The following is a 57,671-nucleotide window of genomic DNA, read 5'->3' as shown; positions in this document are numbered from 1 at the left end:
GGGTGCGCTGATGCTTGCCACCCTGTTGCAGATACTGGTGACTTACCTGCAAACAAAAGAAGTGCCTAAAAAGCAATGGGTGTTCCTGATTATGATCCTGGTATTTGGGGGCCTGACTATTGGCCTGCGCGATGAACACTTTATTATGTGGAAGCCAAGTATTGTTTATGTCCTTTTCGCTGTGATTCTGCTGGGAAGTCAGCTGATGAAGCGGCCGGCCCTTAAGAGTTTACTGGGCAGTGCTATGGTATTACCGGATAAGATTTGGAAACGCCTGAATATTAGCTGGGCGGCCTTTTTCCTCGCCAGCGCAGCAGCAAATTTGTATGTAGCATATGGTTTCAGTGAGAGTATCTGGGTCAACTTTAAAGTCTTTGGTATGACCGGCGTCACACTGATATTTACCATCGCGACGATTATGTATGCCTATAAGTATATGCCGGAAGAGCAAACTGACAGCGCCAATGATGAGAAATAGCTGATGTGGTACATGATTTATTCCGAAGACATTGACCAGAGTCTGGCGTTACGTAAAAAGGCCCGGCCTGAACATCTGGCGCGTCTGGAGCAGTTAAAACAACAGGGCCGGTTGTTGATTGCAGGCCCCTGCCCCGCCATCGACACACAAGACCCGGGTGAAGCGGGTTTTACAGGGTCCCTGGTCGTGGCTGAGTTTGACTCGCTCGAACAGGCACAAGCCTGGGCCGATGCGGATCCTTATAAAGCGGCCGGCGTCTATGCCCGCAGCATCGTCAAGCCCTATAATAAAGTCCTGCCATAATGATTTTGTAGGGCCCAATTTATTGGGCTGGCAGTGTTTAATTCAGGCGAATGAATTCGCCCCTACAACTGATAACGTTATAGTCCTATGTTAATTATCAACAGCAATGTCAGTATCAGCGAAGATGAAGTAGAACTCAGTGCCATTCGTGCTCAGGGCAGTGGTGGCCAGAATGTAAATAAAGTGGCCAGCGCTATTCATCTGCGTTTCGATATCAACGCCTCTACCCTGCCCGACTTTTATAAGCAGCGCTTACTGAAACTCTCCGACAGCCGCATTACCAGCGATGGCGTGGTGGTGATCAAGGCTCAGAACGCCCGTACCCAGGAACAGAATAAAGAAGACGCCCTCGCCCGTCTGGTGGCCCTGATTAAAGAAGCAGGAAAAACCCGGAAAGCCCGTCGCCCGACAAAACCCAGTAAAGCTGCAAAGCGCCGCAGGATAGAAAATAAGAAGAAAACCGGTAGTAAAAAAAACCTGCGCGGAAAAGTGGATCTTGAATAACAGTCCCTGGGGCATTTTCAGACTCACTTGAATTTCAGCCAGATAGAGGCTTAACTGAATAGTTCCTTTCTATTCAAGAAGTAAGCCTATGAAAGCTGGCCTGATTCTGCTACTGGTTCTGTTTCATTCCCACCTCGCTCTGGCGAGTTTTCAGGAGGCGCGTCTCAGTTATCTGTACGGCGAAAATTATCGGATTGGCGAATCCGACAGGCAGGTTATTACCCTTGAGCATGTGGCCAGCACCGACTGGGGTGACAGCTTCTTTTTTCTCGACCATATGCGTTTTGCCGACGGCACCCGGACCAATTATGCGGAACTTCAACCCCGCTTCAGTCTTAGCAAAAAGACCTCCACAAGCTTTGTTGCGGGTCCGATAAAAGACGTGCTGATTGCGGGCCATGTTGAAATGGGCAGTAACGCCACAAATTTTTTATATGGTATGGGCGTGGATCTCGATATACCCGGCTTTCAGTTTTTTCAGGTAAATGGTTATCGCCGCAACAATGATGACAAGGCGAACAATTGGCAGCTCACTCTGGTTTGGGCTGTACCCTGGCGGTTCGGTGAACAACAGTTTGTATTCGACGGATTCGCTGACTGGGCCAGCACCAGTTCAGACCAGCGGGCCAATCTGAACATCACGCCACAGTTAAAGTGGCTGGCCAGTGATGTTCTGGGTATTAAAAGTAAACTGTATCTGGGTTTTGAATATGTTTACTGGCGTAACAAGTTTGGCATTGCAAACAGCGCTGCCTTAGCCAGTAACGAGAATAACCTGAACCTGTTAATCAAATGGCATTTCTGATGCACACCACTTCCGGGTAAAGCCTAATGCATAAACTCTCGATCAAACTCAAAATCATGCTGCTTGCCACAATCCCCCTTGTTCTGTTGGCACTGACGTTAACCTGGCAATCAATCAGTCAACAAAAAAGCATCGCCCAGATGAGTGCAGAACAAATGCGGCAATCTTTGTTTGCTGAGCGTCAGGCTCAACTCGATGCATTTCTTGAACTGGCTATCAGTGCCGTTGCCACAGCAGAGACCGAGGAGCAACGCAAAAGTATTTTGCGTCAGCTGCGTTACGAAAATGGCAATAACTATTTCTTTGTCTACGACACCAAGGGGGTTCAGGTTGTCAGTGCTGATGCGCCAGACAGAGAGGGGCAGAGTTTTTATGATAGCCAGACAAAGGATGGGCGCTACCTTACAAGAGAATATATCCAGGCCGCCAGATCGGGAGGGGATTATATTCGCTACAGCTGGCCCAGAGTAGGCAGTTCGGTAGCGTCCCCGAAACTGGCCAAAGCGGTGATGATTCCGGACACAGACTGGATCATTGCTACCGGCTTCTATATCGATGATCTTGAAAATCAGCTGCAGAACCTGCAAGCGCAAACCGACCAACAGGTCAGTAAGAGCATGCTGTTACTGATTATTGTCGCTTTGCTACTTCTGCTGGCCATGATTGCCCTTGGCGTGATGATCGCGCGCAGCATCCTGGTGCCCTTGCAACAGGCGGTAGGTGCCATGCAGGATATCGCTGAAGGAGAAGGCGACCTCTCTCAACGACTGGAAGAGCAGGAGCATGAACTGGGAGACCTGGCACGTGCCTTTAATGTCTTTGCAAGCCAGGTAGCCGAATTGGTCTCAAATGTACGTTCATCTGTGACCCATCTTAGCCAGTCAGGAGAACAGCTCTCCAGTTTAATGAGTAATGCCCAGCAAGGTACACAGAAGCAACATGCTGAGAGTGACCAGGTAGCCACTGCCATGCATGAGATGGCTACAACAGCGCAGGATGTGGCAAATAACGCCAGCGGCGCCGCCAATGCAGCCAATGACGCCGATCAGCAGGTACAACGCGCCAGTCAGACTCTGGCCAGAGCCATTGAGGTGATTCGGGGGCTGGAGGAACAGGTTCAGGCCGGGGTAGATGTGATCTCTAAAGTTGGCACAGAGTCACAAAACATTGGCGGCGTTCTGGAGGTGATCAGCGGGATCGCCGAACAAACCAACCTGCTGGCACTGAATGCCGCCATTGAAGCGGCCAGAGCTGGTGAACAAGGGCGTGGATTCGCCGTCGTCGCCGATGAAGTCAGAACGCTGGCTGCTCGTACCGCATCCAGCACAGAGGAGATCAATGATATGATAGGCCGTTTGCAAAATGGCGCCAACGATGCCGTCACCGCAATAGGTCAGATTAGTAAACATAGTGAAAACACCGTCACGGAAGCAAACAGAGTCAGTAAAGCACTGCAGGAAATACAGACTGCCGTCACCACCATAAACGACATGAATAATCAGATTGCCAGTGCCGCCGAAGAACAAACCACTGTCTCTGAATCCATCAATCAGAACGTACACCGTATTGTGACGATCGCCGAGGAAACCACTGAAGGAACCAGCAAAGCAGCCACGATAAGCGACGAGCTTGCAGCGCTGGCAACAGAATTAGATCAGATAATAGGCCGCTATAAAACCAGTTAATATTCAGGCATAGAAAGGGAAACTGATGCAGAGGTTCAAACAACAGTCTCACAATTTAATATTACTTTTTTGTCTCACCATCGGGTTATTTGGTAGCAACACATTATCCGCCTCGCGGACTGAATCTCTGAAAATGTACCTCTACCATCAGCAACCCCCTTTTATAACAGGTGATATCAATTCTGCGCAGGGTGGACTGGCGTTTAATCTGGCACAATTGCTGATGCAGCAAAAAGATGTTCCTCAGGTCAGGGTAGAGATAAGACCCAGAAAGAGACTCGATTGGGAACTGAAGCACTGGTTAAATGGGAGCTGCCCTTCAAACACCATTCAATGTGATAACAACTGGATGCTGTTTGGTGTTATCCCGCAGTGGGGCTGGAGCGCAGAGAATAGCGACACCTTTAACTGGGTCCCACTTTTTGACGATGCCGATCTTCTGGTTTCATCACGGCAAAATCCTATTGAATATGATGGCCCTTCATCTTTATCCGGGCTGACATTTGCCGCATTGCACGGGCATCAGTACCCAGGGGTGCTGGGCGAAATGATGCAGGATAAGCAGCTTATACGGGATAACGGGTCCAGTAACCTTGCCGTGCTGCAACGTGTGGCAAAGGGGCGCGCCGATATTACCCTGGTGCGCCGGAGTACGTTGAATTATCTGGTAAACAACGACACCAACGGATTGGCCGATAAGCTCCATGTGTTTAAACTGCCTTATAATAGCTTTACGCTGCAGGTAATGTTACCAGCCAACCGCCCGGACTTGCATCAGTGGCTTACCTCGGCATTGAACACAGAGGCCTGGCAGGAGTTACTGAGAAAATATGCAATCAAGCCCTGATTTCAGTTCCTGCTCAGACCATGCCATTAAAGCCCATCATGGTTTTTGACGCTGATAATTGCGAATTCTGAACTGCGGCCGGAATCCCAGCTTACGATACATGGGCTCACCTGCCGCAGAAGCTTGCAACACCATCCATTTTGAGCGGCGAACCATGTCGCTGCCTAATAGGGCTGCCATCATTTTGCTTGCCAGCCCTTTTCCTCTGAACTCTGGTGTCACCCCAAGCTGATGCACACCCACAATATCGTCGGTTTGATATAGCAGTGCGGTTACAGCCGGACGCTGTTGCGCATACCCCAGCATCAGTTGCAGATTTGGGGCCTGGTTACCCCGCAGGATCACATCAGGGTCAATGATATAACCAAAGGCAGCACTGGCGATGCTCGTCCAGACTATAATATCTGCCTCGCTGTTAATAATGGTGATGTCATTATCAGTCTGACACTCAGCCGGGGGGTTTAGCTCTAGCACCATAGCCTGCTGCTCAAACGCGACAGTAAAACCCTGCTCTTCCAGGGCCTGCTCCTGTTCGCGACTTTGCTCCCCCACCTGCCAGACCGGCACAATGCTCTGTGGTGCTAAAAATGCGCCGGGAAACAGCCGCACAGGAAAGTCTGACCAACAACGATGTGGCCAGCTGGCTGAGCAATGTACCCTGTTGCCCCGACTATCTTTGCTGCTATGACTGCCCAGGGTTTGCCACAGGGCGCTAAGGTTATCAATATTGGCTTGCTTGAGTTGGTTAGTATTCATGCTCATTTTCTCAATAAAATCAACGCCACAACCAGGGCAATAATGCCGCCGATCCTTGGCAGGTCCAACGGTTTAACGGGGAAGTTAAACCATCCATAATGGCTGGCCACTGTCGCCATCAGCAATTGTCCGGTCAGCGCATAAGCCATCAATGGTCCGCCCCCAAGTTTGGGAATAAGAAAATACAACATCCCCACCCCAAATGCGCTTAACATACCGCCACCAAACCACAGGTATAGCGGCACGGCGCGGATTACTGAAACACTCGGCAGTGCCTTGGTCCACAATGCAATCGCCAGCACGCAAAACAGACAGCTGCTGGCGAACGCAATAGCGGTGCCCAATAAAGAGTCTTTTAACAATACCCCAAGGTAAGCATTCATACTGGCCTGGGTCGCAATGGCAACACCGGCCAGCACTGCCAGTACTATAAACAGCATCATCACCTTAACTCCGCAGAATGAATTCGTCTGTATCCAGACGCACTTTCGCCAGTTGTGCATAATTATCTTGTGAGTGACGGCGTCCCAGTGCACAGATGGCGGTGGTGGTAAGCTGCTGGCGATTGAGGTCCAGAACCTGGTCATAGCCCTGCGGGTCAAATCCGGTCATCGGGCAACTATCGATTTTCATCATTGCTGCACTGGTAAGTAAGTTACCCAGTGCGATGTATGCTTGTTGATGTGCCCACTCGGCTTTTTGCTGTGGCAACAAGGATGAAAGAAAACCGTTAATCTGTTGCTGAAAGGCCTCAACAGACTCAGGTGCGACCTGCCTGAGCCTGATTAGCTGCTCCATATAGGCTTGTACAGTGTGTTCGCTGACATCGGTCTGTGCAGCAAAAACAACAAGATCAGAACAGTCCACTACTTTGCTCTGACCCATTGAGTGTGCCAGTAGTTGCTTACGCAGCGATTTGTTGCTGATTACGATCAGGCGATAGGGTTGCAGACCAAATGCACTGGGACTCATCCTCACAGCTTGTAATAAGATTTCCAGATCTTCACGGGGAATTTGCTCGTCAGAGAAGTTGCGTACCGCATAGCGCCAGTTTAGTGCGTCTAATACCTTCATATCTTGTCTCTCTTTATTGTGTAAAGAGCACAAGCATAATGACGCCAAACAACAAACTCATTTACATAGGTTGATAAAACGCCGTAGATGAAAAACATTCATTTGCTTGGTTAATAGCGCTTTGGAAAAAAGCTAAAGGATATTACGTCGAATCCGGCTTAGCTGGGTGGGGGTAATGCCCAGATGAGATGCAATATGATACTGCGCAAGACGCCGGTGCAGATCCGGGTACTGACGTAAAAAGCTGCGATATCGTTGACTGGCCCCCTGCTGCACAATTTCCACCTCGCGGGTGTCTTTGGCTTGCAACCAGTGTTGTTCAAGATAACGTATCTGAAAGCGCATCAGTTCTATATTGCTATCCAGCAATGCCCGATACCCGTTAAAGTCAATTTCGATGATCTGCACCGGCTCCAGAGCCTGGACACTGAACTGAGAAGGCTCTCCGGTCAGCAGGGCCGTCATACATCCGGGAAAACTGCCTTCGGCAAAGAAGTTTTTATTGTATTCATTACCCTGCGCATCACTAATAAACACCCTAAACAGACCAGTAAACACGTAGCTAAAACTGTCCGGGTGCTGACCGACACTGTACAAAAGAGCCCTGGCGGACAGTTCGCGGTACCGGCATAACGGCCTGAACGCCTTCCAGGTATCATCGCTAATAGTGGCGTACTGATTCAGACTTTGTCTTAGTGCCGCGTATGCGGCCTGTGATGCCTCAGTTGTTTGTTGTGGCGTCAATACCGGCCTCCTGATTGTGCAACGAGATATGATGAGGGTATTTAATCCGGAGTCCGGGTGGTCGCCAACTGGTACTGGCGAGCCAGTGCAGAAAGCGCATTATCAGGGCCGCAGATTTCGCCGCCCTGTTCATCGGGCAATCTAAAATCCAATTGGCTGTTACCTTTTCGAAGACTCAGAACGTCGAAACATTTCTCTGTATCTACTTCACTGTGCATACGATCCCGTTCCCAGCCCTGTGCCTGATAATCTCTGATGATTTGTCTCAGTAATTGAGCAGTAACGGTCTGTGCCACCAATTGCTTGTTGAGCTTAAGCTTAAAATGGCGCCAGCGCTGTGTTAATGAATAATTAGCCATCAGGGTATCCGGGAGTGATTATTAGCACAAGGATGCCCTGATTAGTGCTGCTTAATCAAATTTAATGCTGATTAGCACGGGGTCATGGTCCGACGCTCTGTAGCCGTCTTTTGCATAGAGCGACTGAGACTGCCCAGCGGTTTTATTCTCAGTGTTGTAATCCAGTGCCCGGGGTTCATCGGCATTGCTATGCCAAGCGGCCGCATCGATTACTTTTGTGAATAGTTGTCGACTGGCCAGCGCATGGTCAATGTAGCCGGACTGACCTCTATAAACATAGCTATAGGCTTTGTCACCGGCAAAATGCCCCACCAAATCCTTATATCCATGAGCCGCAAACGCGCGGATGGGGTCTTCCATGGCATAGGCATTCAAATCACCCATCACCAGTTGCTTTCCGTTGCTGTTGAGATCTGGCTCAGTATCCAGCCATGTTATCAATCGGTTAGTCTGTAGCTGGCGTTTTGCATTGAAGCAGCCCTGTCCATCATTCTGGTCCTGATTCAGTCCCTCAGCCCTATGGCAACTGCCCTTGGATTTAAAATGGTTGACCACTACAGTGAGTGACTCTCCCGAAGCCTTATGCTGAAATACCTGAGCCAGTGGTGGCCGGTCAAAAACCTTATCCGGGCTAATTTTTGCTGTGGACATCAGCGAAACCACTTGTGGGCGATACAACAAACCCACCGCAATCACGTCATCACCCAATGGTGCTCCGGCATCAACAAAAGCATAACGGTTTTCACCAACAGCATGATTTAATGCCTCAGTGAACTGGGCGATAGTACTGAACTGGCCAAAACCATCGTTCTCCAGTTCCATAAGTCCGATAATATCAGCATCCATCGCCGCAACAGAGGCTACTAACTTGGCTAACTGACGCTGATATTCCTCAGGATTATCGGCCCCTCTGGGGGTAGGGAAATCACCGCCCTGACCGTCACCGTTAAACAGGTTGAGCAGATTAAGGCTGGCGATACGAAGATTTCCGCTGCGCAACTCCGGCCTCTGCAGGCGTGGATTGGCTGCTATAAATTCAGGCTGTTCAACAGGGCGCAGAGTAATTTTCTGGTCTGATAGCTGCAAAACACCAGTAACAGAAACCACCTGATCACCAACACGCACTGTATTATTCGCACTTAACGCTTCGCCTGGATAAGGTATTTTTTCAGGATATTCCTGATCACTGTGATCCAGCAACCGGATACGGTTCAATTGGTTATGCTGTTCCAGTGCTGCCGCCTGAGAAGAGCCAGGCAAGTATAGGTTGGTCGGAACGAACTGCCGTTGATGAGAAAGTGTCAGCTCTCCAAAACGATGCAGGTTGTAACTGTCTATCACTGTCAATGGCTGATTAAACGTCACGTGTTTTCCGTCTAATGCTGCAACCTGCTCGTAACTGCTAAAAGGTAGCGACAGCACAACAGGCTCTGAAAGCGTTACATCTGATTGTTCTGCACAACCTGCCTGCAGCGCTGACACAGCCAGAAAAAAAATGATGAAGAGGTATCGAAGTTGTTGGTTCATTTAAAATCCACTAGTAATAACAGATGCACAAAAGCCCCGCCGAAGCAGGGCTCTTGCGCGTGCGCGTGAAGTTTAACTGCGCTTTCTGCGTGCCACAACGAAGCCGGTCAGAGCCAGCCCGAACAATGCCAGACTCGCAGGTTCTGAAACCTCTGCGGCCGTAACATTAACCGACGAGTTACCTGAAAAGCTAACCGGAACATCATCAAACAGAGAATCGCTGAATACCCCGTTTGCCAGTGCAAAGTCAAAGTTACCCAGCGCCTGTGCCGTTAAGGTAAAGCTGGCTATCAACGCCTCTCCATTCAGGGAGAAAATGTCGAAGAAACCAAAACCCAGTCCCGTTTCCGCACCGTCCGCAAAGGCAAAGTTTTCAAATAAGATAGCCGATGACAGATCTGAGCTATCCGCAACCACAGAATCGCCCGCACTCAGTCCAAAACTGCCGGTATCGAACAGCAAATCAAACTCAAATGCCGCCACATCCACCAGGTCGGTAGCGCTCAGATTGACGGTGATTTCGTCTCCGATGGTGTAATCGGTCTGATCCACACTGAGGTTAATTTGAGCTGCCTGAGCACCAAAGCCCAGCGTTAACGTTAAGATTGCAATAAGTTTTTTCATTGTCTTTTCCTTAGTAGTATTTGTTATTCAGTGGCACAGCTGGCTCGGCTACAGAGCGTGTACATGATTTGTAGGTCGCGGGTGTTAATAACACCGTCATCATTCAAATCGAAAGCCATATCAATGGTTTGTCGGGTCAGTATGGCCCGCATCAGTCCTTTCATATCGCTGCTATCCACATCACCATCACCGTCAAAATCACCCTGTAATTCTGCAGCCTGCAGGTCCAAAGTGACGATAACAGGGTCATGATCCGAGGCGCGGTAGCTGTCCGGTGCATAGAAGTCCAGTACCTGTTGCTGTGATTTGTACTCGGTGTTGTAGTCAAGAATACGTGGCTCGTCGGCATTAATATGCCAGGTAGCCACATCGGTCACCTGTGCGGCGAGGTCGTCACTGGCAATAGCATGGTCCAGATACCCGGCTTCACCTCTGAACACGTAGGAGTATGCCTCGGATCCGGCATAGGCTTCGATCAGGTTGGTAAAGCCATTGTCAGTAAATGCACGGATAGGATCTTCCTTGGCATAGGCATTTAAATCGCCAATAACCAGATGGTTTTTCTCACTTGAGAGCTGCTCATCAGTCGCTATCCAGTCCAGTAATGCCCGGGCCTGGGCTACACGAGTGGCATTGAAACAAGCCTGACCGTCGCCCTGGTCCTGATCCAGACCATCGGCACTGCCGCAACCGCCTTTGGATTTAAAGTGGTTAACGATAACGCTCAGTTCGCCGCCTCCGGCGTTACTGAAACGCTGGGCCAGCGGCGGGCGGTTATAGACCGAATCCAGATGAATACGCGCATCACCCACCGGCGTAACGGCACCGGTTTTATACAGCAGACCCACTGCGATAGCATCAGTACCTAGCTGCCCACCTGCATCCACATATGCATAGACAGACTCGCCAGCCAGAGCATTGAGTGCGTCAGTTAACTGAGCGATGGCGCTGTTCTGGTCATAGCCATCGTTTTCAATTTCCATCAGCCCGACAACATCGGCATCCATGGTCAGAATGGCAGACACCAGCTTATCCAGCTGACGCTGATATTCTTGTGAATTGTCGGCACCTCTTGGTGTCGGGAAGCCGCCACCCTGACCGTCACCATTAAAGAAGTTCAGCACATTCAGGCTGGCTACTTTAAGGTTGCCCTCGGCAATCTCCGGCGCTGGTGTTCTCGGGTTACTGGCCACAAAAGTCGGTGCTTCAACCGGAATAATGCGATATTCACCAAAGCCATAATCGAGCACGCCGCTAAGACTACTAACCAGATCACCGGTACGCAGGGTATTAAATGCAGACAGCCCACCAGTGGGATAAATCACCGTTTCGGGATTCTGACCGTTGATACCATCGTCCAGCAAAATACGGTTGAGAGCATTTTCCTCCGCCAGAGACTGGGCTACTGCAGAACCCGGCAGGTGCAGGTTAGTCGGAATATAAGTACGGCCATTAGATAGTGTCACTTCACCATAGCGCCCCAGATTGTAATTGTCGGTTACCGTCAGGCTGTGTTCAAAACTAACCAGCATCCCCTCTAAAGACTCTGGCTGCTGCGCATCGGCGAAAGGCAGTGACAAGCTCATTGTGGGCGTATCTGCCTGTCCACAATCCAGACCTGGAGCGCTGACAGTGAGCTGGGTTTTATCAAAGAACTCACTCACCTCGCCCTGCACTCTTACCAGTGTTCCCGGCTGAGGCAGATTCTGATCAGAATTGGTATAGACAAACACCCCTTCTGAAGTATTCGCGTCATTATCCCAGTCTGCGACTTCTTCCTGAACAAAATAGCCCTGCAGGTTTGTAAAGGTACCGGTTACCACCGCTTCAACAATGTGGCTTTCAGACGCCACTGGCGAAACATCACCACTGCCCTGAATCTGACTGATCAGGGTTGCCGGGTCACCACACTGCCATAACTCAACCACAGGGGTGTCACCACCATCGTCGCCGTTGTGGCTGCCCAGATAGGTAAAGGTATCAGACGCAAATTCCTGCCACTGCTCTGCGGCAACAAAGGTATCCGATGAATCCGTATCCCCGGCGGTATCAGCCTTGCGAACCAGAGTCACATTGCTGCCAAAGTTCTGTCCGCTGCCAACCTGACCGATACTGTCGACCAGTGTATTGTTATAGCGAAGTTCCAGCGCATCATTGCCGTTAAAGTTAGTGACTCCGGAAATCACATCCGCCACGGCCTGAATCGCATCAGCTGCCTGGGAATTGGCAATAACCAGTACCTCACCAGCGGCCAGTGAGCCGGTAAGATCCAACGTAGTGCCGGCATTGGTATTGCTGTTAGAATACAGCAGAACCTGATAGCCACTTAAGTCCAGCGTAGCGTCCGTTGTATTTGCCAGCTCAATGGCCTTGTTAAAACTGCTGCCCTCAACATATTCTGAGAAAAGCAGTCCTTCGCCGCCTTCACCTGGCTCAACCGGATCCGGGTCGACCGGGTCAGGATCGCCCGGCGAACCACCACCATCCCCCGTAAAACTGGCCAGCGGAAACGGTAGCACAGCCGAGTCATTGCTACTCTCGCCATCCAGTGCATTCGGCCCGCTAAACTGCCAGTTCGCTAAAACAAAATTCCCATCATCCGGGCCTGTGTCGGCTATCCGGTACGCCCAGCCATCAAGATGCTCCCAGGCCTGTCCCGTTCCATCTACTTCGGTTTCACCAAAGGTATCTACCACAGCGCCATCACAAAACAGCTCAATGGCATCATCGCCATTAATGTTGGCTGCACTGCTGGTGTAGTTGGGCGAAAAGCCAAAGAAATCACTAAAACCGGCAGACTCGGAAGCCACGTACAGATATTGACCGGCACTGACAGCACCTGAAGGGAAGGTAAACTCCTCACCATCGGTACCACCACCGTTGTTGGCCGAACCAAGGCCACATTGACTGATATCATCAATGTCTTTGGCAACATAAATTTCAACGGCCTTTGGTAAGCCTCCGGGCAAGGGGCCATCTACTACGCCACTGATGATCAAACTGTCTGCCGGAGCAGCCGTTGCCTGCATGGACGCCAGTATAGCGGCCGACAACAAAGATATTCTGGTTTTCATATTCTCTACCCTGTATTTGCTGGTTACTAGAATGCGCGTTTCAGTACTGCCAAATCTTCATCTGCACGCTGACTATTCGTAACTGATTGTGCAATCAGGTATAGAAAGTAAGAAGGGGTTATAAAGATTCATAACTTCCTGTACATAAAGCTTTATAATCAATAAGTTAAAATACATAGGTAAATTTACCTGAAGCAACAAGTAAGAATGGCGAGGATGGATAGCTGTTTAAAACGTAATCTGTTGGTTGTTTTTTAATCCAGAAAGCAGATATGACAAATAAGTGACAAGTTTCATCTGAAAAATCAGTTTTATGACAAACGTAAAAAGCCGCAGCAGTCTAAATTGTAAAACTGCTGCGGTAAGGGACAGAGCATGGCCCACGGGAGACGCTTTAACAATGAGCGCTAAGGTTACTCAAAAGTCCCTTTAACACAGGCCTTGCCATCACGGAGCATCAATCTTCCCCGGGCATACACAGATTCGATTTGCAATGAATCTGCTGCGGCAATAATCAAATCTGCATCGCAGCCTGGCTCAATACGCCCTTTGTGAGATAAGCCGAGTATATCTGCCGGGCTTTTGGTAACGCTGGCAAGGGCTTTTTCCAAAGGTGCCTGGTACTTATGTACCGCATCACAGAAAGACTGATACAAAGACCCAACCTGGCCCACTTCCAGACCAATAAGTTGCCCTTTTTGATCAAATACCGGCAGGCTGGCATTGCCGTCTGAGCTGATGGTAAGCTGCGTGGCATCTACCCCCTCTTGCAGGCAATAGGCCAGGGCTTCTGCAGCAGGTATCTCACCTTCACAGATAAACTGCGCATTGGTGCTGCTGGTGAAATCGATGCGTCCGCCAGCCCTGGTCCAGGCAATTCCTGCGTCAAGTAAAGACTGATTGCGGTTTATATGGGTAGGATAAAATTGCGACGCAGGGATATCAGATTGTTCCACCACCTCATGTAATAATTTCAGCTGACCAGCGCCATCCCCCACATGAATACTGACAATCCCGGATTTACCCGACAGCATACCGCCAACTCTTGCGTCTGAAGCAATCTGCATCAGCTCTCTGGGAGTGGGTTGTGATGAGCGATGATCAGCAATGGCCACTTCACCGATACCGATAAATTTTTCGATCAGCACAATATCATCGGTCACATTGCCGGTTATTGTGCGTGGTGGCAGCTGATAAGAACCGGTATAGCAATATACGCTCAGCCCTTCTGTTTCCAGCCCTCTGGCCTTAGCCAGCAGATCCGGTAAGGTGCGGGTGGTGGCATCGGTACCCAAAGCACCAATCACCGTAGTAACACCACCAGTGGTGGCATCGGTCAGAGACATTTGCGGTGTGCGGGTATGAAAACCGCCTTCACCGCCACCACCTGTGATATGCACCAGGCTGTCAACCAGACCGGGCATCAACACTTTGCCACTGCCGTCCACTTCGATGAGCATATTCGAGCTGATAGCGATGGATTTATCCATGGCAACCACTTTGTCACCCGCGATCAGCACATCCAGCGTGCCTTTGTCTTCAGGGCAAAGAACCCTGATATTCCTTATTAACGTTAGACTGTTCATTGATAACCTATTGCTACAGCCACTACCATTGCAGCGGCTGACATTAACATAAGACCCAGCACCGGCTTCCAGGCAAATTTGGCCCACACAGACCAGTCAATTCGTGCCACACCAAGACAACCAATTAATGATGCAGAAGTTGGAATGATGGTGTTGGTCAGCCCGTCACCCAGTTGAAAGGCCAGAACCGCAATTTGCCGGGAAACCCCCACCAGATCAGACAGTGGCGCCATCAACGGCATGGTCAGGGCTGCCTGGCCGGAACCCGATGCAATAAAAAAATTAAATACCGACTGAAAGCCAAACATAAACAGCGCCGAACCGGTTTCCGATACTGACGCCATACTGCTGCCGGCATGGTGCAATAAGGTATTCAGCACCGAGGGACTGGTAGCATCATCACCACCTAAAATCAGTACAATTCCTTTTGCCATGCCCACAATCAGCGCTGCGGGGAGTAATTCTTTTGCGCCTTTCTGGAACGCTTCCGACGCACCGTTCATGGTCATGCGTCCCCCTGCTATGGCGATAATGGCCACGACGATTCCCATGGCAAAAAACTGACTGGCAATCTCCGGGATATAATACTGATACAGGGTTACGCCCCAGATCACCCAGATTATACCGGCCAGTAAGGTCAGCAGAATGGCGATATCCACTGCGCCAAAGTTATTACTCAGCGCCTGTTGTTGTTGCTGACGAAAATGCCTGTCGGCATGCAGACTGGCACTGCTCTCGGGGTCCGCTTTTATGTGTGCGGCATAACGCATGGTAAAGACCATGCCCACCAGCGTAAAAATCGCCCAAAGGGTGACACGATAGCCTTTGCCAGACATCAGTGGCACATCCGCAATACCTTGTGCAATGGCAACGCTGAAGGGGTTCATCCAGGAAGTGGCAAAACCTATCTGCGTGGCGATATAGGTGATCAGCACGGCAGTAATGGCGTTGTAACCTAATGCCACCATCAGGGGGGTAAGCACTATACAAAAGGCAATCGCCTCCTCGCCCATGCCAAACACCGCACCACCAAAAGAGAACAACAAAAACATCATGGGTACGATGAGTTTGTCGGCCTTTTGGGTACGGCGTATCAGGGCCATAATGCCATTATTCACGGCACCTGATTGCATGATGATGCCAAAGGCGCCACCGACAATCAGAATAAAAGCCACAACACCGATAGCCGCACCCCATTTAGAGCCCGACACCATGCCCTCAAAGGCATAATTAAAAAAGCCCTGACCACCGCCGCTGGCAAAGACTCTGGCTCCGTTGTCCTGCTCACCTGCGTAAGTGAAGCTGTCTGGCTCAATCAGCGTACGTGTTTGTTCCTGACCATCCACTATCCGTGTCACCTCGCTGGTTTCAAAGTAACCAGCCGGAATAATATGGGTCAGGACTGTGGCGATCAGCACCACGAAAAACAGGATCACAAAAGCATCAGGCATCTTACTGGCCAACGATTGCTGTTGTGGCTGTGAAGTTGAATTTTCAGCTTGCATAACACCACCTGACTGAGGGTTCAGCCAATAACTGGATAAACCAAAAGCAAGCGGGGCTGATGCCCCGCCGCCGTGAGCTATATCAATCGGATTAAAAGAAATAACTCAAGGATACACGGTAAGTGGTGCCAAAAGCATCGTGATTAATGGAATCAAACCCTCGGGCAGATCCATATGCACGGGGTGGCTCGCGATCAAACAGGTTGTCGATTGACAGGCTGACACTGGCATTGTCAAACTCATACCCTGTGCTTAAACGCACCGTGGTCCAGGCACTGACATCGCGCTCCCCGTCCGCGTTCAGTTCACCAAGACTATCGAGCTCGTCGATTTCACGGCCACGCAGGCGCTGGATATCATCGGCGTAAGAATCCGTGTAATAGGCGGTTACACCGGCAAACCAGTCGTCTGTATCCCAGAACAGACCCAGGCTGGCAATATTCTCAGGATAGCGCCAGGTACCGATCAGTTCTTCTATTTCATCGGAGCCGGGCTTGTTGCGTTCGAAACTGATGTAATGGGTGGCATCGAATTGCAGGGACAGATCGCCGCCGCTGAATTCAAACTTATGATCGAAAGCCAGATCCAGACCACTGACGGTCTGATTGCCGGTATTTTCAAGCAGCAGTACATGATCACGATTCAGCGGCAGTTCTTCAAAACGTGGCTGATCGAAGTCCACCCAGGCATCCAGAATTTCGCTTAAGTTGGCTCCATCCTGCTCAATGGTCAGACCCGCCATATCCGTAACCAGGCACAGATCCGGATCGTAGGAAATCCCCATCTCACCCTCTGGTACCAGACCACAGTGGCGCAGTGACGCATCACTGATAGCCCGATCCAGTACCCCGGTCATATCCGTATCCACCAGTTTTTCATGGTCGAAGCGCCAGTAATCCAGGGTGATTGTGGTATTGCGGGCAGGACTCCAGGCAAAACCGACACTGACAGAATCAGATTCTTCTGCCTGCAGGTCCGGATTACCCAGCTCCAGCACGTTGTTGCCACGCAAGTCACCGAAGCCTTCACAGTAGAGATCCGCTACCGCCTGGTTAGCGGAACAATCAAAAGAGGCGCGAGTGGTACGCAGCTTGACACCTGCCTGGGTCAGTGATGGCGCTCTGAAAGAGGTGGCCCAGGAGGCACGCATCACCAGGTCATCAGTTGGACGGTAAATCATCGACACCTTGGGATTAAAGCTGTCACCAAAGTCATTGTAATCGTCGTAACGACCGGCCAGTTGCATTTCCAGTTGCTCTGTCAGCGGAATATGGAATTCAGCAAAAGCGCCCCATTGCGTACGATCCGCTTCAGACAAGCTGGAGCCAAAGCCGAACACATCCACCAGGTAGTCGTTTTCAAAGCGGGCACGGGCATTTAATGACGGTACATCGGTGATTTCTTCCCTGCGGAATTCAAGACCGAAGGCGGAGCGAATCACATCGTTATTAAATTCCATCAGATCGCCGGAAAAACGCAGATCCCAGCCGTATACGGTACTTTCACCATCGCGGGTCGGCATTTCCTGGGCCTGCGCTAAAATCGCATCGTTCTGAGCATCATTCCGGGCAAAGGGGTTGTACATGCCCAGCAACTCGCCACCGGAACAGCTTAACGTGTCAGTATCAGCATTATAATTGGCGATATTGCCATTTGAGCAAAGCTCACCAGCAATCGCTGCATGATATTTATATCTGTTGTAGATGCCGGCAGTGGCTACCTGTTCTGACTCAGATTTAGACAGGGTTACGGCGGATTCCCACTCCCATTCGCCGACCATGCCCTGCAAACCGGACACCAGACGGAAGGAATCGGTTTCTATCTCTATGGTACGGGGATCTTCAAAGCGGCCATCAAATCTGAAGCCCCAGATACTTTGACCCGCCGGGGTATCGAAACGCTGGAAGTAAATATCGTCAAGCAGGCGATCGCGAATTTCATCGGGGTAAATATCAATAGCTGTCTCAGAGGTAAACGGCCCCTCAGAATCATCTATCTGATTAATCGGTGCCGGCGTCGAGTAAGAGGTGGACTTGGTATTAGTGTAGAAAAAGTCGGTTTTCCAGTTCAGATCACCAAAATCCTTGTTGTAACTAAAACCTGTGGAGAGGCTTTCCAGCGGTGTTTCCAGCCAGTCATCCCCATTACCATAATAGGCACAGATATCTTCGCCAAATTCCGTTCTGACCAGCTCGGTCTGACAATTTGGGTTAGCAATCTCCAGATAGTTGCCGTCTTCATCCTGAACATTCGAGGAGTTATAGTAAATATTGGGGGTTTTTGACAGATAGGAGTAACTGCTTTGCAGCACAGGGTCCCGGGTATAGCTGCGATCTGTGGCTTTAAAGTCCTTGCGATCATAGTAATCGGCAAACACCATTAAATCACCGCCCCCGACTTCATCACCCCAGATAAAGTTGATGTTGGCCTTGCCCTCATCGGAGCTGGCAGTGCTGTTACCGTATGAAACGTTAAGCTCAGCACCCTGATAATCTTTTTTCAGAATATAGTTAATTACCCCGGCCACGGCATCGGCACCGTAGGTAGCGGAAGCACCGGTGGCCAGTACTTCGATGCGCTCAATGGCGGCAAGCGGAATACTGTTGATATCCACAAAGTTCTGGGTGCCGGAGGCAAAAGAGCTGGCAGCAATACGACGGCCATTGATCAGCGTCAGGGTTGCTGAAGGACCAAGGCCACGCAGGGATGCAGCTGCCTGCCCGGCCGGAGTGGATGTGGATGTAGCACCACTTTCAGAGGTCGAAAATGAGCCTTCACCGCCGCGGGTCTGAGAAATAGTGCGCATCAGTTCAAATACGCTGCTTGCGCCAGATTTCTTAATGTCTTCGGCACTGATAATCGTCAGCGGTTGTGCGCCTTCCATATCCACACCGCGAATATGTGAACCGGTGATCTGAATTTTTTCTACACTCTGTTCGCTGTCCGTTTCCTGTGCGTTGGCAACGCCTGTCATGCCCAAACCCAGGCCAATACAAATGGCCGTATGCAATCTGTTGATTTTCATGATAATTACCCTGTTGTTGCTATGCCGGACGGATCAACGCCACAAAAAACAGACGTGCCCTGTCAGCATTTTTCTAATAATTGATTGAGTTTCCTGGATGGTGGTTTCAGGCAGCAGGATGCCGCTCCGATTCACCTAAAGAGAAAGGAGGTTGGCTATTCGTCGAACCACTCGGACAAATAGAAGCTGTTGTAATGATAACTGGTCAGGTTGACCGCTTTTTTCAACATAATCACTTCGTTTTGGTTAACAGTACCAGGCCAATATTTATGCGATTACCGCGCTTTTATGCGCTGCCACAATCTGATTGACACCCTATTAGAATTACCTTTAGCGTAAAAGCATGTCAACAAAAATTTAACCTTCTGAACCAGGAATTTCTGCTATGCAAATGTCTGCACTGCCCGCGGTTATCGCGCTTATGTTCTCTTGCACCGGTTGGGCAAACGTCGGTGAAAATACGGACAAATCCGACGAAAACAGAGTGATTTTCGAAGATAATTACAATCTTGTGTTGGTGGGGGGCGGCCTTTCCACCTGTTCGAGTTTTAGCCAGAAAAACTGTCTGGACAGCAGCTTTTCACAACAGCATAAACAACAGTCTTTGTATCAGATCACTGAGAACGCTGTTCAATCATTGCTCAGTTCTGCTCCTTTTTTACATCAGCCAGAGGACTACCGGGCAGACTTTTCCCGGGTGATTAAGAATATTTATGCAAAGCTGCAGAATAAAAGCCTGACCAGTGGCGATCTGCGTGATGCCTTTTCCAGGGTGAATTACAGTAATCTGAATGGCTCTCTGTTTTATCAGGAAATTCCGGACAGGCTGTACTATGCCATGCTGGATTTCTTCGAAATTCGCCAGCTTGATGATAGGGGTAACAGAAAAACCGAGGTGACAGACCTGGCTCAGAACAAGAACCCGCACTCCAGAGCTGTCTACCATCGCTTCGTAGAAATGGCCAAAGCACGACTGGAGAAACAGGATACAACTCCCCGCATAGCTGTGATAACAGCCTCCAGTCGCGATCCTTTTGAAGTGGCCGATTTTTATCAGTCAGTGTTTAAGGAGGCCGGTGCCGAGGTGATCTGGCTGCCGCTGGATAAAAGCTATCAACAGGCCAGAAACCTGGAAGAAAAAGGCTTTGCCGGTTGTGAAAAGCTGACTGATATCCGTGCCGCCAATGGCAGTTTTAACCGCGAGGCGATCTACCCCAATCGTACCGCACTACAAAAGTCAGTTTGCCAGGATCCGCAACAGCTTTATCAACAGATACGTCAGGTACAGGGGGTCTTCTTTAACGGTGGCGACCAGAGTCTGACCCTGGCCGCTCTATTAAATGAAGAGGGTACTGACAGCAAAGAACTGCAACTGATCAAACAGCAAATGGCTGGGGGCAAACTGGTTGTTGGGGGTACCAGCGCCGGCACTGCAGTGCAATCAGGCGGGGTATTCGCCAACCGTCCGGTGCCAATGATCTCAAATGGCGATTCGGCTACCGCTTTTGCCAGAGGCCCCTTTGCGACTCCACCGCCAGGCACCAGGTGCGCTGACGACAGTAAATGCTGTAACGGTTTGCAAGGCTCAGATCTTACCTATCGGGCCGGGGGTGGCAGTGGCCTGTTTAACTTAGGCATACTGGATACCCATTTTTCCGAGCGTGACAGAGAAGCCCGTCTTGCCCTACTGAGCACCTATACCGGTACCCGATTCGGTTTTGGTGTCGATGAAGCCACTGCGTTGCTGGTGAATACCACAGGCACAAACATAAAGATGGAAGTGATCGGTCAGGGCGGTGTGTTTGTTACAGACAGCCAAAGCGGTATCTATAAACTGCAGGGCAACAAGCGACAACTGGTAGCAAGCAGCCATTACCTTAATCATGGCGACAGGTTCGCCTTTGATACACAAGAAAAACAATTACGTTTTGAGCTCGCCGGCAACGTTGTTACTGACAGGATAAACGTGACTCCGGTGCTGGAGGAAGGCGTCTGGCGCCGGTTGCTCAGTCATAACTGCGGGACTCAGGAGCCGCTTAACTGGAGTCTTGATAATATCGCCTATGTTGCGATGCCCACTGAGGATACCCTTTTTAGTCTATCTGATAATAAAGGACAGCAGCGCTGCAGTTATATCAACCTGCCCTTCGGCATAGAGAATTAAACTTTCAGAGTCTCTCAGGTGGTCTTTTCACTGGTCATGTTTTTTTGCCCCTGGCCACCTGATTTTTGCCGCGGCACTTAGCCTGATACATAGCCGTATCGGAATGGTGAATAGCCGCTTGAAGATCCTCCGGATTTCCTACCTGGCGCTGAATCCTGACTCAGCATAACTCTTTCTATTTCAGGGGTTGCTGCGGTGGGCGCTTTAACTCCTGTGCCCATTAAAATAGAATGCAGCACTATAGCGCCATAGCGATTAACAGCATGATTGTATTGATTTTGCAAAATCAACGCAGATCACAATAACTGGCGAATTATCAGAAATATAAGACAAAATAGCTGTTATCCCACTCATTTTTCAGGAGAAGTATCAGGCCCATGCTGTTTTATCTGACACTTATTGTTGTGAGTCTGCCTGTGATCATTGCTATGAGCTATGCGGTAGCCATTGTGTCGTTATATATCCGGGTCAAACGCTTCTATGCCCGCAGTAACCTGCCCTTTTATAAGCTGAGTCCCGGGCAACTTTGGCTTTTCTATGCTGAAGTCATGCGGGCTGTGGTGCTGATGAGCTTCTGGCTGATTTTTAAAAGTAATAAGAATGGTCTGCATAAACCATCAGCGGCTGATAAACCAGCGGTACTCTGCGTACATGGGTTTCATATGAACGGCAGTTGCTTCTGGGGACTGAGACGGTATCTGGAACAAGCGGGTTTTGCTACTTACAGTGTCAGTCTGGGGCGACCCTACGTAGACCTGAGAAAATACGTGGACAGCCTGCATCAGGCATTGGCACAAACCTTTACCAATAATCAGCAGCAACCGGTACATCTTCTCGCTCACTCAATGGGCGGGCTGGTTTGCCGAATGTTATTGCAACACTACCCACAGGATAAGCACCGCATCAAATCCGTCATTACCCTTGGCACTCCCCACCATGGAACCCAGGCAGTAGGCGATTTCACCCTGCCCTGGCTGAAGGAACTGTTTCATCCGCAAAGCCCGCTGCTGCATCAGTTGCCGGCATTCAGTCAGTTGGCCCCGGAACTGCCGGTCATGACCATTGCTTCGGTTAATGATTTAGTCGTCTATCCCGTGAACCGTGCCTTATTAGATCACAGCACCAGAGTGAGATTTGTTACTATCAGCCATATGGGCCTGTTGCTTGATAACAGAGTGAGAAATCGGCTTAGTCGCTGGCTACAAGAGTTTAACTAAACTCCTGACTTGTACACCTGCACCAGCAATAACTGAACGAATACGCATACACTTGTCTGTTGGGACTAATACCAATCCGCATAGATAATTGATGTTGGTTAGACCAAAAGATATTCGCTATCATTTTGCCTTTGGCAGCCCTACAAACACAAGGTGCACAGCGGCTCTGTATGAAAGCACGGAAAAGAATGGCTACAACATCCCGACTACTGATCGTTTCACCGCGATCGTCATGCTGGTCACACCTGCTACCAGAGTGGTTATCTGGTCAATGGAGCCTCCGGTGATTCGGTTTACCGGAGTGAAACGATGACAGATTCTGTGCCAGAGTCACCTCTGCGCCGGCATACAGTACGCTGGATTTATTCAGCGGTATTATTTGTTGGGTTAAGCATTGGTGTTCCGTTGCTGATCTTTTATAAGGTCGATGCTCAGTCGATCTCAATTAATCCTATGCTGTACTCCTGGCCGGTGATGTTAAGTGTCTTTGTGTTGATACTGATCTACTTCACCAGCGATGCCCTGAGACTGAGTTACATCCTTAAGGCATCCGGTCACCAGCTTAAATGGCGACACAGAATAAAAATCACCTTTATTAATATGCTGTTTTCAAATATCACCCCGCTGGCTACCGGAGGTGGTTTCGCTCAGATCTGGTATCTTCGGCGATTAAATATCCCTGTTGGCACCGCAACAGCGGCGACAACAGTCCGCACTTTTATTGCCATGGCCCTGATTTTTCTTCCCATCCCCCTACTGGTAATGAATCTTCCGTTCTTTGACAACAATGCGGTGATGACAGGAGCAGGATGGCTCTTATCCATAGTTGCGCTGACCTATATTGCCTGCTTTCTGATTATGTTATTCCGCCTGAGATGGCTGTTAAATGTCATCGACAGGATTGCAGGAGTACTGATTAAGATCCGCCTTGTCAGCGCTCAGAGTGCCAACCGGCGAAAGCGTCAGGTACTCAGGGAAACGGTGAGATTTTCACACAGCCTGGAACATTGCTACCTCAGGAACCGCAGAGATATTATCTTATCTGTGTTTTTTACCGCGGTTTTTCTGCTCTCACTGTTTTCTTTTCCCTGTCTTCTTTTGTGGGGATCCGGATACGATGCAGGCTATCTGGCAACAACGGGTCTGGTAGCAATACAAACCAGCCTGATGTATTTCGCCCCATCCCCGGGCGGTGCAGGGTTTGCTGAAGGGCTGTTCGGTCTGTTTTTTACCGACCTGCTGAGCACCTCAGAACTTGTCGGAATTATTCTGATCTGGCGTTTTCTGACAATCTACCTGGGCATGTTAATCGGTATCCCGGTTATATTGCATGAGCTATTCTGCAAAAAGGCTAAAGAATGAGTACGTCATTATACAAAGCACTCTTCTATCTGAATATGCTGGTGTTGTTTCTGGTTATTTTTTACAAGATTTATCTCTATGTGACCGATGTGGATTATGGTGCCGTACATGCAGATCAGATTGAAAATATCGAATCAGTGTTGAACGGCAGGGAAAACTTCAGTTTCGCTGTAGTCGGCAATATCAACAATTCTATCGGTGTCTTTGAACGCAAAATCATCCCTGAGTTAAATCAGAGTAATGTGGATTTTGTTGTTTCTGCAGGCAACGCGGTCAGCAGTGGTGGTGAAGACAAATACCGTGCACTGCATGGCACCCTGAGTCATCTGCAAAAACCCTATTTATTGACCTTTGGTGAAAATGAACACAATACCTTTGGAAGCTACCGCTATTATGACCATTATGGACCCTATGTTTTTGCTTTTTCAGGTGCAAACAGCCGCTTTATTTTTCTCGACAGCTCCGGGAAAACCTCTTACCGGTGGCAGGCACGCTGGCTGGAGGAAGAGCTTGAAGTCGCCCCAAACGACAATGTTTTCATTTTTGTTGGCCATCCTCTGCTCCCGGTAACCAACACCGGTATTTTTGACTTTGATGATGATTACCTTGCCGAGCAGAGCTTCCGCGAGCTTATCTCTCCGCAGCTTAACAGCCCGAAAGTCAAAGCGGTTTTCTCGGCAAACCTGCCACTGTATTCTGAACAGAAAACCAACAACACCCCCTTTATTGTCACAGGGGGTGCCGGAGGGTTGGTGTTCAGTGATGAACAGAGCTTTTATCACTTCGTACAGGTCCGTGTTGAACAAAATCAGGTACAAATTGAGCCGGTAAAATTAGATGTCGGGCAGCATCGGTTTTTTCGGATCCTTGAAAGTATCTGGTTTTTTATCCACTCACTGTTCTATGTAGGCTATCTGAATTACCTGCTCCTTGTCAGCGTGCTGGTACTCAGTGCCTTCTGGCTACATTCATTGCTGTTTGAAGAGCGCGACTATTACCCTGACTTCAACCGCCCTTCTGAGCCGAAACTGAAGCGACGGATCAATGTCGCGATGTTTACCAACAATTATTTGCCGTTTATCGGAGGGGTACCGATATCCATCCAGCGATTGTCGGGAGCGTTGCGTAAACTCGGGCACAAAACGATGATTTTCGCCCCAAAATACAAACAGGAGGAAAAAGTCGGGGATGATGAAAACATTTTCCGACTCCCCTGCATCTGGAAAAGCGCTCCCGGAAGAGGCATTGTGGTGCCGAATCTGTTTTCTTTGACCGCAATCAGAAAAATACGCGGATTTTCGCCCGACGTAATCCATATTCACCATCCGTTCTGGATGGGTACACTGGGACTTCTGGCAGCAAAGTGGCTAAAAGTACCGGTTATTTATACTTACCACACCAGACTTGAGCATTATTCTCATAATGTGCCCTTACCAGACGCGCTTTTCCGCAACTTTCTTTCTCACTTGTTAGTACGGCGCCTGGGCAATAAGTGTGATGCGGTTGTGGTGCCCTCAGACGCATCCGAACATTACCTGCGTATGATCGGTGTGAAAACACCGGTATTCGTTGTACCCACCGGTATTGAAACCGATAAATTCAGCAGGCAGGCTGAACAGGACAAAGCCGCGCTGCAAGCTGATTTGGGAATCGACAAGGATGATCTGGTTCTGCTGAGTGTTTCCAGATTAAGTGAAGAGAAGAACATCGGGTTTATGCTCAACGCACTGGCAGGACTTAATCAAACCTGTACCAGAAAATTCAGGCTGATACTGATTGGTGATGGCCCTCAGCAAGAGCAATTGCGCCAGCTCACTGCTGAACTGGGCTTACAGGACCGCATTATTTTTGCAGGTTCAGTACCACCGGAAAAAATGCCCGTTTACTTCAGTCTCGGTAATCTGTTTGTATTTGCGTCAACCTCAGAAACTCAGGGCATGGTTATACTTGAAGCCATGGCAAGTGGTATGCCTGTGGTGGCAATACGCGCAAGTGGTATTGACGACTTTGTTATTAACGGTAAAACCGGCTTTAAAACCATGCATAACAGTGCTGCATGGGCTGATTGTGTTAAACGACTGCTTGAAGATGATGAGCTGAGACAAACCCTTTCCGGCCATGCAGAATCGATGGCCGCCGGTTATGGAATCAACCAGTTTGGCCGCGAAATGGAGCGGGTTTACGCCCATGTTCTGATCAGATAACAGCTGTTTTTCTAAGCCAGTTTCTCAATACCATAAGGCGTTCTGAGCACGTTTTTAACTCGGGTATGCTCACGGATGGCTTTATTTTTTATCAGCATCTGTGGTTTAACATAGCTTCTGGCATGATCAAGGTGTAAGCATATAGCGGAATAACGAATTTGCTTTGATTTAATACCGCGGTTAAACAGCCTTTCGCCAAGTTCACGATCTTCACCACCATATTGCATACGTTCATCGAAACCATTGGCCGCAAAAATATCCTTCCGCCAGCCGGACGCATTATGTCCGTTCCAGGTGGCTTTGGTTGGCGTCATAATATTAAGTATTCTGGCAACCGCTCCCCAGGTACCGAGTTTCATCATCTTATGTGTTTTTTTAAGGCCATGTGCAATCAGCCATTCCAGCTCAAATGCCCGGCCGCTGGCGATGGCTGATTGCCTGACTGATATGCATAGGTAACTTAAAATATCCACCGGATAAGAAATAACCCGGCTGACGGTAATGAAGATGAGCCTCGAGAAAGTCCTTGCGTAAGATGCAATCGCCGTCGGTAAAAACAATATAATCACCTTCGGATTGTAACAGGGCTTTGTTCAGTATCCGGGTTTTCTGAAATCCCGCATCAGGCTGCCAGACATGTTTTATTTTGCAACTGCTTTGCTGTTTAAAAGACGTTATACGCCTGGCTGTTTCTTCCCCGGAGCCATCGTCGGCGATGATCACTTCGAAATCCTGACAGGTCTGATAGTGCAGACCCCACAGGGTTTTTTCCATCCATTCAGGGGAGTTATAAGTGGAGAAAATTACTGAGATCATGTCTCTGTCTTGTCGCTGATGATAAAATCAGACGACGTCGCTGCTGACTTATTTCTCCATTATCAGCCGCATTTATTACTATCTTATTAAAGCGAGAAAATAGAAGATGTCGTGCCTGAACAGCGCACGACAAGCATCACCTGTAAAATATTTTTTAACTGTTAAGCTGAGCTCGGACAGTCTCTGACTGAGCCTCACTGGGCTCACTTTGGGGCAATTCCTTCACAAAATCATTAAAGGCTTTCTGCTGATTTTCATCCAGCTTGCTCTTGCTAAGAATATCCAGAGTACGGGCTGCAAGCTCAAGCTGGTCGGCATCCAGCCCTTCGTCCCGGTGAATAGCCACCAGTACTTTGAGAATACTCAGAGACACACGCACGTTCCTGGGCGTCAGCTGCAATGCCTGTTCAAGAGACTTCAGGGCCGGCACTTTTTTATTCTTTTTAAATAATTCCACCGCCATGCTGTTGAGCTGTTTGGGGGTAAAGTGAACTTCTTCCCGCTCAGAGGTTTCCTGCTCGATATACTTGCCCACCACCTGACTGGTGAGACCATCACCGCCAATTTGTTTCTTCACCTTGTCTAAAAGAGTGATAGCTTCTTCACGACGGCCCAGTTCATGGAATACTTTGACCTTGTCCAGATTATCCTCCACCGACGGCGTTGCCTTGAGCGTTACATGGGTATCTACAATCCGTTCGGCCCGATCTCGCTCTTCCCTTGCATTGTGAACCCTGGCTTTAACCACCACCAATTGCTCTTTGAAATCATCGTTCCCGCCATAGTTATTTTCCAGGTCGGTAATATAACGTTCTGACTGTTTAAGAATTTTGAGTGAGGCCTCACCCGTGAGAGTACAGGCCAGGTCGATACCTGAACGAATTACATTGAACAGCAATGCGGGAGAGTCATGAATGGAATTTTTGGCGTATTTGGCCATCGCCTGGGTGGCCTTGTATTGCCCCTGATGATCGTGGGTCAGGCGGGCCAGATCCCAGAGCTTTTTATTACGTTCTATATTGCGGGGCGCCAGCTCTGCGGCCTTTTTAATTTCTTCGTAAGCCTGTTCATAGTCTTCCCGTTCGATATAGTACTGCGCCAGCAAGTCATAGGTAGCAAAACGGGTCTCAACTTTGTCGGTCAGTTGCGCCAGCAGTTCTTTAATCTCTTCCATTTTGTCCTGTTTGAGCAGTATTCTGATAAAGCCCAGATACACCCAGGATGCCGTGTACTTCTCCATTAGTGCCCGGTAATACGCTTCTGCATCTTCCATCTCGCACAAAGCCAAAAGGCTCTCCCCTTTCATGCGTAACAGTTGCATCTGATACTTGGAAAGCGCTGGGTTAAGCAGGTGACGATCAGCGTAGTAGATAGCCTTACCAAAATCTTTATTGTCGATAGCCTGATAAATGTTATACAGCGTCTTTTTCACTTCCAGTATATGGGGAAGGCGCTTTTTAACCTGAGCTGGTGACAGCGGCTTGACCCAGAAGTCATCAGGTTGTAACTCAGCGATACTGTTGACCAGACTCTCATCTGTGTCAGCGCTTAAAAAAATCAATATCGTGCGTTTGGTCACATGGCCCTTAAACTTAAGCTCCTCAAGAAGATGGAAACCATCTTTGTCACTTTTTACATTAAAGGCACAAATCACCACGTGAAAGCGCTGCTGTTCACATAAGCGCAGACCAAAAAAGGCGTTTTCGGCACTTTTTACTGTACGGATCCCCAAATCATAAAAAGTTGACTTGAGAATATCGTGCACCAGAGTCTGATCATCAATAATCAGTACGTTCAGAGCCTCTAAATTACTTAAATCGTCTTTTTCCATCATTTACCACAGTGATTATTCGCTGATATTTATCACTACATGCATAGGTCTGTGCTGCAGGGGTCTCAACAGAATAATATTGTCTGCCCGCATTAAATGCCAGTTCTGTCTTAAGTTCGTTGGAAAGGATTGTATCGGGTTGCTGAAACTTGACATAAATCAGATCTATAACCTAGTTCTTAGCGTACAGTGTGGGTTGTAGTGTAATAGGGAGATAGTAATTTGCGTTACCCGTGGATAGACGAAGCCAATAAAGTATTCAGTGGTGTATTAGTGGCCCAGGTTGTTGTCGCCTTTGCTATTGCTGCTTACACTGACACCTGGTTGTGGGCAATGATGATAGGCATTCCTACTGCGGCTTTGCCACTTATGTTGATTTACACTCAGCCACAGGCACAGATTACGCGCTATGCCGTCGCGATAGCTGTGCAACTGCTTACTGCTCTGCATATTCAACAAAGCTATGGTCTTATTGAGGTGCATTTCGAAATCTTTACATTGCTGGCATTTTTAGTCTATTACCGGGACTGGAAGGCCATTCTTGTAAGTACGGCCACTGTTGCGATCCATCATATTAGTTTTTTCCTTTTACAGAGTAACAACGCGGGTGTGTACATCTTCGAGGAAGGTCATCTGACATTCGGAATACTCCTCCTTCATGCCTTCTTTGCTATTGCTGAAGGAGGTGTATTGGCGGTGATCACCAAACGCAGTTTTAACGAGGCTCATACCTCACTCCTTCTGAGCAACAGTATCTCCGACATACTGAACCGTGAGGGAATCATAGATCTTCAACAGCCCATAGATCCCAGTCTGACAGAATTCTCAACGCTTATTGGTGGTATCCGCAAGGTACTCGACGAATCCTTTTCCGTATCAAAGCAACTGATTGGTGCAACCGGTGCTATCTATCAGCAACAACAGCGTCTCAATGAACTGAGTAGGTCAACCAGTCAGCAAGTCGATACCATTGCCAGTTCGATACAGCAAATGTCAGTTTCTAATCAGCAGATTGCGGCATCATCCGGAGAATCTGCGCAAGAAACCACCGCAGCTGCAGCAGCAGCTACCCAGGCTGGGGAAAACATCAATAATGCCAGCAACCAGGTTCATTCTGTACATCAGGCTCTCAGCAAAATGTCACTGAACCTGTCCGAATTCACAGAACTCAGGCAGTGGATTACTGCAGTTCCCAGTATTATCTTATTTGATGCCGAGAGTAACCTGACGTTTATTGGTCCTTACTCGACGGGTTTCAGATGCAGTGCGGGAAAAGGGTTAATTGAAAGCTGGCTGACATCTACCATCGATACAAAGGGTTTGGGTCCAACAGTGTTCTCTGAAGCAAAAGGATGTTATTGCCCGGCCTGAGACTTATTTATATCGCAGATAACGCTACTGAAAACAGCACATGGACTATCGACATTTTATACATTGTACGGGTATTACACACTAACGGTTTCGCTGGGTGTTTTTTAAGCGATACGGATGCCATTGCTTTTCCCTTCATGTATAATCCGCCGACTTTTCCCGGCCCGTTTAGCGGGCTGTAACCATAGCCTTTAAGCCAGCGAGACAATATGACCGTAGAGACCTATCCCCCGAACCAGACAACGACACTGGATACCCCGAAAAAAGTCTTGTCTGAACAAGCCAAACAGGGACAGGAAGTCGAGATCAGCGGCGGTAATCGCATCGGTTTTATCTCGCTGGGCTGCCCGAAAAATCTGGTGGATTCGGAGCGCATTCTCACTCAGCTGCGCACCGAGGGTTATGATGTGGTGAATACCTACAACGATGCTGACCTGGTGATCGTGAATACCTGTGGCTTTATTGATTCTGCGGTGCAGGAGTCACTGGATACCATAGGCGAAGCCCTTAACGAAAACGGCAAGGTCATTGTGACCGGCTGCCTGGGCGTAAAAGAAGACGAAATTCGTGAAGTGCACCCTAATGTACTGGCCATTACCGGGCCGCACGCTTATGAAACCGTGGTAGAACAGGTACATGACTACCTGCCCAAGCCTGAACATAATCCCTTTGAGCACCTGGTGCCTGACCATGGTGTTAAACTCACGCCGCGGCACTTTGCTTATCTGAAAATTTCCGAGGGCTGCAACCATCGCTGTACCTTCTGCATTATTCCCTCAATGCGTGGCGATTTGGTCAGCCGCCCTGTTGGCGACGTGCTCGATGAAGCACAGCGCCTTAAAGCCGCCGGGGTCAGAGAATTACTGGTAATTTCTCAGGACACCAGTGCCTATGGGGTAGATGTAAAAAACCGCACCGGTTTCTGGAACGGTATGCCGGTTAAAACCGGCATGACAGAGCTGTGTGAGAAACTCGGCGAAATGGGAATCTGGGTCAGACTGCATTATGTATACCCCTACCCTTCGGTAGATAAAGTGATTCCGCTGATGGCTGCGGGCAAGATACTGCCCTACCTGGATATTCCGCTGCAGCATGCCAGCCCCAGAATCCTTAAGCTGATGAAACGCCCGGCCGCCGCCGAGCGTACCCTTGACCGTATCCTCAAATGGCGTGAGATCTGCCCTGAGCTGGTGATCCGCTCCACCTTTATTGTTGGCTTCCCCGGTGAGACCGAAGAAGACTTTCAGATGTTGCTGGATTTTCTCGATGCCGCGCAGCTTGACCGGGTGGGCTGCTTTAAGTACTCAGATGTGGATGGGGCTAAAGCCAATGAACTGCCCGACGCCGTGCCGGAATCGGTTAAAGAAGAGCGCTATGAACGCTTTATGCTTAAGCAGCAGGCTATCAGCACCGCCAAACTGCAAAAGCGCATCGGCCAGCAGATGGATGTATTGATTGATGAAGTGGACGAAGAAGGTGCCATCGGTCGCAGCTATGCCGATGCCCCGGAAATTGACGGCATGGTGTACTTAAACGGTGACACTGAACTCAAACCCGGTGATCTGGTCAGGGTCACCATAGAGCATGCCGATGAATATGATCTATGGGGCAGCCGGGTAACAAGCGCTTAACTATTTGTTGTCTAAGATCACCGGCCCGGGCCCCTGCCGGGCCAGTTTATCATCAGGATTATAGACCGGGCACTTGCCCATCGACAGGCAGCCACAACCTATGCAGCCGGTCAGTAAATCCCGCAAGCGCTGCAAATAATCTATTCTGTTACTCAATTGCCTATGCCAGCCAGAGGATAACGCCTGCCAGTCCTTTTTATCCGGGGCTCGGTGTTTTGGCAACGCTGAAAAGGCCTGCTCAATTTCTGCCAGGCTAATCCCCATTTTCTGCGCTGCCTTGATCACCGCCACTCTTCTCAGTACATCTGCACTATAGCGGCGTTGATTACCACTGTTGCGACTGGAGTAGATCAATCCTTTGCTTTCATAAAAGTGCAACGCCGATACCCTGACACCACAGCGCTTTGCCACCTGCCCGACACTGAGATCCTGAGCTTGCATATTTTCTCCTTAAAAAGCCTTTACCTTAACTTAACTTGAGGTTCTAGCATAACCCCGGACTTAACAAAAGGAGAAAACGATGCAAACCCAAATAACCCGCCCTGAACGTGCCAGCCGACTCGGCCACTTCTGGAAAAACTACTGCCGTCTTGTCAATCAGACCATGTATTTCAAATAAATGGAATTTGTTGAGTATCTGAGCGATATTCCCGGTGAACGCAATTTATACCGTTAGATGAGTGTTTCTGAACGCAATGTCTGACATTTCACCCTGTAAATGATTGAATTATCGAACCGGCTTACTTTAGAATAAAACGAAGTTCAATCTACGGATAAGATTTTGCCTTCAGGCTTTAAGAATCAGCCTATTGCGTTACTGGCGCTGTTGTTACTGCTGTTTAACCTGACAGTAGCGCCGCTATCGGCATCCCGCACCCTTTCAGCCGCTCAGACGTATGCCGGCGACGACAAGGTACTGATTTGTACCGGGCGGGATATGAAATGGGTGGATATGGCCGCATCTCTGAGCCGGGGCCAGTTTGTTTTTGTCGACCCGCCGGAACAACTCCCTGAGCCCCTGCAACAGGTAAAATGTAGCGCCGGATTGTTGCTCGACAACAGCACCATTATGGCCGGCAACGCTGCGCTCATCCCTTCGCAGAAAATAACGCTTGCGGCATTCAGTCTCTTTTCCAGTGCCCCCCTAAATGACAGATACAACAAAGCGCTGTCCCGCGCACCGCCTTTTATATTCAGGCTTTTCCAATAATGGCCTGATCACACTGCTGCATCAGGCCCGAGTTTAACCAGCCGGGTTAGTCTTTAATCCGGCCAGCCTGAAGTTATTACAATGAATAAAAACACGGTTTTACCTTGCCGCTCACCTGCTCTGTGTGTGGTGTTATCTGCTATGGCCCTGAGCCCGGGCGCATCGGCACAACAACAGCAGCCAGGCTCCCCTTTGCAACAAATTGAAAAAGTACTGGTTATGGGGGAAGTGATGGCGTCACCTAATCAGATTGTGACGGATCCTAAGAAACCCCGCCAACCGCTGCCCGCCCATGATGGCGCCGACTATCTGAAAACCATCGCCGGATTCAGTATCGTTCGCAAGGGCGGGGCCAGTGGCGACCCTGTATTCAGGGGCATGGCCGCCTCGCGTCTGAACATCATTACCGACGGCAATATGCTGCTTGGTGGATGTAGCAGTCGGATGGACCCGCCTACGGCCTATATCTCGCCACAGAGCTTTGATCGTATCCGGGTGATCAAAGGCCCGCAATCCGTGCTCAATCTGCCGGCCAATGCCACGGTTTTATTTGAAAAAGACCAATATCAGCTTTCAGAAGCCGGAGTTCAGGGTGATATCAGCATGACTCTGGCGGAATTTAACCGCAAAGAACTCAATGCCGACCTCACCTCCGGCAATCAGAACGGTTACCTGCGTATGAGCCTCAGTAACGCCAGCGCCAGTAATTATCAGGATGGCAACGGCAACCCTGTCAACAGCGCATATGACCGCTGGAGCGCTGCCGCTGAACTGGCCTGGACACCGGGGCCCGACACGCTGTTAATGCTGAGCCTGGGCCGGAGTGACGGCGAAAGTGCCTATGCAGATCGGGCCATGGACGGCAGCATGTTTGATCGCCGCCATATCAGTATCAAAGCCAGACAGGATGACTTAAATGACTGGCTATCCCGCATTGAGGGGCAGTTATACTTCAATCATATTGACCATTTGATGGACAATTTCAGCCTCAGAAACTTTACCCCAAATGCCATGATGCCGTTTCCGGCGGCCATGAATCCGGATCGCTATACACGAGGTGGTAAAATCCAGCTCGATCTGGAACCGGCGATAAACTGGCAGGTACGCCTGGGGCTGGATAACAGCCAGAACGTGCATCGAAACCGTATGAGCATGAACCAGTTAATGATGCCCTGGCAGGATATGCTCAGAGTCGAAGATGGCCGCTTCGATCAGTGGGGTATATACGCCGAGATAGACTACGCGATTTTAGCCAATCTGAGTCTGTTTGGCGGCTTGCGGGCAGATCGCTGGGAAGCTCAGGATCAACGCACAATGCTGCGTAAAAATCAGCAGCTAAGCATCGACAACCCCAGCTTTGGTGAACGTCGCCAGGATACCCTGACAAGCGGCTTTGTGCGTATTGAACAGACTCACAATCAACATACCTGGTATCTGGGTGCAGGCCGCGCCGCCCGTTTTCCGGATTACTGGGAATTACTGGGTAACGCCAGAAGTGGCGAAGACAGTCCGTCAGCCTTTTTTACGTCACCGGAAGTAACCCATCAGCTGGATATAGGCTGGCTCTATCAAACTGATTTTACCCGGGTATCGGTGTCTGCCTACCTGTCGGATGTAACAGATTTTATTCTGCTGGAAAAACAACAGGCCATGCTACCGGAGCAGGTCAGAAACATTGATGCCCACACCTGGGGCGGCGAGGTATCGGCAGAGCTGAGCCTGACAGAGAAGCTCACCCTGGAAACCTCACTGGCTGTGAGCCGCGGCACCAATGACAGTGATAATCTGCCACTGGCCCAACAACCGCCGCTGGAGTTTCGGATCAGCGCCGCTTATCAGCTACAAAACTGGCATCTGTCAGGCTTGTGGCGATTAGTTGATCAGCAGTCCCGTTTTGCCGCCGGTCAGGGTACCATAGCAGGACTGGACAGTTCCGCTTCCGCTGGCTTTGGGGTGTTGTCTGTTAATGCGCTGTATCGCCCTTCAGACAAATGGTTACTGAGTCTCGGCATCGACAATTTGCTGGATAAAACCTATCAGGAGTACCTGAGCAAAACGGCGGCATCTGTTCCCGGCTTTGTCGCCGATGATCGCATCAGTGAGCCGGGGCGCACTGCCTGGGCGAAACTGGATTACCGTTTCTGAATACTCAGGGTTGTGGCTTTGCCAGATGAAGGCTCTGTCCAATTTGAAGAGTAATAAAGTCGTCGCTGAGCCCTGCCTCAGCGGCGGCTTGTTGCAGTCGCCGGGCCGGTTCAAATAAGGGCTCGGCACTAAGCTGAAAAGTAGACCAGTGCATACCGATACTCTTGCGGCTGCCTAATTCCTGATGCACCTTCACCGCTTCTTCCGGATTCACATGGTACTCACGCATAAAATCCCTCGGCGAATAGGCACCGATGGGGATCAGCGCCAGATCAAAGGGGCCATACTGTTCACCGATTTGCTTAAAATCCACCGCGTTATAGCCGGTATCGCCGCCAAACCAGAATTTAAAGCCGTCAATTTCCACCACCCAGCTTGCCCATAATGTATGGCGGCGATCAAACAGGCTACGGGCGGACCAGTGCTGCGAAGGGGTTGCGGTAATACGCAGCTCGCCTGTCTCACGCTGTTGCCACCAGTCATAACTGTGAGTCTGATAATTGCGCTTATCCAGTTGCTTAAACCAGTTATCGACGCCCAGCGGAACATGATACTGCACCGTATCCGGTAAGGCCGTTACCGTATATTCATCCAGATGATCATAATGATTATGGGAAATCAGCACATGATGAATATCAGGTAGATCTTCCAGCCTGTAAGGCATAGGCGCAAGACGTTTCGGCCCGGCGAAGCTCAGTGGTGAAGCCCGCTCAGAAAAGATCGGATCGGTCAGCAGGTTGATGCCTTTGTAACTGATTAAAAAGGTGGAATGACCCAGCCAGGTGACTCTGGGTTTCTCAGGAGCCTGAGTCAGGTCCTCAAGGGTATCGGCTATTACTATGCGGTGTGCCTCACTTTGCTGATCGGCAAAGGGCACATCACCAAAGTACTTGGTCCAGGCAAAGGCAAAAACGGTTTTTTCCGGATCTTCTATATGCGGGTTCTGATAAACCTCCCCAGCCCTGGCCACCACTTCACTGACACGGCCTTCAGGCTGAACGGTACAGCCGACCAGCAATAAGCTGAACAGGAGCACAGGGAAGATTAATCTCAGCATAAAGCGCCTTTACCGGGGATTAGCGTTATTATGATTTTACGCCACAACCTGGCTTTAGATCATGGCCCATAACAAACTTATTCGCCTTGCATAATATCCATAGCCGTTGCAGTTAAGGCTTCAGCGGCGGTGGCAATCACTTTTTCTGCCTGTGGTGCCCACAACGGGCTATGCAATGAAGGCAACTTGGTGCCCTGCTCCTGAGCCTGTTGCCATTTATCCGCTGGCACACCACCCACCCAGATAATCATGCTGTTAATGCTGGTATCAGCGCGATAATAACGGCCAAAGTCTTCACCTGCCATCACCGGCGGGGCCTGTACCACTCTGTCACCGCCGAATCTGGCGGTAAAGCGCTCGGCCATTTTGCGGGTAAACTCCGGGCTGTTGTAGGTAGAGGGCGTATATTCATCTTTGATATTCACCTCTGGCATCAACTCTTCAGGTATTCCTGCAGCAATCGCCTCCCCTTTGGCGATACGGGCAATGCCATCGAGCAGGGTCTGGCGGGTTTCATCGGAATAACTACGCACGGTCAGCAATAACCTGGCTTCATCGGAAATAATATTGTGTTTTGAGCCTGACTGGAAACTGCCGACTGTTACCACTGCAGGGTCCTGGGGATCCAGCTCCCGGCTGACCAGAGTCTGTAATGCCCCGACGATGCGGCTGCCCAATACAATAGGATCTTTGGTGGCATGGGGGTAAGCACCGTGGCCGCCAACGCCTTTAACAATAATATCCACACTGTCCACATTGGCCAGGGTATAACCCGGGGTGTAGCCAATCACACCGGCAGGCAATGAGGCGGAGTTATGAAATGCCAGTACATAATCAGGTTTGGGGAAACGCTCATACAAACCATCATTAAGCATATCTTTGGCACCCCGACCGCGCTCCTCAGAGGGCTGCAGGATCATCACCAGGGTGCCTGACCAGTTCTTTTTCTGATCCACCAGCGTACGGGCTGTACCCAGCCAGCCGGCCATATGGGTATCATGGCCACAGGCGTGCATTACCGGGCTTTCGATACCATCTTCTGTGGTGGCAACCACTTCTGAGGCATAGGGCAAGCCGGTTTTCTCCTCAACGGGCAAGGCATCCATATCGGCACGGATCATCACCACCGGGCCAAGGCCGTTTTTCATCACCGCCACCACACCATGACCACCCACGTTATCGGTCACCTCAAAGCCCAGCTCACGGGCCTTTTCTGCCAGCATCGCCGCACTCTGCTCTTCATCACCGCTTAGTTCGGGATACTGATGCAGATGTTTGTAGGTCTCCATCAACAGCGGTAAGTCCTGCTGTATCTTATCCCGTAGTGCGTTGTCAGCAGTCGCATCGGCATTAACCGGCAGGGTAAGCACAGAAAAACAAAAGGGAACCAGCAGAGCAGTTTTCAGAGCATTCATGGTGTAATCCTTAATAAAAAAAGCACACAATCAGCCTACAGCGAATAGCGCAGCTTGGCAAAATAGCGCTGAGTCTTGGGCTTATTTAGTGCCGGTGCAGACAGCCAGAATAACGCTGAGTCACTGAAAAGCCTGATCTTTTATGCACCAAAAATTGCACTGCTCCCAGGGCTGGGGCATAGTAAACCCACAGAATGCAATCGGATACTCGTGCTTAGGAACAATCTATGCTTACGGTAGTCACTTTAAAGGCATTGGTGATTTGGGCCAGCATTCTTGTTATTGCTGTTGCCAATGGAATACTGCGCGAGTCTTTACTTATACCGGGGATCGGAACTCCAGCCGCACTGGTGCTGAGTGGGTTGCTGCTTTCAACCTTGATCATTGGCGTGGCGTACTTGTCACTTCCTTGGCTACAAATTAGCCGTACCCTCCATCTCTGGGTCGTTGGATTGGGCTGGCTTGCACTCACACTTGTTTTTGAGTTTTCGTTTGGGATCTGGCAGGGCAAATTGTGGCCCGAGTTACTCGAAGCCTATACATTTAAGAGTGGCAACATCTGGCCTGTTGTTCTCGCGGCAACAGCCCTTGCACCGCGCATTGCCGCCAAGCTGAGGGGTAATAGTCGGCTCAAGGGGCAGTAAGAGCTGATTCTTCGCGGCCAGTATCCTGCATCAATGGTGATACATTAAACAGTTCACCATGCCCCTGAAAAACTGACAGTATTAATCCTCAGTCAACGAGACAGAGAAAACCACGATAGACAGTCAAGTTATCTACCAAAAAGGAAATCCGAGTAATTCGTACCCCACAGTATTCTCAGGCAGTCGCGTGTCCGATTTGTCTGGAAAATTGCATTTGTTAGTTGGCCAAACCGCAGCAAAACGCTCGCAAATGCCTGAAGAAAAAACCAGTAGTAGCCCGGCAAGGTAAACAAAATGACAAAGCGCAAACGAATACTCAGAATAGTGTTGCTTGTTGCCACCCTGGCCTCCATGTTTTTCGTACCATGGGTTTTGATTAAGGCCTGGATATTACCACTGCCAGGTACTGTTCAGGAGCAGGTAGACGACGCCCTGAACCATGGGTTTGATGGAATGATTGTTTATGTAGATAAAGCAGGCGAGCCGCCTGAGTTTTATGCGGCTGGCTGGCATGATCGCTAGAATAAAATCCCTGCAAACCATCAGGCCTTGTTTAAGATTGCCAGTATCAGCAAGTTATACGATGCTGTTGCTGTCGCTAAACTGGTAAGTGACGAACATTTATCTTTGCAAAAGACCCTCGCTGATTACTTTCCGGAGTTAGTGGGAAGAATTGAACATGCAGACCAAATAACCTTAAGCATGATGCTGCAGCATCGAAGCGGCATTCCCAATTTAACAGACACGCCAAATTTCTGGACAAATCCGCCCAAAAGCAGCAAAGAAGCCCTTGCACGGGTACTGGATTTACCCGCAGACTTTGCACCAGGAGAGGATTATGCCTACTCCAATACCAATTATTTACTCATATCTGAGATTATCGAAAAGGTACTGGGTTACAGCAAAGACCAATATATCCGCAAAGAAGTTTTGCTCCCGCTCGGACTACATAATACCTACGGCTCGATCCATGAGGTGAATATCGACGATGTGATGGGCGGTTACTATGTTGGAATAGAAGAGGATATAAAGACCGCCGATTATGGCTCAATGATCGCCACAGCAGAGGATCTGGGCATATTCTTGCGGGCGCTGAACGATGGCTCATTGTTTAAAGAAGGGGAACAGGAAATTTATTCCTCCATTTACGTTTACGACCATACAGGTTTGATTCCCGGATATCAGAGTATTGCAAAGTACCACCAGGACATTGACACGGTTGTGATTCAGTTTGTGAATACAACTGATTTCGATGGGTACACCTGGAGCTTATCGGAAATCGTCTATAACCGTATCGTTAAAATACTGCACTGGCAATAAAAACGAAGGGCTGGCAAAGGGCGCCAGCATTGGCATCGGCCCATGCTTCAGATCTTATCCGGGTCGGCCAGTTGCACTTCCTGCTGTTTAGCTGGCTTTTCAGGTATCAACAGGGTTGGTGAACCTTTTACTTTTTCGATCTGACGAAACACATCCCGCCAGCTTAAGATCCCCACCCACTGACGCTCTGCATTGACCACCGGCAGGCAGGAAATACGGTGGCGGTTAAACAAACGTACTGCCTGAAGCACCGATTCATTCTCCAGGATCACGATAAGCTCCCGGCTCATAATCTGGGAGACTTTGCGCCTAAAGGCGGCCTGATCATGCTGATTGGCCATGGGGGTGCCGATTCTCGGGCTTAAGTGTTTAAGCAGATCGCGATCAGAAATAATGCCAAGCAGAGTTTTGCCGCTAACCACCAATACATGATGGAAACGGTGTTTTTCAAAAATCTGGTAGACCTTGCCAAGGTTATCATCCAGACCAACTGTTACCACATTAGTGGTCATAATTTTGCTGACTTTCATACCCCTTCCCACATGCAGTTGGTACAAAACAACCACCACTATAATCAAGTGGTTACAGGCAGGCTATGGTTTTTTGGGTCGCACCAGGTACCAACTCAGTAATACCAACAGACCAAAAAGGGAGTAGATAAGTACAAACACCCAGGCCGGGGCCTGATAATACAAAAACTCCGACATCCAGTGGGCAATAAAAGCACCGCTGTAAGTGACCTGCCCGGCCTGTTCGCGCAGCATCATCTCCCACTGGGTCAGCGGGCAGATTCTGCCAAGCCAGGCCTGCACCACCACAAAGCCAATGGCCAGAAGATGAGCAAAGCGAAAGCGCCGGTTTCTGACCCAGTCCCAGCCCCGCCACTTGCCGATAAAAATCAGTAACAGGCCCCCTACCACAAAAAGCACAAAGGCCAGATGCAGGCCAAGCAATAAATCTGCGCCAAGAAGATATAGCTGTTGTGAGTTCATATCTCAGGCATAGCCGAAATCTCCCGCCGATACCAGTCAGTCTTCCTCTTCTGGTGACTGGCTCTCCAGCATCTTAGCACTGAGTTTTTTGCTGCTTTGCACGCCAAGACTCTTAAACTCTTCCACCCGGCGTACCAGATTACCGCGCCCTTCGCTTAGTTTATTCATCGCGCCATCATACTTCTTTTGTACCGTTTGCAGGCTGTTGCCCAGGCCTTCGAGATCTTCCACAAAGCCGACAAATTTGTCGTACAGGCGCGCCGCTTTGTCAGCTATCACTTTGGCGTTCTGATTCTGATACTCGTATTGCCAGATATTATTGATAGTACGCAGCGCCACTAGCAGGTTTGTGGGGCTGACCAGCATAATATTATTGTCCAGTGCCAGCTTGATAAGGTCCGGGGCATTATCAATGGCCAGCAAAAATGCCGCTTCCACTGGCACAAACATCAGCACATAATCGAGGGTTTTCACCCCCCGCAGGTTCTGATAATCCTTATTACCCAGCCCTTTGATATGATTGCGCAGCGAACTGATATGCTCGTTTAAATGGCGGGCGCGGGCCTCATCATCCTGCTCATTAAAATAACGCTCGTAGGCCGCCAGTGACATCTTGGCATCGATAATCACGTCCTTGTCACCGGGCAGGTGCACAATCACATCGGGCTTATAGGCCTTACCCTGCTCATCTTTGTACTGGCCCTGAGTGTCATATTCGTGACCTTCTCGCAGCCCCGATTCACTCAGGATGCGCTCCAGCACCACCTCACCCCAGTTGCCCTGCTGCTTGTTGTCGCCTTTAAGGGCTTTGGTCAGGGCGGCGGCTTCCTCGGTGATCTGAATATTCAGTTGCTTAAGGCTTAAGATCTCGGTTTTCAGCGAGGCACGTTCCTGGCCTTCTTTCACATACTGATCCGTCACCTGCTTTTTAAAGCCTTCAATCTGGTCTTTTAAGGGTGTAAGCAGACTGTCCAGACTTTGCTTGCTGGCGCTGGTGAAATTTTCTGTCTTTTGCTGAAAAATTTTATTGGCCAGATTCTCGAACTGCTGTTTCAGGCTTTGCTCGGCATCTTTTAGCAGTTGCAGTTTGTCTTCTGCGGCCTTCTGCTCCTGTTCAAAACGGGCCCTTTGCGATTCCAGTTCAGTGCGCAGCCTGCCCAGCTCATCACTGGCCTGTTGCCACTTATCCTGCCACTGGCGGGAGTGCTGCTCTAACTCTGGAATACGCTGTGCCTGCTGGCGGTACTGGCCCAGTTCATTTTGCAATTGCAGTTGCTGCTGATGGGTATCATCCAGCCTCTGTTTCACCTCATTGATACTGTCGTAAGCCTGGTGCAGGCTATGTTGATCCTGCTGATGTTGCTGATTCAGCCTGTCCAGTTCGGTCTGTAATGCCTGTGTTTTAGCCTGCGCTCTACTGCTCACAATCCAGGCACTGGCCAGCCCGCCAACAGCCAGGCCGCCTGCAGCCAGTGCCAGGTGTAATAATTCCAGTTCAGAGTTCATCAGCATCCTTAGCGGCTTAACTCAGCTTCCAGCTCTTCAATTTTCGCTTTCCAGATGGCCGGGCCGGTCTGGTGAGCATTGGCACCAGTACTGTCTACGGCTACGGTAACCGGCATATCTTCCACTTCAAATTCGTAAATCGCTTCCATACCCAGCTCTTCAAAAGCTACAACACGGGACTTCTTGATTGCCTTGGAAACCAGATACGCCGCCCCCCCCACTGCCATCAGGTACACGGCCTTGTGCTTAGCAATGCTGTCAACTGTAGCCGGGCCCCGCTCGGCTTTACCGATCATGCCGATAAGACCGGTTTTTTCCAGCATCATATCGGTAAATTTATCCATCCTTGTGGCAGTAGTCGGGCCAGCCGGGCCAACCACTTCATCGCCTACCGCATCAACAGGGCCCACGTAATAGATAAAGCGATTAGTCAGATCCACACCTTCAGGCAAACCTTCGCCATTATCCAGCATGGTCTGAATGCGTTTATGGGCCGCATCACGGCCAGTGAGCATCTTGCCTGACAACAACACGGTTTCACCCACTTTCCAGTCGAGAATATCTTCTTTAGTGACCGTATCCAGATTTACTCTGCGTGTATTCTCGCCCACTTCCCAGGTTACTTTGGGCCAGTCTTCCAGCTTAGGTGCTTTGAGTTCAGACGGGCCACTGCCATCAAGAGTAAAATGGGCATGGCGGGTAGCCGCACAATTGGGGATCATGGCTACCGGCTTGGAAGCGGCATGGGTGGGCAGGGATTTGATTTTCACATCTACCACAGTAGTGAGCCCGCCTAAGCCCTGGGCACCAATACCCAGATCGTTAACCTTCTTAAAAATATCCAGGCGTAATTTTTCTTCTGTGGTCTCGGCCCCACGTGCCATCAGTTCCTGAATATCCACCGGATCCATCAGGCTTTCTTTGGCCAGTACTGCGGCTTTTTCTGCAGTACCACCTATGCCGATACCCAGCATGCCCGGCGGGCACCAACCCGCACCCATGGTAGGCAGGGTTTTTACCACCCACTCGGCGATATCATCAGAGGGGTTGAGCATTACCATCTTGGATTTGTTTTCACTGCCGCCGCCCTTGGCGGCGATCATCACTTCAATTTTATCGCCGGGTACCATATCGATATGCACCACCGCCGGGGTATTATCTTTGGTGTTTTTCCGGGCACCGGCAGGGTCGGCTACAATTGAGGCGCGCAAAGGATTATCGGGGTTCAGATATGCCCTGCGGGTGCCCTCATCCACCATTTGCTGTACCGTCATATCGGTTTTATCCCAGCTGACCTGCATACCTATTTTCACAAAACAGGTAACAATGCCGGTGTCCTGACACAAAGGCCTTTTGCCCTCGGCTGACATACGCGAATTAATCAGAATCTGTGCCATGGCATCTTTGGCGGCCTGGCTCTGCTCTTTTTCATAAGCCTGTTCGACGGCTTTGACATAATCAAGAGGGTGATAATAGGAGATAAACTGCAATGCATCTTCGATGCTGTCGATAAAATCCTGCTGACGGATCTGTGTCATGCTCTGCCTCGTTGAATTGACTGGTCTTTGTTGTGTGTATATTTGGTTGGCGTATCATACATCAAAGTATGCAGGTTCAGAAACGCTCTGACCCACGCTTCATTGTCATTTTCAGGTAGTAACGTGAATAAAACTCCCCTTAATCCACAGCTGGATCTGCCCCGGCTTTTCAGTCACTACAGTGACCAGCCCTGGGCCATGCTGCTGGACTCTGCCGGCACCACACACGTCAACGGTGAGTTTGACCTGATGCTGGCCGAGCCCCTGGCCTGGGTAGTCACCAAAGGTGACACCAGCGAAGTGCATCGCAATGGTCAATTTACCAGCAGTGAAAACGATCCACTGCAATTGATTGAGCAACTTATCGCGGAATATTTTCCACAGCCGGAGCAGGCCACTGTTAGCGACTTTCCCTTTAGTTGCGGTGCCGCCGGGTATTTTGCCTATGATTTAGGCCGGCGTTTTGAGTCCTTACCGGTAACAGCCAAAGCAGATATTGATGCGCCGGATATGGCCGTGGGGATCTACAGCTGGGCTGTGGCCAAATCATGCAAGACAGGTGAAAGCTGGTTGCTCAGCCATCCTGACTATCCGGCTCCGGATCCCGATAAGCTGAATCAGTTGGCAAGTAAAGCGGCGGCCCAAACCATGGATTTTCGTCTGACGTCTTCCTGGCAGTCGAACATGACTCAAGACGAATACCAACAGAAACTGTCGCGCATTCATAAATACCTGCTTGCCGGTGATTGTTATCAGGTTAATCTGGCGCAGCGTTTTACAGCGGCTTACAAAGGTGATGAATGGCAGGCCTATCAGAAACTACGGGAGGCCAATCAGGCGCCCTTCTCTGCCTTTATCCGGTTAGAAAACAGCTGCGTAATGAGCATTTCACCGGAACGGTTGTTGTCGGTTCAGGATAAAGAAGTGCAAACCAAGCCGATTAAAGGTACCCGGCCACGCAGCCTTGATAAGAGCGAAGACCAGGCCCTGGCAAAAGCACTGGCAGGTTCAGACAAAGACCGCGCTGAAAACCTGATGATCGTCGACCTGCTGCGCAACGATATGAGCAAGCATTGTCAAAGTGGGTCGGTGAAGGTTCCTCAACTTTTTGCCATAGAGAGTTTTCCTGCAGTTCACCATCTGGTATCGACAGTGGAAGGACGTCTTAAAGAGGATTCAAGCCCTCTGGATTTGCTTCGGGGAGCCTTTCCTGGTGGTTCGATAACCGGTGCCCCGAAGATTCGCGCCATGGAAATTATCGAAGAGCTTGAGCCCCACCGACGCAGTGTTTACTGTGGTAGCATTGGGTATCTGTCAGCCGATGGTCGTATGGATACCAGTATCTGTATCCGTACCCTGTTGTGTGAAAATCAGCAACTCTACTGTTGGGCCGGAGGAGGCATTGTGCTGGACTCAGATCCAGAAATGGAATATCAGGAAACCTTGCATAAAGTGAATAAAATTTTACCGGTTTTATCGGGTGAGAAACCCGACTATTCAGGAAAAAAATAGACTCATCAGGTGATGAACAAAACACAGTTTTTACGTCAGTTTTATAATGTCAGACAGGTTAGCTACGAGCCGGATTACCCGCTCAGCAAACCCGGCTACCCCGCTGCGGTACTGATGCCGTTGATCAACAGAGAGCCAATGACAATGCTATTTACCCGCAGGGCCAGTCACTTACGCCATCACGGCGGACAGGTCAGTTTTCCCGGCGGACGTATGGAAATTCATGATGATAGCCTTTTAAAGGCAGCCTTAAGAGAGACCGAAGAAGAAATTGGAATCAGCCATGATCAGGTGGAAATCATCGGCCAGCTGGGGCGTTATCGCACGATAAGTGGCTTCGAGGTCACCCCATATATTGGTATTATCGACCCCCCACTTGACCTGAAACGGGATCATAATGAAGTAGCATCCATCTTTGAGGTGCCCCTGAGTTATCTGATGAACAAAAAAAATCACCTGGTTCACTATGCAAGACGCAAAGATGGCCAGCATCCAATCTACTTTATACACTGGCAGCAACAACATATATGGGGCGCTACAGCCGCTTTTGTGCGTAATCTTTCTAATCATCTGGGTGAGTGAGGAGTGAGGTGAGAAGAGTGAGGGGGCGGATCGTCCTCACTCCTGACACCTCACCCCTAACCAACACAGATCACACATTTCTTTACACTCCATTAACTAATCTAATCTGTACGATTACTTTTGTCTGTTTGTCAGTTACTGCACAATTCGCCATCCTATAAGTTATAGAAAAACATTAAGAGAACCCTATGATCAGTGTATTCGACATGTTCAGCATCGGCATCGGCCCGTCCAGCTCACATACGGTGGGCCCGATGCGTGCTGCCAAAGCCTTTATTCAGGAACTCAAAACCCGGGATCTGTTCGGACAGACAGACAGGGTTAAGGTGGAGCTATGCGGGTCACTCGGGCAAACCGGTAAAGGCCATGGTACCGGTAAAGCCGTAATTCTTGGGCTGCTTGGCCACGATCCGGAAACCGTAGATGTAGACCAGGTTGAGCAAATGCTCAGTGACATAGAGCAAAGCCAGAAACTAAATCTGGGCGGAGAGAAACTAATAAAATTCCCCCGTGAGGGTGCCATTGTTTTTCATCGCCGCAAGACCCTGAAGCTACATTCCAATGGTTTGAGCTTTTATGCCAGGCAAGGTGACGAGGTGTTGTTCAGTCAGACCTACTACTCCATCGGTGGCGGCTTCATTATCAAAGAAGAAGACTTTGAAGATGAAAAAGCTACCGCACTTAAACACTCAGAAAGGCCTGTACCCTATCCATTTGAGACAGCATCGGAGTTATTAGGGCATTGTAAGGAAAGCGGCATGCGTGTCAGCTCCTTGATGATTAAAAATGAGCAGGTTTTTCAGCCGGAGAAAGATATCCGGGCCAAGCTCTGGCATATCTGGAAAGTCATGGATGCATGTATCGAAAAAGGTAAACAGACCGAGGGTATTCTGCCGGGTGGGCTGAAGGTCAGACGCCGGGCGCCGGATCTGTACCGTAAGCTACAAAGTGAGAAAAGTGCCGACCCTATGGCGGCCATGGACTGGGTGAACCTGTTTGCCCTGGCCGTAAATGAAGAAAATGCCGCGGGTAGCAGAGTGGTAACAGCGCCGACTAATGGCGCAGCGGGGATTATTCCTGCAGTACTGTGTTATTTCGATAAATTTGTACGTCCCGTGGATGAAGACACCGCGGTGCGCTTTCTGCTAACGGCCGCTGCCATCGGTATTCTGTACAAAAAGAATGCCTCCATATCCGGTGCTGAAGTGGGCTGCCAGGGCGAAGTGGGCGTAGCCTGCTCCATGGCAGCAGGAGCGTTAGCAGAGATTATGGGCGGCAGTGTGAATGCTGTGGAAAATGCCGCCGAGATCGGTATGGAACACAATCTGGGTCTGACCTGTGACCCCGTCGGCGGTCTGGTACAGGTGCCCTGTATCGAGCGCAATGCTATGGGGGCAATTAAAGCCATCAATGCAGCCCGTCTTGCTCTGCGCGGCTCCGGCGAGCACAAAGTGTCACTGGATAAGGTGATTAAAACCATGTGGGACACCGGCAACGATATGAAATCGAAATACAAAGAAACGGCCCGTGGTGGTCTGGCAGTGAATATTATCGAGTGTTAAATAAAGAAATTTTTACCACAGAGGCGCGGAGAACACAGAGGATTGAACGTCTTAATCCCCTTTACTTCTCTGTGCCCTCCGTGTCTCTGTGGTTACATGCTTTATTACACTAAAATCAACGAGCAGGTTTATCACTGAAGACTGACGACTGAAAGCTGATCGCTTCACCTACTCAGGCACACAGTGTTGCAGGCGGTGGTTCATATCCTTAACCACCCTTGCCTTAAAACTGCCCTCCCCTTGTTGTTCCAGTGCGGCTTTATAGTCTGCAATATCTAATATTTCCATATTTACGCTCAGGGTCTTAAAAACCCTGGGGAAACGTTGCCCCGGAACCTGAACGTGATGTAACCCGCCGCTATAAACAAACAACATTTTGCCTTCTCTAAGCCGGACTAAGATATCGGCCACACCACCGCGTACACTCATAGGGTTACCCTGACTATCCAGGCCATTACTGCGTTTCATCCTGCCCTCCGGCAATATGGCCGTGATGACATCCTCTTGCACATGAGAAAGAAAATGCTGCCATGATTCGTCCTGTTGTCGGGTAATAGGAATGCATCCGGGAAGCAGCACTTTGAGTATTCTGCCTGTCATTGGGCGTTTAAGCGTAATATCAGCACCGGGAACAACCACTTTATGGGCTAATTGGCAGACAAATCGCCAGGGGGCAAAACGGATAAACAAGGGCTCAAACAAACTGGTGTGATTCAGAAATACCAGTAGCCGCACATCCTTTAATGCTTCTTCTTTTTCTTTGCTAAGCCAGTTAACTCTGCCACGGTAAAAAAGATGAGACAGCAATTTCACTTTCGCCATCAGTAAAAAACTCAAAAATTTATGCATAGATAGCCGCAACAGCCTTCGCGTATTTTTCAGACCATTCTAGCGGATATGAGTTCTACTCAAGTTTTTTTTTTCTGCGCCGATATCTCTCATGTAAGCAATATATCTGAGGTGGCCAATGAACATAAAACAATTTTACCCGGTAAAAAGTCTGATAATGGTGGTTTCTGCCATTCTTATGTCCATTGGCCTGACAGCCTGCATGCAAGGTTTCTCTGTGGCTGAAATCGCTGCCCGGGCACCTGCCTCAGACAACATTCCTGAACTGGCCCTGAAAAGGGTCAATCAATCATTTAAAACCACGTTTATGATGGGTGACTGGTATTATCAGGGGGCTACTGCAGTCAAAGGCGGAATAGATGCTTATATCCAGATCCCCGGCAAACTCGACATGGATCCAGAGTATCAGCGCAACTACCTGCGCCAGTCTGTCTGCCCTAAAGCCGACAATGAACAGTTGTGGCAAGAGTTAGGTGGTCTGTCCCTGTCAGTACATCTTTATACTTACAATAAAAGATTCAGCGTTTATGCCACTTGCGAAAATCCGCTAGCCTGAAAATACTGATGGCAGAGCAAAGGGGCTTTCACGCCCCTTTTTTTATTTTACCTCTCAAATTCAGCCCCAATTCATCCAGCTCCGTTATTCTGTAACGGGTTTCTGGTTTATCTGTTTGATGAAGTAAGCTTTGGCGGTAGACTAATTACCTTCGGTTTTTTAATGAGGACATGATGAAAACACTCAGACTACTGTCTCTGATTTTCTGTATATGCCTGGTGACCCCAATCGTGGCGCAGGAACAGGGTCAGGAGCAGATGAATAAGGCCAAAGCGGCACAGAAGGCTCGCCAACAAGTCAATGGGCGTGTATTGAAAGTCGATCGTAAAAAAGACAATTACAGAGTCAAAATGCTGAAAAAATCTGGCCGTGTGGTGTCTGTGGATGTGGATACGAAATCCGGTCGCGTCAAGAGTAACGATAAGAAGAAAAACGGTCATTAGTACAGGACCGCCAGATAAGGATAGGGTTCGCTATGCGTATTTTGATAGTAGAAGACGATAGTCGTCTGCTCACACAGTTAGATCAGTTAATGCAACACAATGGCTACAGCGTGGATCTGGCTGATGATGGAGAGAAGGCTCTATATTTGTTTAAAGAGTACCCTTACGACCTGGCTATTATCGATATCGGCTTACCGGTACTGGACGGCCTCGAGCTAATCCGGCGCGTACGTCAGCAGAAAATCATCAGCCCTATACTCATACTTACCGCAAGAGACCGATGGCAGGAGAAGGTCGAGGGTCTTGAGGCCGGTGCCGATGACTATCTCACTAAACCCTTCTACAACGAAGAGCTGCTGGCTCGGGCGAAGGCCCTGATTCGCAGGGCCGCAGGCCAGCCTAATCCGGCACTGGAAAGAGGGCCGATAAAACTCGACACGCTCTCAGAAGAAGTGTTTGTCAATGACAAGCCGGTGGAGCTCACAGCCTATGAGTATCGGGTGCTGGAGTATCTGTTGATGAACCCCAATAAGATTGTTTCCAAAACCCAGCTGACTGAGCATATCTATGATCAGGATTTTGATCTGGATAGTAATGTGATTGAAGTTTTTGTGGGCCGTTTACGTAAGAAACTCGATCCGGACAATCAAATCAAACCTATCGAAACCTTGCGTGGGCGGGGATACCGGATTAATCGGCAGCTATGACCAGGTGGTCGCTGAAAGGCCGCAGTCTGGCGGCTGCCATACTGGTGCTGGCAATCTTTTTTCCCCTTGCGGCATTGGTATTAGAGCAGGCCTTCAGCAATAGCCTCAGTCAGTCCATGGAGGAGCAATTGAGATTGCAGAACCTGGGTCTAATCTCTGAATTTGAGGTGATACAGGGCGAGATCCAGATGCCTGAGCAGCTGTTTAACAATAGTTTGAATATCCCCGACTCAGGTACCTATGCGCTGATTTCCATGCACAAACTGCCCATCTGGGAGTCAGACTCCACCCTTAACTGGCGTCAGATCCCCGAGTTGGACCGGCCTGATGTGGGTGAAGAGATGTTTGTCTCCAGGCTAATCGACGGGATAACGTTTTTTCAGTTCAGCTACACCGCCGAGTTTGAGGATCGGGGTTTTATGTTTCCTGTTAGCTTTCATATTCTGCAGGAGCGGCGGCTGTTTGACCAGGAGGTCAGCGCCTACCGGGCAACCTTGTGGCAATGGCTCGGGCTGATTTCTTTGTTGCTAATCGCCTTATTGGTGTTCAGCCTGTATGCGGCTCTGAGGCCCATCAGCCAACTGGTAAGCCAGATCAGTGATGTGGAAAAAGGCAAATGTCACCGTCTTGCCGGAACCTTCCCACCGGAGCTGGAACACCTGAAAACAAGCCTCAACCACCTGCTGGATTCCGAACTGCAACAACGTCAACGCTATTACAATAGTCTCGGCGATCTGGCTCACAACCTGAAAACGCCACTGGCGATGTTAAAAGGCAATGATCGGGTAATGCAAATTGCCAACGAGCCCGTTGAACAGATCGACAGCATTATCAGTCGTCAGTTAAAGCGGGCAGTAGCCGGGGCCGGCAGTGGTTGGCAGCAGAAAGTTGCCTTATCGGGCTTACTGCATCAGATTATCAGTGCGATGAAAAAGGTTTACGCCGATAAAAAGCTTGATATTACACTGCTGGATGACGCGCAAGCTGAACTGGCTGCCGACAAAACCGATTTAATGGAGCTTTTTGGCAACCTGATTGATAACGCCTGCAAGGCTGCACACCAACAGGTTCGTGTCAGCTTGCAGCAAAACAACAACACACTGGTGTTAACCATCGAAGACGATGGTCCCGGAATCCATCCTGAACAACGCCAGCAAATACTCAACCGCGGTACCCGGCTTGACAGTTATCCCGGCGGCCAGGGCCTTGGTATGGCCATTGTCACAGATCTTGTCAATGCCTATCAGGGCAAACTGGAAATAGCCGACTCATCCCTGGGAGGTAACCTTTTCAGGATCAGCTTTAGTACTGATTTCACCGCCATCACCGAGTAACACCGCAAACCAGTTCCCACCATGCGTTGACTCCAGGGCTATTTTCACAATCATGGTCAGGGGCACCGACAACAGCATTCCAACTGTACCTAACAGCCAGCCCCAGAATATCAATGACAGAAATACTACCAATGTGGACAAACCCAGCCCCCGTCCCATAAATTTAGGCTCAATCATATTACCCATCAGCGTATTCAGTGCAATATAAAACAACGCCACCACCCCTGCCATTGCCGGGCCAAGCTGAACAAATGCAAGCAACACCGCTGGCACTGCAGCGAGAATAGAGCCGATATTAGGAATATAGTTAAGTAAAAACGCCAGAACCGCCCATAACATAAAATGATCCAGTCCCAGGAGGTAAAGCACCACCCCCACGATGGTTCCGGTTACCAGACTGATTAGTGTCTTTATCACCAGATAGTTTTTAACGGATGTCAGAAACCTGTCTACCTGTTTAATTTTTATGTCCGGATTCGCCAGCGCAATATGCACTTTTTTCGGTATGGTGTCCGCCTCAAACAGCATAAATACGACTGTCAGCAGAATCAGGAAAAAGTTGGTCATCACTGAACCAAGACTGGTAAGGAGATTACTGGCCATATTCATGGCAAGCCCCGGATCAAGATAAGACAGTAACTGAGTTCTGTCGATTTCTATATTTAGTGAGGATAACTGGGCTGCCAGCCAGGCAAGCTCATTTCCCAGCTGGGTTTTATAACCGGGTAGATTTTCAGTAAATTCGTTCATCGACTGACCAACCAGCCCGGCCAGCATAAATCCAAATACCACAATAATCAGTATTACCATTATCACAGACAGAACTTTAGGTATGTGATACAAGGATGCGCGCCGGATAATCGGCGCACAGGCGATGGCAATAAACATCGATAAAAGGAACGGAACGACAATGGCACTGGCTGCTTTAATACCGGCCAATATGACGATAAGCGACGCCATCGTCAGTAACGCTTTAAGACTTGAACTCTTATTTTTATCCATTATTCACAAGTTAACTATCTGTGCTTATGGCAAAATTAACAGATACACCTAATTTTTGATATCTGCATTGAGGAAATTAACAGAAATGACACTAAACCCGGCCACAATCCGTATCAAGAACCTCCGTTTACGCACCTATATCGGCATCAAACCCGATGAGATAGAAAATAAACAGGATGTGCTCGTCAACGTAAAGATTCGCTACAGTGCAGAGCAGGCAACGAATTCGGATAATATGCAGGATGCATTGAATTATCGCACGATCACTAAACGTATTATCGAACTGGTGGAACACAATCGCTTCTCGTTACTTGAAAAGCTCACATCTGAGATTCTGGCTATTGCTGCCGAGCACCCTTGGGTCACTTATGCACAGGCCGAAGTGGACAAACCCCATGCTTTACGCTTTGCTGATTCGGTATCTCTGTGCTTATCTTGTGGTAACAGTGATTAAAGTGAGAGTCTTATGAAAATCCTGATGACGGGCGGCACCGGACTAATAGGCTCCCGGCTTCTGTCCCGACTTCCTGAAGGACATCAGGTTACGGTACTGACCCGTAACCTTGCAGAAGCACAAATGCTCCTTGGGAGGCGTGCCCGCTGGATGTCATCTATCAAGTCACTGACAAACCTGGATGAATATGATGCGGTCATTAATCTCGCTGGCGAGCCTATTGCCGATAAGCGCTGGAGTGATGAACAAAAGGAACGCATTTGTCAAAGTCGATGGCAGCTCACGCAAAAACTGGTAGATCTCTGTCAGGCAGGAAACAACCCTCCAAAAGTTTTTATCAGTGGTTCAGCAATTGGCTATTACGGCCGTCAGGATGATGAGTTTATCAGTGAGTATCACCCGTCCTGTCATGATGAATTCAGCCACCGCTTATGTAAAAAATGGGAAGAGATTGCTCTTCAGGCCCAATCAGATACAACCCGGGTCTGTCTGCTTCGTACCGGTATTGTGCTCAGCCGCAGGGGCGGTGCACTCGTCAAAATGATGCCTCCATTCAAGTTCGGTCTGGGTGGCCCCATGGGCAACGGTGAACAGTATATGTCCTGGATCCATATCAGTGATATGGTTTCAGCCATCATGTTTTTACTCGAGCAACCCGACACTCAGGGTGCTTATAACCTTGTCGCCCCCAACCCGGTAACCAACAAGGATTTCAGCCAGGCCCTTGCGCAGGACCTTCACCGCCCTTGTGTGTTCACGATGCCCGCCTTTGTGGTTAAAATACTGTTTGGCGAAATGTCTGACCTTGTACTTTATGGTCAACGGGTAATTCCAAAAAGATTACAGGAAGCTGGCTTTCACTTTCAGCATCAGCACCTTGATGAAGCATTGGCAAGCTTGCAATTACGCTGAATCCACACCCAATATGTATCAGCTCAGCAGGCCAGTTGCTGTCAACTGACCGCTGAGAACTGATAACTTTTTTACACCATTCGCCTGAGCAACTGGCTGGTATTCAGAGACAGTAGCCTCCAGCAACTTATTGCCCCAAGCACCCCGACCACCAAAGCACCGGTTATCGGTGCCAGCAGCCAATATTGCCAGTGCACCGTTGTCTGCATATTAAATACCTGACTTTGCAACAAATACAATGCCAGCTCATTGGCCATCGCCGCCATCCCGCCGGCAACAATGCCGATAATGACAAACTCGGCGATCACGCTCATACGAATCATCATGCCTTTGGCGCCAAGGGTACGTAGTATGGCCAGTTCCTGCTGACGTTCATCCATACTGGATTGCACCTGTGCTACCAATACCAGAGCTCCGGCACACAATACCAGAACCAGTATAAACTCCACTGCCAATGACACCTGAGAAACAATACTGCGTAACTGATTGATCCTCGCATCCACATCAAACAAGGTGACTGTTGAAAAAGGCGACATCAACTCTCCAAGCTGCGCTTTTTGCTCAGTAGGCAAATGGAAACTGGTAATATAGGTTGGCGAGAAAGCCTGCATGGCGGCTGGCTCAAGCACGAAGAAGAAATTTGGCTGCATGGTTTGCCAATTGACTTCCCGCAGGCTTCCCACTTCAGCTTCCACAACTTCACTACCGATATTAAAGCGCAACACATCGCCCAGTTTAATCTCCAGACGTTCTGCCACTTTTGACTCCACTGAAACCTGATAGGGTTTGTCACTACTTTGCGTATCCCCATGCCAGTTTCCGGCCACCACGCGATTCTCTTGTTGAAGCGTACTACTCCAGGTCAGATTCGCTTCTCTGCCAAGCCCTCTGCGACCTGAATCGTCGTCCTCTTTGGTGACGTCAGTGCGAATCGTTTCTTCATTAATGGCCACAAAGCGCCCCCGCACAACGGGATAGAACTTGTCCATTTCCAGTCCGCGTTCGGAGAAATGAGACTCTACAACAGGGCGCTGCTGATCAGTGATATTGATCATAAAATAATTTGGCGTGCCTTTGGGTAACTGTTCCTGCCACTGCCTGACCATGTCATTGCGCATCACCAATACCACCAGTAACAACATGATAGTGATGGCAAAGCTGATTAACTGAACTGAATTGTCCATTGCCCGACGCTGGATCCGTGCCCAGGCGAGCTGCCATGCCCCCATACGCCCCTGCCCGAGTTTCCGGCCAAGCCAAATCAACCCCATAGTCACAGCCATCAATGCCATAGCCAGTACCAGCCCGGTAACCAACAGAATCAGACTGATTTTCAGATCGCCGCTATAAGCCCACATCAGCACAAAAATAGCGCTTCCTGCGGCAATAAACTGGATAATCCTGGAGCCTACATTAGCGCCTAAATCGCGCCTCAATACCCGTAAAGGGGGCACAGAAAAAAGCTTCATCAACGGATACAGCGAAAACAGCATCGCACACACTACACCTGTAAAGATTGCAATGAAAAACGGACGCCAATGCCAGTTATCCAGTGCGACAGGCACTTTTTCTGCGATCAGTTCCGCCACCACATACTGAGCCGAAAAACCCAGCAGGCTGCCAATCACAATCCCCAGAGTTGCGATAAAAATAACCTGCAACAGATAAATTTTTCGTACCATCGCACCGGATGCGCCCAGGGTTTTCATAATTGCCACAGGGTCGTAGTGGCGATGACTGTAGCGCTGTGCAGCAACAGCAATAGACACCGAAGCCAGTACTATGGCCAGCAGACTGGCTAGCAGAAAATACTGTTCAGCACGACGTACAGAACGCCCCAGAGGGGAGTCATCATCCTTTACCGAACGCCAGTAATGGAGCTCCCGATCCAGTTTGGGCTCCAGCCATTCATAGTAGGCATCCAGCGCAGCGTCTTCACCGCTGAACATATAGTCATAATCAGTGCGACTTCCCGGCCCGCTGATACCTGTAGCCGCAAGGTCCTTCAACGGCATTAATACTAAAGGGTCGCCGCCGAACACATTAAAACCACCGTCAGGCAGCTCGCTGATAACCGCACTGACCAGAAATTCGCGCTCGCCAATCTCAACCTTGTCACCTTTTTCTATTCCCAGTACCTGAAACAGGCGCGAGTCCAGCCATACCTCTCCAGCCCCCGGTAAGCCGTTCACGGGTTTGCCCAGACCAAAGGGTTCATCCGCAAGTTTAATGGTGCCTTTAAGCGGATAGGCATTATCTACCGCCCGTACATCTGCCAGCATCAGTTCATCGTTGGCAAATACCATAGAGCGCATCTGCACCCGCTGAGCAAGATTGAGGCCCTGTTCACGCGCTTTGTCCAGCCATTCATCCGGTACCGGCTTATCAGAACCCAACAAACGGTCTGCAGCAAGAAACTCGGCCGTTCTGTCAGTCAGTGCGGATTGCAAACGTTCACTAAAAAGAGACAGCGACAACACTGCCGCCACAGATAGCACAATGGCCAGCAGAATAACCGTCAGTTCACCACGACGGGCTTCATGGCGAAATAAGCGCCACGACAGGGTCCAGGCAGCATTATTTGGACTAGCTGACATGACGCTGCTCCGCATTCAGTTGTACACTGTCATCTTCAGTCAGAGTACCTGCATACATATGCAATTGTCGGTCACAACGTGAAGCTAATTCCGTATCATGGGTTACCAAAACTAAGGTTGTGCCGGACTGGTGATTAAGTTCAAACAGAAGTTTTTCTATTTTGTCACCATTAGCGGCATCAAGATTACCTGTGGGTTCATCAGCAAACAAAATCTTGGGCCGTGTAATAAAAGCCCGGGCAATCGCAACACGCTGCTGCTCACCGCCGCTGAGCTGGTTAGGATAGTGATGGGCACGGTGTTCCAGCCCAACTTGCTGTAAGGCCTCCAGCGCCGCCTGACGCGGTTTGGGGTGACCACTTATTTCGGCCGGTAGCATCACATTCTCCAGTGCCGTCAGGCTTTGTACCAACATGAAACTCTGAAAGATAAAGCCCACCTTTTCGCCGCGCATCCGCGCCCTTGCCTCTTCATCCATCTGATGCAAAGGTTCCTCGTCCAGATAGATTTCTCCTTCAGTCACCTGATCCAAACCGGCTAATAAACCTAATAAAGTAGATTTGCCTGAGCCGGACGCACCGACAATGGCAACTGACTCACCAGAGTTGACATCAAAGCTGATAGGCTGAAGGATCTGTAGCTCGCCTTCGGTGGTATTCACTATTTTGGTGATCGCACTGGTACGAATCATACTTTTTGGAGTCCCGTTAATTGTGTTTTCATTTTTGAAGATTATCTTAACCCTTATACCCTTTCTGCTGTTTTCAGATCAACTTAAGGCAGAACAGGTCAGGCTACTGATTCTCGGTGACAGCCTAAGTGCTGCCTATGGCATGAAGCAAGAACAAGGCTGGGTAACATTGTTACAAGATGCTTTAAAGCCTGAGGATATTACCGTTATCAATGCCGCCGTAAGCGGAGAAACCACTGACGGCGGGCTGGCCCGCCTGCCGCGCCTGCTTGATCAACATCAACCGTCTCATATGCTGATTGAACTTGGCGGCAATGATGGGCTGCGAGGTTACCCGGTCAGTAAGTTAAAGGCCAATATCAGCGCCATGATCACGATGGCTGAAAAACGTGATATCGATGTGATACTGCAACAAATGCAAATTCCTACTAACTTTGGGCGGCGTTATAATCAGATGTTCACGCAAAGCTACCAGACTCTGGCGGAACAACATGATGTGCCATTGATCCCGTTTTTTCTTAAAGATATCGCCTTAGATGACAAAATGATGCAAAAAGACCGCATACACCCCAGCGTTGAAGCGCAGCCCTTTATTGCCCGTTATATGCAGAAGCAACTTATGCCCTATCTTTCACATGAAGAAATTAGCCAATGAAAGACAAACTGCAGTGACGTGGTCTACTATTAGTAATCAGATGAAAAAGCAAGCGAGGTAGCAATAATGGAAATCGGTTCTGCGGTTGGCAGTAATGTACAGACAGTGCAACCTCAACCCGCTCAGCAACAAGAAACGCAGAGAACAGAGCAGCAGCAACGTCAGGGGGAGGCAGAAGTAGCTCGGCTGGAAACCCCATCCCAGACCCCTGATCCAGGCCAGAGAGTAGGCAGTGTGATCGATACCCAAGTGTAATATCAGTAAATTTGAAAGGACTGATTAACACCGTAAGGATAAGTACGATTGTGAGTTGAGTTAAACGAGACATCGACCTCCCTGTCTTTTATGTCTCTCGTCCCTTCGAGCCAGTTACCTTTGTAAGGACACAAAGGTAACCGACAAAATTTTCTGGAAAAATTTTGAACATCCGAAGGATGGCCTGTGGTGAAATCCAGGGAAGGATTTCATAAAAATCCCTCGCTCAGGACAGCTTCTG

General features: G+C 49.4%; 51 protein-coding genes and 1 pseudogene (1 of these 52 running past the window's edge). 27 read left to right on the top strand and 25 right to left on the bottom strand.

Annotated elements, in window-relative coordinates; translation table 11 throughout:
• The 6 genes from CDA54_RS00255 to CDA54_RS00230 all read left to right on the top strand — a co-directional run.
• Nucleotides 1-478, top strand: the 3' portion of a protein-coding gene (locus tag CDA54_RS00255) for a septation protein A (RefSeq protein ID WP_099032998.1). 77 nt of this gene lie to the left of the window's left edge; the window shows 478 of its 555 coding nt (coding positions 78-555); its start codon lies off the left edge, out of view; its stop codon occupies nt 476-478.
• Between the two features lie 3 nt (nt 479-481).
• Nucleotides 482-781, top strand: a complete 300-nt coding sequence (locus CDA54_RS00250) for a YciI family protein (RefSeq protein ID WP_099032997.1) — start codon at nt 482-484, stop codon at nt 779-781.
• Nucleotides 782-868: 87 nt separating this feature from the next.
• The gene (gene arfB / locus CDA54_RS00245; RefSeq protein ID WP_099032996.1) at nt 869-1,285 is read left to right on the top strand and encodes an alternative ribosome rescue aminoacyl-tRNA hydrolase ArfB; all 417 of its coding nucleotides are present in this window, start codon (nt 869-871) and stop codon (nt 1,283-1,285) included.
• An 88-nt stretch (nt 1,286-1,373) separates the two neighbouring features.
• Nucleotides 1,374-2,090, top strand: a complete 717-nt coding sequence (locus CDA54_RS00240; RefSeq protein WP_099032995.1) for a DUF5020 family protein — start codon at nt 1,374-1,376, stop codon at nt 2,088-2,090.
• 26 nt (nt 2,091-2,116) lie between these two features.
• Entirely contained in the window at nt 2,117-3,775 is a 1,659-nt protein-coding gene (locus CDA54_RS00235) for a methyl-accepting chemotaxis protein (RefSeq protein WP_099032994.1), read from the top strand.
• Between the two features lie 25 nt (nt 3,776-3,800).
• Entirely contained in the window at nt 3,801-4,622 is an 822-nt protein-coding gene (locus CDA54_RS00230; RefSeq protein ID WP_099032993.1) for a type 2 periplasmic-binding domain-containing protein, read from the top strand.
• A gap of 36 nt (nt 4,623-4,658) precedes the next feature.
• Here the strand turns inward: CDA54_RS00230 and CDA54_RS00225 are convergent, their stop codons facing one another.
• The 11 genes from CDA54_RS00225 to CDA54_RS00175 form a co-directional block, all read right to left on the bottom strand.
• On the bottom strand, nt 4,659-5,378 hold the full coding sequence (locus tag CDA54_RS00225; protein WP_180237067.1) for a GNAT family N-acetyltransferase: 720 nt from the start codon (nt 5,376-5,378) through the stop codon (nt 4,659-4,661).
• Between the two features lie 2 nt (nt 5,379-5,380).
• Nucleotides 5,381-5,821: a DMT family transporter gene (locus CDA54_RS00220; protein ID WP_099032991.1), complete on the bottom strand. Its 441-nt coding sequence runs from the start codon at nt 5,819-5,821 to the stop codon at nt 5,381-5,383.
• 4 nt (nt 5,822-5,825) lie between these two features.
• Nucleotides 5,826-6,452, bottom strand: a complete 627-nt coding sequence (locus tag CDA54_RS00215; protein ID WP_099032990.1) for an NAD(P)H-dependent oxidoreductase — start codon at nt 6,450-6,452, stop codon at nt 5,826-5,828.
• A 132-nt stretch (nt 6,453-6,584) separates the two neighbouring features.
• Entirely contained in the window at nt 6,585-7,196 is a 612-nt protein-coding gene (locus tag CDA54_RS00210; RefSeq protein ID WP_099032989.1) for a Crp/Fnr family transcriptional regulator, read from the bottom strand.
• 41 nt (nt 7,197-7,237) lie between these two features.
• Nucleotides 7,238-7,555: a hypothetical protein gene (locus CDA54_RS00205; protein WP_099032988.1), complete on the bottom strand. Its 318-nt coding sequence runs from the start codon at nt 7,553-7,555 to the stop codon at nt 7,238-7,240.
• A gap of 51 nt (nt 7,556-7,606) precedes the next feature.
• Nucleotides 7,607-9,082 carry an ExeM/NucH family extracellular endonuclease gene (locus CDA54_RS00200; protein ID WP_099032987.1) on the bottom strand — a complete coding sequence of 492 codons (1,476 nt, stop codon included), beginning with the start codon at nt 9,080-9,082 and terminating at the stop codon, nt 7,607-7,609.
• A gap of 72 nt (nt 9,083-9,154) precedes the next feature.
• Nucleotides 9,155-9,706 (bottom strand): cohesin domain-containing protein, encoded by a 552-nt coding sequence (locus CDA54_RS00195; RefSeq protein ID WP_099032986.1) that lies wholly within the window; start codon nt 9,704-9,706, stop codon nt 9,155-9,157.
• Between the two features lie 23 nt (nt 9,707-9,729).
• Complete coding sequence (locus tag CDA54_RS00190; RefSeq protein WP_099032985.1) at nt 9,730-12,780, bottom strand: ExeM/NucH family extracellular endonuclease; 3,051 nt, start codon at nt 12,778-12,780, stop codon at nt 9,730-9,732.
• Between the two features lie 413 nt (nt 12,781-13,193).
• Nucleotides 13,194-14,366, bottom strand: coding sequence for a beta-aspartyl-peptidase (gene iadA, locus CDA54_RS00185; protein ID WP_099032984.1), 1,173 nt, complete (start codon nt 14,364-14,366; stop codon nt 13,194-13,196).
• Entirely contained in the window at nt 14,363-15,871 is a 1,509-nt protein-coding gene (yfcC, locus tag CDA54_RS00180; RefSeq protein WP_099032983.1) for a putative basic amino acid antiporter YfcC, read from the bottom strand. Before yfcC ends, iadA begins: the two co-directional genes overlap by 4 nt.
• A 91-nt stretch (nt 15,872-15,962) precedes the next feature.
• Complete coding sequence (locus tag CDA54_RS00175) at nt 15,963-18,896, bottom strand: TonB-dependent receptor domain-containing protein (RefSeq protein ID WP_180237066.1); 2,934 nt, start codon at nt 18,894-18,896, stop codon at nt 15,963-15,965.
• A gap of 385 nt (nt 18,897-19,281) precedes the next feature.
• Here CDA54_RS00175 and CDA54_RS00170 point away from each other — a divergent pair, with 385 nt between their 5' ends.
• The 4 genes from CDA54_RS00170 (at nt 19,282) to CDA54_RS00155 (ending at nt 25,843) form a co-directional block, all read left to right on the top strand.
• Nucleotides 19,282-21,060, top strand: coding sequence for a cyanophycinase (locus CDA54_RS00170; RefSeq protein WP_099032982.1), 1,779 nt, complete (start codon nt 19,282-19,284; stop codon nt 21,058-21,060).
• 377 nt (nt 21,061-21,437) lie between these two features.
• Nucleotides 21,438-22,277: an esterase/lipase family protein gene (locus CDA54_RS00165; RefSeq protein ID WP_099032981.1), complete on the top strand. Its 840-nt coding sequence runs from the start codon at nt 21,438-21,440 to the stop codon at nt 22,275-22,277.
• A gap of 309 nt (nt 22,278-22,586) precedes the next feature.
• Complete coding sequence (locus CDA54_RS00160; protein WP_099032980.1) at nt 22,587-23,639, top strand: lysylphosphatidylglycerol synthase transmembrane domain-containing protein; 1,053 nt, start codon at nt 22,587-22,589, stop codon at nt 23,637-23,639.
• The gene (locus CDA54_RS00155; RefSeq protein ID WP_099032979.1) at nt 23,636-25,843 is read left to right on the top strand and encodes a glycosyltransferase; all 2,208 of its coding nucleotides are present in this window, start codon (nt 23,636-23,638) and stop codon (nt 25,841-25,843) included. Before CDA54_RS00160 ends, CDA54_RS00155 begins: the two co-directional genes overlap by 4 nt.
• A gap of 11 nt (nt 25,844-25,854) precedes the next feature.
• Here the strand turns inward: CDA54_RS00155 and CDA54_RS19800 are convergent, their stop codons facing one another.
• The 3 genes from CDA54_RS19800 to CDA54_RS00145 form a co-directional block, all read right to left on the bottom strand.
• Nucleotides 25,855-26,205, bottom strand: coding sequence for a glycosyltransferase family protein (locus CDA54_RS19800; protein ID WP_229748054.1), 351 nt, complete (start codon nt 26,203-26,205; stop codon nt 25,855-25,857).
• A 43-nt stretch (nt 26,206-26,248) separates the two neighbouring features.
• Nucleotides 26,249-26,659, bottom strand: coding sequence for a glycosyltransferase (locus CDA54_RS19795; RefSeq protein WP_229748055.1), 411 nt, complete (start codon nt 26,657-26,659; stop codon nt 26,249-26,251).
• A 154-nt stretch (nt 26,660-26,813) separates the two neighbouring features.
• Nucleotides 26,814-28,493, bottom strand: coding sequence for a response regulator (locus CDA54_RS00145; protein ID WP_099032978.1), 1,680 nt, complete (start codon nt 28,491-28,493; stop codon nt 26,814-26,816).
• 219 nt (nt 28,494-28,712) lie between these two features.
• On the opposite strand from CDA54_RS00145, the gene CDA54_RS00140 reads away from it, so the two are divergent.
• A complete protein-coding gene (locus CDA54_RS00140; RefSeq protein WP_099032977.1) occupies nt 28,713-29,861 on the top strand; it encodes a DUF6436 domain-containing protein in 1,149 nt (382 codons plus the stop codon).
• A 209-nt stretch (nt 29,862-30,070) separates the two neighbouring features.
• Nucleotides 30,071-31,492 (top strand): 30S ribosomal protein S12 methylthiotransferase RimO, encoded by a 1,422-nt coding sequence (rimO, locus tag CDA54_RS00135; protein ID WP_099032976.1) that lies wholly within the window; start codon nt 30,071-30,073, stop codon nt 31,490-31,492.
• Here rimO and soxR read toward each other — a convergent pair whose 3' ends face one another.
• Nucleotides 31,493-31,933, bottom strand: a complete 441-nt coding sequence (gene soxR / locus CDA54_RS00130) for a redox-sensitive transcriptional activator SoxR (RefSeq protein WP_099032975.1) — start codon at nt 31,931-31,933, stop codon at nt 31,493-31,495.
• Between the two features lie 340 nt (nt 31,934-32,273).
• Here soxR and CDA54_RS00125 point away from each other — a divergent pair, with 340 nt between their 5' ends.
• The gene (locus CDA54_RS00125) at nt 32,274-32,702 is read left to right on the top strand and encodes a hypothetical protein (RefSeq protein ID WP_099032974.1); all 429 of its coding nucleotides are present in this window, start codon (nt 32,274-32,276) and stop codon (nt 32,700-32,702) included.
• 81 nt (nt 32,703-32,783) lie between these two features.
• Nucleotides 32,784-34,847 (top strand): TonB-dependent copper receptor, encoded by a 2,064-nt coding sequence (locus tag CDA54_RS00120; RefSeq protein ID WP_099032973.1) that lies wholly within the window; start codon nt 32,784-32,786, stop codon nt 34,845-34,847.
• Between the two features lie 4 nt (nt 34,848-34,851).
• Here CDA54_RS00120 and CDA54_RS00115 read toward each other — a convergent pair whose 3' ends face one another.
• Nucleotides 34,852-35,904 (bottom strand): MBL fold metallo-hydrolase, encoded by a 1,053-nt coding sequence (locus tag CDA54_RS00115; protein WP_099032972.1) that lies wholly within the window; start codon nt 35,902-35,904, stop codon nt 34,852-34,854.
• Between the two features lie 77 nt (nt 35,905-35,981).
• Nucleotides 35,982-37,319, bottom strand: coding sequence for an amidohydrolase (locus CDA54_RS00110; RefSeq protein ID WP_099032971.1), 1,338 nt, complete (start codon nt 37,317-37,319; stop codon nt 35,982-35,984).
• 227 nt (nt 37,320-37,546) lie between these two features.
• Here CDA54_RS00110 and CDA54_RS00105 point away from each other — a divergent pair, with 227 nt between their 5' ends.
• Both CDA54_RS00105 and CDA54_RS00100 read left to right on the top strand, forming a co-directional pair.
• Entirely contained in the window at nt 37,547-37,963 is a 417-nt protein-coding gene (locus CDA54_RS00105) for a hypothetical protein (RefSeq protein WP_099032970.1), read from the top strand.
• Nucleotides 37,964-38,257: 294 nt separating this feature from the next.
• A pseudogene (locus CDA54_RS00100) lies at nt 38,258-39,283 on the top strand (serine hydrolase domain-containing protein).
• 47 nt (nt 39,284-39,330) lie between these two features.
• On the opposite strand, the gene CDA54_RS00095 reads toward CDA54_RS00100, so the two are convergent.
• The 4 genes from CDA54_RS00095 to CDA54_RS00080 all read right to left on the bottom strand — a co-directional run bounded on the left by CDA54_RS00095 (nt 39,331) and on the right by CDA54_RS00080 (nt 43,319).
• Nucleotides 39,331-39,813 (bottom strand): CBS domain-containing protein, encoded by a 483-nt coding sequence (locus CDA54_RS00095; RefSeq protein WP_099032969.1) that lies wholly within the window; start codon nt 39,811-39,813, stop codon nt 39,331-39,333.
• A 63-nt stretch (nt 39,814-39,876) separates the two neighbouring features.
• On the bottom strand, nt 39,877-40,275 hold the full coding sequence (locus tag CDA54_RS00090) for a DUF2784 domain-containing protein (protein ID WP_099032968.1): 399 nt from the start codon (nt 40,273-40,275) through the stop codon (nt 39,877-39,879).
• A 36-nt stretch (nt 40,276-40,311) separates the two neighbouring features.
• Nucleotides 40,312-41,781, bottom strand: coding sequence for a DNA recombination protein RmuC (gene rmuC / locus CDA54_RS00085; protein WP_373286066.1), 1,470 nt, complete (start codon nt 41,779-41,781; stop codon nt 40,312-40,314).
• An 8-nt stretch (nt 41,782-41,789) separates the two neighbouring features.
• Nucleotides 41,790-43,319: a fumarate hydratase gene (locus CDA54_RS00080; protein ID WP_099032966.1), complete on the bottom strand. Its 1,530-nt coding sequence runs from the start codon at nt 43,317-43,319 to the stop codon at nt 41,790-41,792.
• A gap of 123 nt (nt 43,320-43,442) precedes the next feature.
• On the opposite strand from CDA54_RS00080, the gene pabB reads away from it, so the two are divergent.
• From pabB to CDA54_RS00065, 3 genes are all read left to right on the top strand, one after another.
• On the top strand, nt 43,443-44,831 hold the full coding sequence (pabB, locus tag CDA54_RS00075; RefSeq protein WP_268235289.1) for an aminodeoxychorismate synthase component I: 1,389 nt from the start codon (nt 43,443-43,445) through the stop codon (nt 44,829-44,831).
• 12 nt (nt 44,832-44,843) lie between these two features.
• Nucleotides 44,844-45,413: a CoA pyrophosphatase gene (locus CDA54_RS00070; protein WP_099032965.1), complete on the top strand. Its 570-nt coding sequence runs from the start codon at nt 44,844-44,846 to the stop codon at nt 45,411-45,413.
• 188 nt (nt 45,414-45,601) lie between these two features.
• Nucleotides 45,602-46,975 (top strand): L-serine ammonia-lyase, encoded by a 1,374-nt coding sequence (locus CDA54_RS00065; RefSeq protein ID WP_099032964.1) that lies wholly within the window; start codon nt 45,602-45,604, stop codon nt 46,973-46,975.
• Between the two features lie 168 nt (nt 46,976-47,143).
• On the opposite strand, the gene CDA54_RS00060 is transcribed toward CDA54_RS00065, so the two are convergent.
• Nucleotides 47,144-47,824 (bottom strand): 1-acyl-sn-glycerol-3-phosphate acyltransferase, encoded by a 681-nt coding sequence (locus CDA54_RS00060; RefSeq protein ID WP_099032963.1) that lies wholly within the window; start codon nt 47,822-47,824, stop codon nt 47,144-47,146.
• 118 nt (nt 47,825-47,942) lie between these two features.
• On the opposite strand from CDA54_RS00060, the gene CDA54_RS00055 reads away from it, so the two are divergent.
• The 4 genes from CDA54_RS00055 (at nt 47,943) to CDA54_RS00040 (ending at nt 50,864) form a co-directional block, all read left to right on the top strand.
• Nucleotides 47,943-48,380 (top strand): hypothetical protein, encoded by a 438-nt coding sequence (locus CDA54_RS00055; protein WP_099032962.1) that lies wholly within the window; start codon nt 47,943-47,945, stop codon nt 48,378-48,380.
• Nucleotides 48,381-48,553: 173 nt separating this feature from the next.
• On the top strand, nt 48,554-48,823 hold the full coding sequence (locus tag CDA54_RS00050; RefSeq protein WP_373286067.1) for a PepSY domain-containing protein: 270 nt from the start codon (nt 48,554-48,556) through the stop codon (nt 48,821-48,823).
• 32 nt (nt 48,824-48,855) lie between these two features.
• Nucleotides 48,856-49,530: a response regulator transcription factor gene (locus CDA54_RS00045; RefSeq protein ID WP_099032960.1), complete on the top strand. Its 675-nt coding sequence runs from the start codon at nt 48,856-48,858 to the stop codon at nt 49,528-49,530.
• Entirely contained in the window at nt 49,527-50,864 is a 1,338-nt protein-coding gene (locus tag CDA54_RS00040; protein WP_099032959.1) for an ATP-binding protein, read from the top strand. Before CDA54_RS00045 ends, CDA54_RS00040 begins: the two co-directional genes overlap by 4 nt.
• Here the strand turns inward: CDA54_RS00040 and CDA54_RS00035 are convergent.
• A complete protein-coding gene (locus CDA54_RS00035) occupies nt 50,799-51,866 on the bottom strand; it encodes an AI-2E family transporter (RefSeq protein ID WP_099032958.1) in 1,068 nt (355 codons plus the stop codon). The genes CDA54_RS00040 and CDA54_RS00035 overlap by 66 nt on opposite strands.
• Before the next feature lie 85 nt (nt 51,867-51,951).
• Between CDA54_RS00035 and folX the strand changes: the two genes are divergently transcribed.
• Nucleotides 51,952-52,320, top strand: a complete 369-nt coding sequence (gene folX / locus CDA54_RS00030) for a dihydroneopterin triphosphate 2'-epimerase (protein ID WP_099032957.1) — start codon at nt 51,952-51,954, stop codon at nt 52,318-52,320.
• Between the two features lie 12 nt (nt 52,321-52,332).
• Nucleotides 52,333-53,232: a TIGR01777 family oxidoreductase gene (locus CDA54_RS00025; protein WP_099032956.1), complete on the top strand. Its 900-nt coding sequence runs from the start codon at nt 52,333-52,335 to the stop codon at nt 53,230-53,232.
• 71 nt (nt 53,233-53,303) lie between these two features.
• Here CDA54_RS00025 and CDA54_RS00020 read toward each other — a convergent pair whose 3' ends face one another.
• Together CDA54_RS00020 and CDA54_RS00015 are read right to left on the bottom strand one after the other, a co-directional pair.
• On the bottom strand, nt 53,304-55,829 hold the full coding sequence (locus CDA54_RS00020) for an ABC transporter permease (protein ID WP_099032955.1): 2,526 nt from the start codon (nt 55,827-55,829) through the stop codon (nt 53,304-53,306).
• Nucleotides 55,819-56,520: an ABC transporter ATP-binding protein gene (locus CDA54_RS00015; RefSeq protein WP_099032954.1), complete on the bottom strand. Its 702-nt coding sequence runs from the start codon at nt 56,518-56,520 to the stop codon at nt 55,819-55,821. Before CDA54_RS00015 ends, CDA54_RS00020 begins: the two co-directional genes overlap by 11 nt.
• Before the next feature lie 19 nt (nt 56,521-56,539).
• Between CDA54_RS00015 and CDA54_RS00010 the strand changes: the two genes are divergently transcribed.
• Nucleotides 56,540-57,175 carry an arylesterase gene (locus CDA54_RS00010; protein ID WP_373286069.1) on the top strand — a complete coding sequence of 212 codons (636 nt, stop codon included), beginning with the start codon at nt 56,540-56,542 and terminating at the stop codon, nt 57,173-57,175.
• Between the two features lie 66 nt (nt 57,176-57,241).
• Nucleotides 57,242-57,430: a hypothetical protein gene (locus tag CDA54_RS00005; protein WP_099032953.1), complete on the top strand. Its 189-nt coding sequence runs from the start codon at nt 57,242-57,244 to the stop codon at nt 57,428-57,430.
• Nucleotides 57,431-57,671: the final 241 nt, after the last annotated feature.

The organism is Lacimicrobium alkaliphilum, assembly GCF_002591895.1.
GTDB lineage: Bacteria > Pseudomonadota > Gammaproteobacteria > Enterobacterales > Alteromonadaceae > Lacimicrobium > Lacimicrobium alkaliphilum.
Note: the sequence above shows the minus strand (reverse complement) of the source record. Positions and strands in the feature narration are given on the sequence as shown.

Excerpts from the sequence above, each read along its gene's own strand:
- CDA54_RS00170 (WP_099032982.1), top strand. The coding sequence starts at position 19,282 with ATGCAAATGTCTGCACTGCCCGCGGTTATCGCGCTTATGTTCTCTTGC.
- soxR (WP_099032975.1), bottom strand. The coding sequence starts at position 31,933 with ATGCAAGCTCAGGATCTCAGTGTCGGGCAGGTGGCAAAGCGCTGTGGT.
- CDA54_RS00155 (WP_099032979.1), top strand. The coding sequence starts at position 23,636 with ATGAGTACGTCATTATACAAAGCACTCTTCTATCTGAATATGCTGGTG.
- CDA54_RS00230 (WP_099032993.1), top strand. The coding sequence starts at position 3,801 with ATGCAGAGGTTCAAACAACAGTCTCACAATTTAATATTACTTTTTTGT.
- CDA54_RS00040 (WP_099032959.1), top strand. The coding sequence starts at position 49,527 with ATGACCAGGTGGTCGCTGAAAGGCCGCAGTCTGGCGGCTGCCATACTG.
- CDA54_RS00090 (WP_099032968.1), bottom strand. The coding sequence starts at position 40,275 with ATGAACTCACAACAGCTATATCTTCTTGGCGCAGATTTATTGCTTGGC.
- CDA54_RS00190 (WP_099032985.1), bottom strand. The coding sequence starts at position 12,780 with ATGAAAACCAGAATATCTTTGTTGTCGGCCGCTATACTGGCGTCCATG.
- CDA54_RS00240 (WP_099032995.1), top strand. The coding sequence starts at position 1,374 with ATGAAAGCTGGCCTGATTCTGCTACTGGTTCTGTTTCATTCCCACCTC.
- CDA54_RS00220 (WP_099032991.1), bottom strand. The coding sequence starts at position 5,821 with ATGATGCTGTTTATAGTACTGGCAGTGCTGGCCGGTGTTGCCATTGCG.
- CDA54_RS00200 (WP_099032987.1), bottom strand. The coding sequence starts at position 9,082 with ATGAACCAACAACTTCGATACCTCTTCATCATTTTTTTTCTGGCTGTG.
- CDA54_RS00070 (WP_099032965.1), top strand. The coding sequence starts at position 44,844 with ATGAACAAAACACAGTTTTTACGTCAGTTTTATAATGTCAGACAGGTT.
- CDA54_RS00205 (WP_099032988.1), bottom strand. The coding sequence starts at position 7,555 with ATGGCTAATTATTCATTAACACAGCGCTGGCGCCATTTTAAGCTTAAG.
- CDA54_RS00045 (WP_099032960.1), top strand. The coding sequence starts at position 48,856 with ATGCGTATTTTGATAGTAGAAGACGATAGTCGTCTGCTCACACAGTTA.
- CDA54_RS00015 (WP_099032954.1), bottom strand. The coding sequence starts at position 56,520 with ATGATTCGTACCAGTGCGATCACCAAAATAGTGAATACCACCGAAGGC.
- CDA54_RS00060 (WP_099032963.1), bottom strand. The coding sequence starts at position 47,824 with ATGCATAAATTTTTGAGTTTTTTACTGATGGCGAAAGTGAAATTGCTG.
- CDA54_RS00005 (WP_099032953.1), top strand. The coding sequence starts at position 57,242 with ATGGAAATCGGTTCTGCGGTTGGCAGTAATGTACAGACAGTGCAACCT.
- CDA54_RS00025 (WP_099032956.1), top strand. The coding sequence starts at position 52,333 with ATGAAAATCCTGATGACGGGCGGCACCGGACTAATAGGCTCCCGGCTT.
- rimO (WP_099032976.1), top strand. The coding sequence starts at position 30,071 with ATGACCGTAGAGACCTATCCCCCGAACCAGACAACGACACTGGATACC.
- rmuC (WP_373286066.1), bottom strand. The coding sequence starts at position 41,781 with ATGAACTCTGAACTGGAATTATTACACCTGGCACTGGCTGCAGGCGGC.
- CDA54_RS00110 (WP_099032971.1), bottom strand. The coding sequence starts at position 37,319 with ATGAATGCTCTGAAAACTGCTCTGCTGGTTCCCTTTTGTTTTTCTGTG.
- CDA54_RS00065 (WP_099032964.1), top strand. The coding sequence starts at position 45,602 with ATGATCAGTGTATTCGACATGTTCAGCATCGGCATCGGCCCGTCCAGC.
- CDA54_RS00035 (WP_099032958.1), bottom strand. The coding sequence starts at position 51,866 with ATGGATAAAAATAAGAGTTCAAGTCTTAAAGCGTTACTGACGATGGCG.
- CDA54_RS19795 (WP_229748055.1), bottom strand. The coding sequence starts at position 26,659 with ATGATCTCAGTAATTTTCTCCACTTATAACTCCCCTGAATGGATGGAA.
- CDA54_RS00050 (WP_373286067.1), top strand. The coding sequence starts at position 48,554 with ATGAAAACACTCAGACTACTGTCTCTGATTTTCTGTATATGCCTGGTG.
- CDA54_RS00225 (WP_180237067.1), bottom strand. The coding sequence starts at position 5,378 with ATGAATACTAACCAACTCAAGCAAGCCAATATTGATAACCTTAGCGCC.
- CDA54_RS00120 (WP_099032973.1), top strand. The coding sequence starts at position 32,784 with ATGAATAAAAACACGGTTTTACCTTGCCGCTCACCTGCTCTGTGTGTG.
- arfB (WP_099032996.1), top strand. The coding sequence starts at position 869 with ATGTTAATTATCAACAGCAATGTCAGTATCAGCGAAGATGAAGTAGAA.
- folX (WP_099032957.1), top strand. The coding sequence starts at position 51,952 with ATGACACTAAACCCGGCCACAATCCGTATCAAGAACCTCCGTTTACGC.
- CDA54_RS00095 (WP_099032969.1), bottom strand. The coding sequence starts at position 39,813 with ATGAAAGTCAGCAAAATTATGACCACTAATGTGGTAACAGTTGGTCTG.
- yfcC (WP_099032983.1), bottom strand. The coding sequence starts at position 15,871 with ATGCAAGCTGAAAATTCAACTTCACAGCCACAACAGCAATCGTTGGCC.
- iadA (WP_099032984.1), bottom strand. The coding sequence starts at position 14,366 with ATGAACAGTCTAACGTTAATAAGGAATATCAGGGTTCTTTGCCCTGAA.
- CDA54_RS00165 (WP_099032981.1), top strand. The coding sequence starts at position 21,438 with ATGCTGTTTTATCTGACACTTATTGTTGTGAGTCTGCCTGTGATCATT.
- CDA54_RS00195 (WP_099032986.1), bottom strand. The coding sequence starts at position 9,706 with ATGAAAAAACTTATTGCAATCTTAACGTTAACGCTGGGCTTTGGTGCT.
- CDA54_RS00250 (WP_099032997.1), top strand. The coding sequence starts at position 482 with ATGTGGTACATGATTTATTCCGAAGACATTGACCAGAGTCTGGCGTTA.
- CDA54_RS00160 (WP_099032980.1), top strand. The coding sequence starts at position 22,587 with ATGACAGATTCTGTGCCAGAGTCACCTCTGCGCCGGCATACAGTACGC.
- CDA54_RS00175 (WP_180237066.1), bottom strand. The coding sequence starts at position 18,896 with ATGAAAATCAACAGATTGCATACGGCCATTTGTATTGGCCTGGGTTTG.
- CDA54_RS00020 (WP_099032955.1), bottom strand. The coding sequence starts at position 55,829 with ATGTCAGCTAGTCCAAATAATGCTGCCTGGACCCTGTCGTGGCGCTTA.
- CDA54_RS19800 (WP_229748054.1), bottom strand. The coding sequence starts at position 26,205 with ATGATGAAACTCGGTACCTGGGGAGCGGTTGCCAGAATACTTAATATT.
- CDA54_RS00145 (WP_099032978.1), bottom strand. The coding sequence starts at position 28,493 with ATGATGGAAAAAGACGATTTAAGTAATTTAGAGGCTCTGAACGTACTG.
- CDA54_RS00215 (WP_099032990.1), bottom strand. The coding sequence starts at position 6,452 with ATGAAGGTATTAGACGCACTAAACTGGCGCTATGCGGTACGCAACTTC.
- CDA54_RS00080 (WP_099032966.1), bottom strand. The coding sequence starts at position 43,319 with ATGACACAGATCCGTCAGCAGGATTTTATCGACAGCATCGAAGATGCA.
- CDA54_RS00235 (WP_099032994.1), top strand. The coding sequence starts at position 2,117 with ATGCATAAACTCTCGATCAAACTCAAAATCATGCTGCTTGCCACAATC.
- CDA54_RS00055 (WP_099032962.1), top strand. The coding sequence starts at position 47,943 with ATGAACATAAAACAATTTTACCCGGTAAAAAGTCTGATAATGGTGGTT.
- CDA54_RS00105 (WP_099032970.1), top strand. The coding sequence starts at position 37,547 with ATGCTTACGGTAGTCACTTTAAAGGCATTGGTGATTTGGGCCAGCATT.
- CDA54_RS00115 (WP_099032972.1), bottom strand. The coding sequence starts at position 35,904 with ATGCTGAGATTAATCTTCCCTGTGCTCCTGTTCAGCTTATTGCTGGTC.